The sequence below is a fragment of the Caldanaerobacter subterraneus genome (assembly GCF_004345675.1).
Classification (GTDB): Bacteria; Bacillota; Thermoanaerobacteria; order Thermoanaerobacterales; family Thermoanaerobacteraceae; genus Thermoanaerobacter; species Thermoanaerobacter subterraneus.
In genome coordinates, this window is record NZ_SLWU01000013.1 from 1 (window position 1) to 57,671 (window position 57,671).

At 37.3% G+C, this 57,671-nt stretch carries 54 protein-coding genes, 2 tRNA genes, 1 other RNA gene, 1 pseudogene and 1 riboswitch (1 of these 59 running past the window's edge); of the genes and pseudogenes, 9 read left to right on the forward strand and 49 right to left on the reverse strand.

The window, feature by feature from the left end:
- Window positions 1-1,026: 1,026 nt before the first annotated feature.
- Window positions 1,027-1,115: transfer RNA gene (locus EV203_RS07135), tRNA-Leu, on the reverse strand.
- A 288-nt stretch (window positions 1,116-1,403) separates the two neighbouring features.
- The gene (locus EV203_RS07140) at window positions 1,404-3,854 is read right to left on the reverse strand and encodes an ASKHA domain-containing protein (protein ID WP_132039795.1); all 2,451 of its coding nucleotides are present in this window, start codon (window positions 3,852-3,854) and stop codon (window positions 1,404-1,406) included.
- Between the two features lie 313 nt (window positions 3,855-4,167).
- On the opposite strand from EV203_RS07140, the gene EV203_RS07145 reads away from it, so the two are divergent.
- Window positions 4,168-5,655: an aminotransferase class I/II-fold pyridoxal phosphate-dependent enzyme gene (locus tag EV203_RS07145; protein WP_011025395.1), complete on the forward strand. Its 1,488-nt coding sequence runs from the start codon at window positions 4,168-4,170 to the stop codon at window positions 5,653-5,655.
- Between the two features lie 33 nt (window positions 5,656-5,688).
- Here EV203_RS07145 and EV203_RS07150 read toward each other — a convergent pair whose 3' ends face one another.
- The 4 genes from EV203_RS07150 to nagB all read right to left on the reverse strand — a co-directional run bounded on the left by EV203_RS07150 (window position 5,689) and on the right by nagB (window position 9,208).
- Window positions 5,689-6,264 (reverse strand): TlpA family protein disulfide reductase, encoded by a 576-nt coding sequence (locus EV203_RS07150; protein WP_043884262.1) that lies wholly within the window; start codon window positions 6,262-6,264, stop codon window positions 5,689-5,691.
- 12 nt (window positions 6,265-6,276) lie between these two features.
- Entirely contained in the window at window positions 6,277-6,933 is a 657-nt protein-coding gene (locus EV203_RS07155) for a cytochrome c biogenesis CcdA family protein (RefSeq protein WP_009611141.1), read from the reverse strand.
- An 83-nt stretch (window positions 6,934-7,016) separates the two neighbouring features.
- The gene (locus EV203_RS07160; RefSeq protein ID WP_132039797.1) at window positions 7,017-8,354 is read right to left on the reverse strand and encodes a phenylacetate--CoA ligase family protein; all 1,338 of its coding nucleotides are present in this window, start codon (window positions 8,352-8,354) and stop codon (window positions 7,017-7,019) included.
- A 92-nt stretch (window positions 8,355-8,446) separates the two neighbouring features.
- A complete protein-coding gene (gene nagB, locus EV203_RS07165; RefSeq protein WP_132039799.1) occupies window positions 8,447-9,208 on the reverse strand; it encodes a glucosamine-6-phosphate deaminase in 762 nt (253 codons plus the stop codon).
- 112 nt (window positions 9,209-9,320) lie between these two features.
- Here nagB and EV203_RS07170 point away from each other — a divergent pair, with 112 nt between their 5' ends.
- Window positions 9,321-10,673: a PIG-L deacetylase family protein gene (locus tag EV203_RS07170; RefSeq protein ID WP_132039801.1), complete on the forward strand. Its 1,353-nt coding sequence runs from the start codon at window positions 9,321-9,323 to the stop codon at window positions 10,671-10,673.
- On the opposite strand, the gene EV203_RS07175 is transcribed toward EV203_RS07170, so the two are convergent.
- Together EV203_RS07175 and EV203_RS07180 are read right to left on the reverse strand one after the other, a co-directional pair.
- A complete protein-coding gene (locus EV203_RS07175; RefSeq protein WP_011025391.1) occupies window positions 10,674-11,228 on the reverse strand; it encodes a gamma carbonic anhydrase family protein in 555 nt (184 codons plus the stop codon). It lies immediately after the preceding gene.
- 220 nt (window positions 11,229-11,448) lie between these two features.
- Entirely contained in the window at window positions 11,449-12,171 is a 723-nt protein-coding gene (locus tag EV203_RS07180) for a creatininase family protein (protein ID WP_132039803.1), read from the reverse strand.
- 131 nt (window positions 12,172-12,302) lie between these two features.
- Here EV203_RS07180 and EV203_RS07185 point away from each other — a divergent pair, with 131 nt between their 5' ends.
- On the forward strand, window positions 12,303-12,866 hold the full coding sequence (locus EV203_RS07185; RefSeq protein WP_132039805.1) for a TMEM165/GDT1 family protein: 564 nt from the start codon (window positions 12,303-12,305) through the stop codon (window positions 12,864-12,866).
- Between the two features lie 46 nt (window positions 12,867-12,912).
- Here the strand turns inward: EV203_RS07185 and EV203_RS07190 are convergent, their stop codons facing one another.
- The 17 genes from EV203_RS07190 to EV203_RS07270 all read right to left on the reverse strand — a co-directional run bounded on the left by EV203_RS07190 (window position 12,913) and on the right by EV203_RS07270 (window position 29,438).
- On the reverse strand, window positions 12,913-13,719 hold the full coding sequence (locus tag EV203_RS07190) for a cell wall hydrolase (protein WP_011025388.1): 807 nt from the start codon (window positions 13,717-13,719) through the stop codon (window positions 12,913-12,915).
- Window positions 13,719-13,846: riboswitch (cyclic di-AMP (ydaO/yuaA leader) on the reverse strand. (Overlaps the previous gene by 1 nt.)
- Before the next feature lie 54 nt (window positions 13,847-13,900).
- The gene (locus EV203_RS07195; protein ID WP_132039807.1) at window positions 13,901-15,280 is read right to left on the reverse strand and encodes a sensor histidine kinase; all 1,380 of its coding nucleotides are present in this window, start codon (window positions 15,278-15,280) and stop codon (window positions 13,901-13,903) included.
- On the reverse strand, window positions 15,270-15,959 hold the full coding sequence (locus tag EV203_RS07200; protein WP_132039809.1) for a response regulator transcription factor: 690 nt from the start codon (window positions 15,957-15,959) through the stop codon (window positions 15,270-15,272). Before EV203_RS07200 ends, EV203_RS07195 begins: the two co-directional genes overlap by 11 nt.
- Before the next feature lie 18 nt (window positions 15,960-15,977).
- Window positions 15,978-17,249 carry a 3-phosphoshikimate 1-carboxyvinyltransferase gene (gene aroA, locus EV203_RS07205; protein WP_132039811.1) on the reverse strand — a complete coding sequence of 424 codons (1,272 nt, stop codon included), beginning with the start codon at window positions 17,247-17,249 and terminating at the stop codon, window positions 15,978-15,980.
- Between the two features lie 10 nt (window positions 17,250-17,259).
- Window positions 17,260-18,105 carry a prephenate dehydrogenase gene (locus EV203_RS07210; protein ID WP_132039813.1) on the reverse strand — a complete coding sequence of 282 codons (846 nt, stop codon included), beginning with the start codon at window positions 18,103-18,105 and terminating at the stop codon, window positions 17,260-17,262.
- Entirely contained in the window at window positions 18,102-19,118 is a 1,017-nt protein-coding gene (gene aroF, locus EV203_RS07215) for a 3-deoxy-7-phosphoheptulonate synthase (RefSeq protein ID WP_132039815.1), read from the reverse strand. Before aroF ends, EV203_RS07210 begins: the two co-directional genes overlap by 4 nt.
- 16 nt (window positions 19,119-19,134) lie before the next feature.
- On the reverse strand, window positions 19,135-19,968 hold the full coding sequence (gene pheA, locus EV203_RS07220) for a prephenate dehydratase (RefSeq protein WP_132039817.1): 834 nt from the start codon (window positions 19,966-19,968) through the stop codon (window positions 19,135-19,137).
- A gap of 115 nt (window positions 19,969-20,083) precedes the next feature.
- Window positions 20,084-21,154 carry a 3-dehydroquinate synthase gene (aroB, locus tag EV203_RS07225; protein ID WP_011025381.1) on the reverse strand — a complete coding sequence of 357 codons (1,071 nt, stop codon included), beginning with the start codon at window positions 21,152-21,154 and terminating at the stop codon, window positions 20,084-20,086.
- Window positions 21,155-21,212: 58 nt separating this feature from the next.
- Window positions 21,213-23,003 (reverse strand): oligoendopeptidase F, encoded by a 1,791-nt coding sequence (gene pepF / locus EV203_RS07230; protein ID WP_132039819.1) that lies wholly within the window; start codon window positions 23,001-23,003, stop codon window positions 21,213-21,215.
- A gap of 2 nt (window positions 23,004-23,005) precedes the next feature.
- Entirely contained in the window at window positions 23,006-23,899 is an 894-nt protein-coding gene (sdaAA, locus tag EV203_RS07235) for an L-serine ammonia-lyase, iron-sulfur-dependent, subunit alpha (protein WP_132039821.1), read from the reverse strand.
- Between the two features lie 16 nt (window positions 23,900-23,915).
- Complete coding sequence (sdaAB, locus tag EV203_RS07240; RefSeq protein ID WP_132039823.1) at window positions 23,916-24,584, reverse strand: L-serine ammonia-lyase, iron-sulfur-dependent subunit beta; 669 nt, start codon at window positions 24,582-24,584, stop codon at window positions 23,916-23,918.
- Window positions 24,585-24,595: 11 nt separating this feature from the next.
- A complete protein-coding gene (locus EV203_RS07245; RefSeq protein ID WP_165911588.1) occupies window positions 24,596-24,829 on the reverse strand; it encodes a hypothetical protein in 234 nt (77 codons plus the stop codon).
- Between the two features lie 2 nt (window positions 24,830-24,831).
- Window positions 24,832-25,449, reverse strand: coding sequence for a cyclase family protein (locus tag EV203_RS07250; protein WP_132039827.1), 618 nt, complete (start codon window positions 25,447-25,449; stop codon window positions 24,832-24,834).
- A gap of 14 nt (window positions 25,450-25,463) precedes the next feature.
- Window positions 25,464-26,921 (reverse strand): glucose-6-phosphate dehydrogenase, encoded by a 1,458-nt coding sequence (gene zwf, locus EV203_RS07255; protein WP_132039829.1) that lies wholly within the window; start codon window positions 26,919-26,921, stop codon window positions 25,464-25,466.
- A gap of 117 nt (window positions 26,922-27,038) precedes the next feature.
- Window positions 27,039-28,064, reverse strand: a complete 1,026-nt coding sequence (locus EV203_RS07260; protein ID WP_041587134.1) for a TolB-like translocation protein — start codon at window positions 28,062-28,064, stop codon at window positions 27,039-27,041.
- A 14-nt stretch (window positions 28,065-28,078) separates the two neighbouring features.
- Window positions 28,079-29,035 carry a phosphodiester glycosidase family protein gene (locus tag EV203_RS07265; RefSeq protein WP_132039831.1) on the reverse strand — a complete coding sequence of 319 codons (957 nt, stop codon included), beginning with the start codon at window positions 29,033-29,035 and terminating at the stop codon, window positions 28,079-28,081.
- Window positions 29,036-29,129: 94 nt separating this feature from the next.
- A complete protein-coding gene (locus EV203_RS07270; RefSeq protein ID WP_011025374.1) occupies window positions 29,130-29,438 on the reverse strand; it encodes a hypothetical protein in 309 nt (102 codons plus the stop codon).
- A 126-nt stretch (window positions 29,439-29,564) separates the two neighbouring features.
- On the opposite strand from EV203_RS07270, the gene arsC reads away from it, so the two are divergent.
- On the forward strand, window positions 29,565-29,999 hold the full coding sequence (gene arsC / locus EV203_RS07275; protein ID WP_011025373.1) for an arsenate reductase (thioredoxin): 435 nt from the start codon (window positions 29,565-29,567) through the stop codon (window positions 29,997-29,999).
- A gap of 15 nt (window positions 30,000-30,014) precedes the next feature.
- Here the strand turns inward: arsC and EV203_RS07280 are convergent, their stop codons facing one another.
- Entirely contained in the window at window positions 30,015-31,193 is a 1,179-nt protein-coding gene (locus tag EV203_RS07280) for an FprA family A-type flavoprotein (protein ID WP_132039832.1), read from the reverse strand.
- Between the two features lie 194 nt (window positions 31,194-31,387).
- Here EV203_RS07280 and EV203_RS07285 point away from each other — a divergent pair.
- Window positions 31,388-32,740, forward strand: a pseudogene (locus EV203_RS07285) (hypothetical protein).
- A 59-nt stretch (window positions 32,741-32,799) separates the two neighbouring features.
- Here the strand turns inward: EV203_RS07285 and sspI are convergent.
- Both sspI and EV203_RS07295 read right to left on the reverse strand, forming a co-directional pair.
- On the reverse strand, window positions 32,800-33,000 hold the full coding sequence (sspI, locus tag EV203_RS07290) for a small acid-soluble spore protein SspI (protein WP_011025370.1): 201 nt from the start codon (window positions 32,998-33,000) through the stop codon (window positions 32,800-32,802).
- A 79-nt stretch (window positions 33,001-33,079) separates the two neighbouring features.
- Window positions 33,080-33,346, reverse strand: a complete 267-nt coding sequence (locus tag EV203_RS07295; RefSeq protein WP_011025369.1) for a pro-sigmaK processing inhibitor BofA family protein — start codon at window positions 33,344-33,346, stop codon at window positions 33,080-33,082.
- 158 nt (window positions 33,347-33,504) lie between these two features.
- Between EV203_RS07295 and EV203_RS07300 the strand changes: the two genes are divergently transcribed.
- Window positions 33,505-34,314 (forward strand): undecaprenyl-diphosphate phosphatase, encoded by an 810-nt coding sequence (locus tag EV203_RS07300; protein WP_132039834.1) that lies wholly within the window; start codon window positions 33,505-33,507, stop codon window positions 34,312-34,314.
- Between the two features lie 28 nt (window positions 34,315-34,342).
- Here EV203_RS07300 and EV203_RS07305 read toward each other — a convergent pair whose 3' ends face one another.
- The 4 genes from EV203_RS07305 to EV203_RS07320 form a co-directional block, all read right to left on the reverse strand.
- A complete protein-coding gene (locus EV203_RS07305) occupies window positions 34,343-34,870 on the reverse strand; it encodes an O-acetyl-ADP-ribose deacetylase (RefSeq protein ID WP_132039836.1) in 528 nt (175 codons plus the stop codon).
- 49 nt (window positions 34,871-34,919) lie between these two features.
- On the reverse strand, window positions 34,920-36,146 hold the full coding sequence (locus EV203_RS07310; protein ID WP_009610980.1) for an MFS transporter: 1,227 nt from the start codon (window positions 36,144-36,146) through the stop codon (window positions 34,920-34,922).
- A gap of 1 nt (window position 36,147) precedes the next feature.
- On the reverse strand, window positions 36,148-36,879 hold the full coding sequence (locus EV203_RS07315) for a glycerophosphodiester phosphodiesterase (protein WP_132039838.1): 732 nt from the start codon (window positions 36,877-36,879) through the stop codon (window positions 36,148-36,150).
- A gap of 66 nt (window positions 36,880-36,945) precedes the next feature.
- Window positions 36,946-38,634 (reverse strand): B12-binding domain-containing radical SAM protein, encoded by a 1,689-nt coding sequence (locus EV203_RS07320; RefSeq protein WP_132039840.1) that lies wholly within the window; start codon window positions 38,632-38,634, stop codon window positions 36,946-36,948.
- A 136-nt stretch (window positions 38,635-38,770) separates the two neighbouring features.
- Between EV203_RS07320 and EV203_RS07325 the strand changes: the two genes are divergently transcribed.
- A complete protein-coding gene (locus EV203_RS07325; protein WP_132039842.1) occupies window positions 38,771-39,997 on the forward strand; it encodes a M48 family metallopeptidase in 1,227 nt (408 codons plus the stop codon).
- A gap of 26 nt (window positions 39,998-40,023) precedes the next feature.
- Here EV203_RS07325 and EV203_RS07330 read toward each other — a convergent pair whose 3' ends face one another.
- Both EV203_RS07330 and EV203_RS07335 read right to left on the reverse strand, forming a co-directional pair.
- The gene (locus tag EV203_RS07330) at window positions 40,024-40,239 is read right to left on the reverse strand and encodes an ATP-binding protein (protein ID WP_031314071.1); all 216 of its coding nucleotides are present in this window, start codon (window positions 40,237-40,239) and stop codon (window positions 40,024-40,026) included.
- 211 nt (window positions 40,240-40,450) lie between these two features.
- The gene (locus tag EV203_RS07335) at window positions 40,451-42,271 is read right to left on the reverse strand and encodes an FAD-dependent oxidoreductase (RefSeq protein ID WP_132039844.1); all 1,821 of its coding nucleotides are present in this window, start codon (window positions 42,269-42,271) and stop codon (window positions 40,451-40,453) included.
- Window positions 42,272-42,374: 103 nt separating this feature from the next.
- On the opposite strand from EV203_RS07335, the gene EV203_RS07340 reads away from it, so the two are divergent.
- Both EV203_RS07340 and EV203_RS07345 read left to right on the forward strand, forming a co-directional pair.
- Window positions 42,375-43,259: a selenium metabolism-associated LysR family transcriptional regulator gene (locus tag EV203_RS07340; protein ID WP_011025361.1), complete on the forward strand. Its 885-nt coding sequence runs from the start codon at window positions 42,375-42,377 to the stop codon at window positions 43,257-43,259.
- A 125-nt stretch (window positions 43,260-43,384) separates the two neighbouring features.
- On the forward strand, window positions 43,385-43,891 hold the full coding sequence (locus EV203_RS07345; protein WP_011025360.1) for a type 1 glutamine amidotransferase domain-containing protein: 507 nt from the start codon (window positions 43,385-43,387) through the stop codon (window positions 43,889-43,891).
- 55 nt (window positions 43,892-43,946) lie between these two features.
- Here the strand turns inward: EV203_RS07345 and EV203_RS07350 are convergent.
- The 15 genes from EV203_RS07350 to EV203_RS07420 all read right to left on the reverse strand — a co-directional run.
- Window positions 43,947-44,022 (reverse strand) — tRNA-Ala (locus EV203_RS07350).
- 230 nt (window positions 44,023-44,252) lie between these two features.
- Window positions 44,253-44,603, reverse strand: a transfer-messenger RNA (tmRNA) gene (gene ssrA, locus EV203_RS07355).
- Window positions 44,604-44,606: 3 nt separating this feature from the next.
- Window positions 44,607-45,083 (reverse strand): SsrA-binding protein SmpB, encoded by a 477-nt coding sequence (gene smpB / locus EV203_RS07360; RefSeq protein ID WP_011025359.1) that lies wholly within the window; start codon window positions 45,081-45,083, stop codon window positions 44,607-44,609.
- A gap of 109 nt (window positions 45,084-45,192) precedes the next feature.
- Entirely contained in the window at window positions 45,193-46,044 is an 852-nt protein-coding gene (locus EV203_RS07365; RefSeq protein ID WP_011025358.1) for a KaiC domain-containing protein, read from the reverse strand.
- Window positions 46,045-46,090: 46 nt separating this feature from the next.
- Window positions 46,091-48,217, reverse strand: a complete 2,127-nt coding sequence (gene rnr / locus EV203_RS07370) for a ribonuclease R (RefSeq protein ID WP_011025357.1) — start codon at window positions 48,215-48,217, stop codon at window positions 46,091-46,093.
- A gap of 13 nt (window positions 48,218-48,230) precedes the next feature.
- On the reverse strand, window positions 48,231-48,782 hold the full coding sequence (locus EV203_RS07375) for an HD domain-containing protein (RefSeq protein WP_011025356.1): 552 nt from the start codon (window positions 48,780-48,782) through the stop codon (window positions 48,231-48,233).
- Window positions 48,783-48,881: 99 nt separating this feature from the next.
- On the reverse strand, window positions 48,882-51,509 hold the full coding sequence (ppdK, locus tag EV203_RS07380) for a pyruvate, phosphate dikinase (RefSeq protein ID WP_011025355.1): 2,628 nt from the start codon (window positions 51,507-51,509) through the stop codon (window positions 48,882-48,884).
- On the reverse strand, window positions 51,506-52,318 hold the full coding sequence (locus EV203_RS07385) for a pyruvate, water dikinase regulatory protein (RefSeq protein WP_132039846.1): 813 nt from the start codon (window positions 52,316-52,318) through the stop codon (window positions 51,506-51,508). The genes ppdK and EV203_RS07385 overlap by 4 nt, the downstream gene beginning before the upstream one ends.
- A gap of 11 nt (window positions 52,319-52,329) precedes the next feature.
- The gene (gene ccpN, locus EV203_RS07390) at window positions 52,330-52,971 is read right to left on the reverse strand and encodes a transcriptional regulator CcpN (protein WP_031314068.1); all 642 of its coding nucleotides are present in this window, start codon (window positions 52,969-52,971) and stop codon (window positions 52,330-52,332) included.
- A gap of 133 nt (window positions 52,972-53,104) precedes the next feature.
- A complete protein-coding gene (locus EV203_RS07395; RefSeq protein ID WP_011025352.1) occupies window positions 53,105-54,490 on the reverse strand; it encodes a glycine--tRNA ligase in 1,386 nt (461 codons plus the stop codon).
- A gap of 103 nt (window positions 54,491-54,593) precedes the next feature.
- Entirely contained in the window at window positions 54,594-55,004 is a 411-nt protein-coding gene (locus EV203_RS07400) for a DUF4342 domain-containing protein (RefSeq protein ID WP_022587872.1), read from the reverse strand.
- Window positions 55,005-55,021: 17 nt separating this feature from the next.
- Window positions 55,022-55,765: a DNA repair protein RecO gene (gene recO, locus EV203_RS07405; RefSeq protein ID WP_031314067.1), complete on the reverse strand. Its 744-nt coding sequence runs from the start codon at window positions 55,763-55,765 to the stop codon at window positions 55,022-55,024.
- A gap of 5 nt (window positions 55,766-55,770) precedes the next feature.
- Entirely contained in the window at window positions 55,771-56,442 is a 672-nt protein-coding gene (gene deoC / locus EV203_RS07410; protein WP_041587132.1) for a deoxyribose-phosphate aldolase, read from the reverse strand.
- Between the two features lie 54 nt (window positions 56,443-56,496).
- Window positions 56,497-57,393 (reverse strand): GTPase Era, encoded by an 897-nt coding sequence (gene era, locus EV203_RS07415; RefSeq protein WP_011025348.1) that lies wholly within the window; start codon window positions 57,391-57,393, stop codon window positions 56,497-56,499.
- Between the two features lie 15 nt (window positions 57,394-57,408).
- Window positions 57,409-57,671 carry the 3' end of a diacylglycerol kinase gene (locus EV203_RS07420; protein ID WP_132039848.1) on the reverse strand. 436 nt of this gene lie beyond the right edge of the window, so 263 of the gene's 699 nt are visible here — the last part of the coding sequence; its start codon lies beyond the right edge, outside the window — the gene reads right to left on this strand; it ends in the stop codon at window positions 57,409-57,411.

Sequence of the window (57,671 nt, forward strand, 5' to 3'; positions counted from 1 at the left end):
AAATGGTAATATAAGCCATGAGATGCTCTTGTTGTGATGAGAAAATTAAAGAAAAACTAAGATATTAAGAGAAAATAAAAGATAATAGAGGGAGGTGACATTATATTGAAAATCCCCATTATTTTAAATAATCAACGCTAGTTCTTCTTCGCTTTGGTTTTTGATTCTCTCCCGGTGAGGTCTTTTTTCCACATTCATACTTAATTTTCCTGCTCAGTTACTTATTGAAATTTTACGCTATCCGTTCATTTCTAATTTCCAGCTTCACCTTCCGCCTCTAAATTTCTACAAAAATAAAAACGCCTTTTTCAGTGCGTTTACTTTTTCCTTATAAATTTCTAAAATTTTATTGCATAATTTTCTGCAAATGTAGCCTTTCCCTATATCATCTCATTTAAGAGCGGTTTTACTTTTTTAAAATTCCTTTTTCTTTCGCCTTTATCAAAACTCCCAATGTGCTTACTACAGTTAATTCCAAATTTTTAATAGTCCCTTTACACACAGAAAAAATTGCTAATAGAAAAGTATTCCGTTTCCTTTTAAGGCACAAGAATAGCCTAAGCTCACAACTCATTCAATTCCAACTATTCATTTTCTGCAAACACTGTATTTCTCATCATAATAGCCATTGTAACTCCAAACTTAAAATGCCCATTATAAACTACTGCTTGATAAACATAGGACAGACTTTATTATTTTTTGGAGACTAGATTTCATTTCAGGTATACCTTTTTTCTAAGATATTTTCTTAATTAAATTTCCCAAAAAAGCTATTTTTTTCGCTCAATCAGTGAACACTCTTACTTTCTGCCTTTAATTCATGTATCATGGTGACAAACACATCCTACTATTTTCCTATTATATACGGTTAGCGGTATGTAATTATTTAACAGGTATTGCAACAAGCAATAAAAAAAGGTATCCTCTTCAGGGATACCCTTTAAAGCATAATCTAATTGCATTACTGGGTCTATATTTAAAGGTCTTCCAGAAAGTTCAAAACTCTGGAAACCTTGATTTTTAAGCTGGTGCCGAAGGCGGGAGTCGAACCCGCACGGGGTGTGAGCCCCACTGGATTTTGAGTCCAGCGCGTCTGCCAGTTCCACCACTTCGGCAACTGTTACATTTGATATAATACCACAGACTAATAAAAATTTCAATACCTTTTTCTCTCCTACTTTGATACTTTGCCGAAAAATGTTATAATTCCATTGATACTATACTAAAAGGAGTTAAAAAACTTGCAATATCTGAAGCTTCCATTGAAAGTTGCCTTTTTGTTTGTCGGATGGATTGGTTCTGTCATGCTTTTTGCTTTTACTTAAAAATAGAAAGTTCTGTCTAATTCTTATGACAACGGGTCTTGGATTTATCATGGACAGCACACGATTTAATTTCCTTACTTAGAAATACATCCCGTCCATAAACTTCTTTTGAAAATCAGGATGCGTAGAAAGTTCTATATATCTGATCTTGTCCTTTAGACCAACAGCTCTTTTTAACTCTTTTTCTGAAAGTAGGCACATGACAGCCCCCATTCCCGCACTGTTTCCTATTTGTAAAACTTTTCCTTCCAACTCTTTTGGTATAAGGCCTATCTCAACAGCGCTTTTAGGTGAAATGTAGTTCCCAAAACCTCCCGCCAAAAATACTTTCTTAACATCTTTTACGTCTATTCCCATTTCTTTGAGCATGATGTCAATTCCTGCCCTTATAGCCCCTTTTGCCATCTGTATCTGCCTAATATCTCTTTGCGTTATATATATATCTCCTCCTATCAAAAAAGCATCTTCTCCTTTAAAAACCCCGACTCTCTCTTTAAAAAGCTCCACATCCTTTACAATTCGCCCTGTCTTGTCTATAATTCCATACCTTAATAATTCAGAGATGGCATCTACAATGCCAGACCCGCATATGCCTTTTGGCTCTTTCCCCCCCACAGTAGTGTAAGGGGGAACTTTAGCAAAATCTACATGATCTATTGCTCCTTCAAGAGCAGGCATGCCAAAAGTAATACCTCCTCCTTCAAAAGCAGGACCTGCCGCCGCAGAAGAAGCTATCATTTTATGTTTATTGCCTAAGACCATCTCTCCATTAGTCCCTATATCTATGAGCAAGCTCATATCCTCTTCTAAATCCATTCTGCTGCCCAACACCGCTGCTATAGTATCTGCACCTACATAGGCTGAAATCAATGGCAATGTGATCACATACCCTTCTTCGTTTATCTTTATCCCCAAATCTTTAGCCTTTATCTCCATCATAGAAGTAAAAGTAGGTACATAAGGTGAAACAGCTATATTCTTCACATCCACCTTCAGCAAAAAGTGTATCATCGTGGGATTCCCAACTGCTACAATCTCGTAAATATTATCTCTTTCTATTTTATTCCTCCAAGAAAATTCTGAAATTGCCTTATTTATTTCTTCAATCAGCAGAAAATGCAAAGTATTAAGCCCATCTCTCTCTTTAAGGGCATATTCCATCCTTGAAATTACATCTGCTCCAAAATTTCTCTGAGGATTTAAAGAAGAATATACATCTATCTGTTTCCCTGAATCCAGGTCATACAAATAGGCTACAATAGTAGTAGTTCCTATATCCAAGGCTATCCCGTATTTTTTATTTGCCAGATCTACCCTTTCTATGGCAATAAGCTCACTTTTCCTCAAAACCAAAGTAACCTTCGAATTTTCCTTTTCCAAAAAAGAAGGTATATTTCTTACCACACTCAAAGGAATCTCTAAAAATTCTCCTACAGCTTCTTTCACCCTTTCAACAAAATCTCTTTGGTCTTCCAACGTAGGTAAAGCAATAACTACAGGTCTTTTATCTATTCGACTATCAAGAGGCACTTCAATATCTTTCTTATTTTCAGTCAAGATCCTGGCTTTGCCTTCTTTATACAAAACCTGTACCTTCAAGTCCTCGCGAACTTCTACAAAACAAGCAAGCCTTACATTCTTTTCTATTTCTTCTCTTGACAAAAAATAGGCTTCTTGCTCAGAAACTTCATAAGATTTATCTACTCTAACTCTACATTTGCCACAAATCCTGTTTCCTCCACAAGAGTTAGGTAAGTATATGCCATCTCTTGAAAGCAAGTAAAAAAGGTTCTCTCCTTCTCTCGCTACCAACTCTTTTTCTTTCCCCTCAAAGTATACTATGACTTTGTATCTCTTTTCCCCCAACTGTTTTGACATAATTTTTTTCCTGTATATACAATCCACTAAAGGGCAATTGTCACAACTTGCTGCTATCTCACAGGTCTTAACATTTTCCCCTATCCCACATACAAAGGAGACGCTTTTCTCTGGCAATATCATAAAATTTTCATTTATCTTCAGCCCAATTTCCTCTGCCCTTGCTAACCTAAAAATAGCCAACTGATTTTTTATATCCCAGTTATTTCCTGGGAAAAATACTGGAGTTATTTTCTTCCCGTAACTTTCCGATTTCTTCTTTAAGTCCTTCCAAAAGTCCAAGGTAACTTCTTCCAAAAACACATTTGAGATGGTATCTAAAATAAATCCCTTTGTATACTCTCCTTTTTGAAAAAATTCTTTTATTTTGCTTTCAATCCCCTCCCCCAAGCTTATGACTGCAGCAACTATATAATCACTGCCTTTCAAATTTTCAACCACATATTCTCCATGTAGAAATTCCCCATTACCTACACTTATCCTGTCTTTTGATATATTGAATTCATCATACACTTCATATTTTACTTTATAATCAACAAACTCCTCAAACTCTTCTATCAATTGTTCAACCTCGCCCTGTATTTCCTCTACATCAAATCCCATGCTTTTCAATTTTTCCGTACTTTCTTCGATCAAATGCTTGTTGAGCATACATTCACCCCTTTTTTTGAGCGACTTTCTTATATTATACAAGCAAATTAATAAAAATCAAATTAAAAATTATGCCTGTAAACCTCTTCCTTCAATAAAATGTATTTGACATTTTAAGCTTATTAACATAGTATATAGTATAGTGCCATAAGCCTTTTAGATGTCACAAAAATTTTACAAACAATTTACTCCTCAACGCAAAATTTATTATTGAAATTTGAATGGATATGTCTTATAATGAATTGAAGTTATTAATAAGTTTCAATCCGGGGGTTTTTTAAAGATTAAAAACTATGAAAGAGGTGTAAAAGGGTTGAAAAAGCTAGATCAAACTCAAACCCCTTTATTTGACGCTCTAATGGAATATGTGAATAATAATACAATTCCCTTCCACGTACCGGGACACAAAAAAGGGGAGGGAATGGCCAAAAAATTTCTAGACTTTGTTGGAAAAAATGTGCTCTCAATGGATGTAACTGTGTTTCAGCAAGTAGACAGCTTGCACAAACCAACAGGTCCTATCAAATACGCTCAAGAGTTGGCAGCAGAAGCTTTTGGAGCAGACGCAACATTTTTCTCAATACACGGAACCTCTGGAGCCATCCAAGCTATGATTTTAAGCGTAATGGGAGAAGATGAAAAAATCATTGTACCAAGAAACATTCACAAGTCTGTGACCTCCGGAATCATATTAAGTGGCGCTATACCAATTTACATGCAGCCAGAAATTGACAAAAATATCGGGGTTGCCTTGAACGTCACCCCTGAGACGGTCGAAAAAACTTTAAGACAGCATCCTGATGCAAAAGCGGTTTTAATCATCAACCCAACTTATTACGGAGTTTCTACAGACATAGTAAAAATTGCTGAAATTGTACACGATTATGGAGCAATTTTAATGGTAGATGAAGCTCATGGCCCTCACCTTAAATTTAACGAAAAATTGCCCATTTCGGCTATGGAAGCAGGAGCCGATATATGCGCTCAAAGCACTCATAAAATTATTGGTTCTATGACACAAAGTTCAATGCTTCATGTAAAAGGAGACAGGATAGATATAAACAGGGTAAAGCAGGTGATGAGCTTATTACAGACCACAAGCCCTTCATATATACTCCTGGCGTCACTGGACGTAGCAAGAATGCAAATGGCTACAGAAGGAAAGGAACTTCTGGACAGGACTATCGAATTAGCTGAATACGCAAGGAGAGAGATAAATAAAATTAAAGGGCTTTACTGCTTTGGCGAAGAAATAGTAGGTCGCGATGGCGCTTACGATTTTGACCCTACAAAAGTGACCATAACTGCCAAAGGATTAGGTATAACTGGGCATCAACTGGAAAGAATCTTAGCAGAAAAATACTACATTCAAGTAGAGCTTTCGGACATGTACAATGTCCTCTGCGTATTCTCAATTGGAGACACAAAAGAAAAAGTAGATTACTTGCTTCGCGCTTTAAGAGAGATAAGCGACGAATTGTACGACGAAAACATAGAAGTAGCAAAGCCAATAGATATTCCAGAAATTCCTGAATTAGTAGTTTCACCTAGATATGCCTTTAACGCTCCTACAGTGGCTCTTCCTCTGAGAGAAAGTGTAGGGCAGATAAGCGCAGAATTTTTAATGGCATATCCACCTGGAATACCAGTGCTCTGCCCTGGCGAAAGAATAACAATGGAAATTATAGAATACGTCGAAAAAATGAAAGAGGCAAATTTAAGCATTCAAGGCACAGAAGACCCAGAGGCAAATTATATAAAGGTGGTAAATTACAGACAGGCTCTAAATGTAATCGCATAAAAAAGAGTATCTCCCCACGAGAGATACTCTTTTTTATTCTGAAAGCGCTTTGTAGTACTCCTCTATTTCATCGTAGGTCATAGCCCCGTTGCTGATGGCCCTTATTACCCCATTTTTGTCTATAAAATAAGAAACCGGTATAAACTGTATTTTATAATCGTAGGCTGTGCTCAAATCTGAATCCAAAAGCACAGTAAACTGGTATCCCTTTCCTTCTAAATACTGTCTAACTTTCGCTTCGCTCTCCCCTAAATCTATAGCCAACAAAACAGTGTCATCTTTATGCGCCCTTATAAACTTATCCAAAGCAGGCATCTCAATCTTACAGTAAGGGCAAGTAGTAGCCCAAAAGTTGAGTATTACCTTCTTTCCTCTCAAACTTGATAAGGTAACAGTATTGCCATTAAGGTCCTTTAAAGCGAAATCAGGAGCTATATCCCCTATTTCATTTCCTACTTTGCGCTCCTCATTGGAAGAATTTGATTTAGTTTGATTTTCCACTTTTGAAGGGGTAGGTTCTGCGGTTTTAGTGTAGCTATTTAAAACAAAAATCAAAGCTCCTATAAGCGCAATTGCAACAATTGTAAAAATTAAACTTTTATTCTTCACTTTTACCACCTCTTAATAAAGATACCCTGTTATTTTTATAAGCATATTAAAATACAGTAAAATGCCAAATATTATCAAAATAACACCACTTGCGACTTCTATGTAGGGAAGTATCTTATTAATTTTCTTGTACATGGTTTTAAACTTGTCAATCAAAAGGGCTGTAACAATAAAAGGAATCCCTAACCCCATAGAATAGGCAAAAAGAAGTATTACCCCTACGCTTAAAGTACTTACAGAACTAGCATATAACAAAATAGAAGCCAAAATAGGACCTACGCAGGGCGTCCAGCCTGCTGCAAATGTAACCCCGAGTATAAAAGAACCTATATAGCCTGTCTGTATATTTTCCATATTTATTAGCTTCACTTCTTTATTCAAGAAAAGAGGCCTAAAAAGTCCTGTCATCTGAAGCCCAAAAATTACTATTATTATCCCGCTAATCTTCCTAAAAGCATCTTTATAAGATAAAAAAAGTTTCCCCAATTGGCTTGCAGTTGCTCCCATCAACACAAAAATTAAACTAAACCCCAGTACAAAGAGAATCAAATTCACTATATTGTTCTTTCTATTGCCGAAAATATAGGAAACATAAGCGGGAATGAGCGGAAGAACGCACGGCGACAAAAAAGAAACAATCCCTGCCGCAAAAGCAGTGTAAATTGGCACAGGTACACCTCCCTCCCCTATGGGGTATAACTAGTAAATATTATATTACATTCTTCTGAAAATAACAATAAAAAAGCTAAAAATTACCTTCTATCTTTTGTGTAATCTATGACCATTTTCGCCTTCCCTGTCTTTTTATCGATTTGCAATTCTTTTACAAAGCGTATCTCATACCTCACATTTCTTAACCTTTTTTTCATCAAAAACTCATCGATTTGCCTTCTTATCTGCTTTTCTATGTCACTGCTGTAATCGTCAAATTTTACACAATTTAACACAAAACTTTCCTCTGAAGTTTTGACAAATTGATATTCCTTTAGCCCCTGAACGTCAAGGTCATCAATAAAAAGCGGATGGAGAAAATCACTTCCCCCTTTTTCATTTTTAAACCACATCATCTCTTCTTCTCTTCCAACAACTCTTTTGATATAAGTGTAAGGCAAAACGCCTTTGTGGAATTTGTCAAAGCCTTCTACCACATCTTTCAATCTATACCTTATGAGAGGAAAAGCCTTATTGTAAAGAGGAGTTATGATGAGTCTGCCCAATTCATCTACTTCCACATAATTCATGTCATCCATCAAATACATGCCTTCATACCAGCTAGATCCCATTCCTAAAAATATGGACTCAGTACAGCCATAATAGTCTATTATATCGGCGTCAAAGACAGAAGCCAAATATTCTTTGACTTCTTTGTTTAAAGGCTCTCCTCCTGTTATTACCTTTTTAGGTTTTATATCAATTTCTCCCTTTTCTTTCATATCCGCCAGTATTTTTACACAAGAAGGATAGCCAGCTACATACACAGGTTTAAAAGATTCAATTTTTCCCTTCCAAGTATCAATAGGTTCTTTTATGTCTACTACAATGCTTTTAGCTTTATACTTTTTAATTCCACTCATTGCAAGAGTTGTAGCAGCATAACCACTTCCTACAGCGGCGATGTACAGCACTTTTATGGGAAAATCTTTAAGCTCAATTGAATTTTTACCTCCTACGCTTATGCGAACCATATTCGCCTCTATTGTATCAAGTCCTTCCTCGTCATAAAGAAAATTACACGGTTTTCCTGTACTTCCCGAAGTATGAACAAGGATATATTTGCCTACTTTAACCATAAGTTCATCACTTTTAATAGCATTTTCTATATCTTTCATAGATATATTGCCAGTTATTATCTCAAAAAAATTGTCCCTCACCAAATCCTTGTCTATCATAGGCAATTCTTCAATTGGTATGACATCTAAGTCTTTTTCTTTTATCCCATGCTCTGTATAAAATTCCTTATAAAATCTACTTGAATTGTAAGCATATTTTACAATTTCTCTCATTTTCCTTTCACTGTATTTAAGAACTCTTTCCCTACTCCACTTGTTATGGCTTAAAAGTTCAAATCCTTTTAAAAACATCTTTATCATCTTTCTCACCACTATTAAGCCAATTTATGTAATCCTCTAACCTATTATACCCCAAAGTAAAAAGCTATACAAAATAAAAAAAGGCTTGCGCCCTAATCTGTCAATTCCACATTGGCTAGCTCCTCATCCGTGAGAAGAGAAGCTGCCCCTTTATCTATTATTATAGTGACATCAGGATGTAGGGCTAAAACAGTAGAAGGTACTTTTGTTGTCAATCTCCCCTTTAAAGTTTCCTTTATCGCCTTAGCTTTATTACTTCCTGATGCTAAAAGCATAATTTTTCTTGCCTTCATAATACTGCTCAATCCCATAGTGATTGCTCTTCTTGGTACTTCCTCTATGCTTTTGAAAAACCTCTTATTAGCATTTATAGTCTCTTCCGTCAACGTCACTATATGGGTTTTCGTTTCAATGCTTTCATCTGGCTCATTAAAACCTATATGGCCGTTTACCCCAATACCTAGTATCTGCAGGTCAATCCTGCCTATTCTCCTTATCTCCCTTTCATATCTTTTGCATTCCTCTTCTAAATCTTCGGCGACTCCATTTGGAATATGTATATTTTCTTTTTTAATATTTATGTGATTGAATAAATTTTCATACATGTAATAATGATAGCTTTGCGGATGGTCAGGAGAAAGTCCTATGTACTCATCTAAATTAAAAGTAATTACATTTGAAAAATCAATTTCACCATTTTTATGCATTTCTATTAAATACTTATACATGCCCAAAGGAGTAGAACCTGTGGCAAGCCCTAAAACAGTGTCGGGTTTTTTCAGAATTTGCTCTTTTACAATTTCTGCAGCTCTTCTGCTCATTTCATCATAGTCTCTTACTATCATCACTTTCATCATCTTGACCCCCACTAATTTTCTGTTATTTCATTTCTCGGCTCTATTATACCATAAAAGGGCTGGAAAGTGTAAATAATAAAGTCTAGAAGGCAGAAAGGAAGGGAGAAAAATGTCAAAAAAAGTAAGACATGTTGCTGTATTTTTATTAATTATTCTGGCAATATTCGGTTCAATAGAGATTAGCAGTTACAATTACGAAAGAAAAAGTGCTGTAAAAAAATTATACCCTGTTCCCTCTATGTATCAAAGGGTATTAATCATTGCACCACATCCGGATGACGAAACTTTAGCAGCTGGAGGCTTAATTCAAGATACCCTAAAGTACGGCGGAGAAGTGAAGGTGGTAGTGATGACCAATGGAGATTCCTTTAAAAGGGCAGTGATAGAAAATTACAATACTATAAAACCTACTCCTCATGATTTTTTGCGCTTAGGATATGAAAGACAGAGAGAAACTATTTCCGTTCTGAAATATCTGGGAGTCAAAGAAGAAAACATCATATTTTTGGGATATCCCGATAAAGGTCTGGCACTCTTATGGTGGAAAAATTTTGAAAGAACTTTAGAAAGCGCAGGAACTAAAAAAACTCACAGCCCTTATATAAACTCTTATTCAAAAGGCACAGAACATAAAGGAGAAAATGTTTTAAAAGATTTGAAATCAATCATAAAAGAGTATAACCCTACATTAGTTGTTTATCCTCATCCGAATGAACTTCATCCAGACCATTGGGCAACAAACAGCTTTGTAAAATACACACTGTACACGCTGAAAAAAGACCAAATACCTCAGTTTTTGTACATTGTTCATCGCACTGACTGGCCTTTGCCTTTAGGGAAGCACCCCCATTTAAATCTAAACCCTCCTAAACCTCTTTTAAAAACAGGTACAGAATGGCACTTATATCCTCTTTCTGAAGAGGAGGTAGAGAAAAAAGGTAAAGCTATAACCATGTACAAAACCCAAATGAAAGTAATGAAAGATTTTCTACTCGCTTTTGATAGAAAAACAGAGCTTTACGGCTTTTATAGAAATGGCACATTGAGAAAGTACAACAAAAATTTGAACTTCGAAGAATATAAAATCATACTGGATCCTGAAAGAGATAACTTAAGAGATTATGAAAATGGCAGTGTAGATATCACGGCCGTATACGGGTATGTAAAAACTAATATCTTAACCACAGCGATAAAATGCAGAAATAATGCGAAAAAAGAATATGAGTACAATTTAAACGCTATACTGTTCAAAGACCACAGTGAAATTGGCAGAATAAATGTTAGATTTAAAAATGGAAAAATTTCTTCCTCAGAGGGAAAAGGCTATATAAAAAATGGAATAGTTTATATATCTATTCCTGTAGATAAAGATTTTGACGCAATTTACCTTTCTACCTTTACTACTTCAGGAAAAAGCCTCATTGATAAAACAGCATGGAGACTTCTGGAAAAAGAAAAATGATTAATATCCTGATAATTTGTACCAGTTTATCAGGACTTTATTTGAAAGAGTTATTTTTCCAGCAATATTAATCTTGCCTTCAGGGACAGGTTTTATCAAACTAGCTATGTTATCTTCCCTTAAAAACACACCTGATTCCACCATAGTATTCTCTGGCATTTTTACATTTTCCAGCACAGCGCTTATCCCTACATAGCAATTATCGCCTATATAGGAATTAAATATTATGCTCTTTACATTTATACTACAGTAATTTCCTATGTGGCACTCTCCTTTAATTATGACGCCGTTGGAGATTACTGTTCCTTCTCCTATTGTTATTTCAGAAGCCCCTGTGGTATTGATATTTGCTCCGTCGTAAATCGCTGCTTTATCCTTTATGACTATCTTGCCTACTCTGTAATTTTCATCAACTTCATCTGCTCTTATGACGACATTGGGCCCAATGTATACATTCTCCCCCACCACAATATTACCTATTAAAATCGCTGTATCATCTACATAAGCGCTGTGAGCTATCTGAGGATAGTTCCCAAATATATCCTCTCTAATCATAATTTCACCCCATATAAGTTAATCATTATACCAGGTTATAATAGTTGTTTATATTATACCACGAAAAAGTTAAATCTACAATAAAAAATGCAATTTAGAAGAGAAAAAATTTCAAAATAAAAGCCATAAAAGCTAAATAGCTTTTACGGCTTAGACTGCAAACAACTTTTTAAATAGAAAAAATGTAATTCGTTACAAGACAACTAAACTGGCAATTTATCTAATCTGCAATGTATTTTCCATTTCGCACATTTAAAATTATTTCAACAATCTTTTCTGTCAGAAGTTTAAAGATTTTCTCCCCCTTTTCTTTTGTAGCAAGTGTAGCATCACCTGACATAGCATTTTCATAAAGTATTTTTCCCCTGTCCTTAAAATAAACCCTGTAAAGAGGTTTCTTGAAATTCTTTGTCGCTTTGTCCATTTGCACAAGCCTCTCATCGTAATATAAAATAGCCGACGTCTCGTCTTCTCCCGCATGTCCCTGCCCTTCTGTGATGGTAAGAATCTCTTTTGAAAAGTCTAACCACCAGTTTATTGTCAACACCGTCATACCCAGCTGCGCCAGTTTTTCACTGGCAAGGTTCAAAGCATTGATATTTCCTCCATGCCCATTTAAAAATATAAGCTTTTTAAGCTCGTTTTCATACAAGCTTTTTCCAACAGCATATACGTATTCTGCTAATACTTCTAAAGGCACGTGAATTGTTCCGGGATAGACTGAAAGGTCATAGCTTTGACCATAGGGTATCTCAGGAGCAATCCACACATAATCACCAATTTTTTCTTCAATCATCTGGCAAAAAAGCCTGGGGGAAAAAATGTCTGTACCCAGAGGAAGGTGGTGACCGTGAGCTTCCACAGAACCGATAGGCACTATTACTGTATCTGATTTTTGCAGATGTTTTTGAAAGTCATCAGAAGTGTAATTTATTAAATACATAAAAACACCTCCAAAATTTTTCTAATCTAAAAATAACATTTTTTAGGTGTTAAAACAACTGACTTACAAGTTGACACGAAAAGATAATTTTTTTACAATAACTACTGTATAATACTTTGGGAGGAACTAAAATGGAAACGTTGTTTACCTCGTTTTTTCTAGTATTCGCTTCTGAAATGGGAGACAAATCACAACTCATGTCAATAGCATTTGCCTCTTTATTCAAAGCCAGAACCGTTTTAGTAAGTGTATTAATTGCAGCACTAATAAATAACGGTATTGCAGTATTATTTGGTTCATATATGGGAGAACACATACCAAACTTTTATATGAAATTTTTGGCTGCTCTTTTGTTTTTATTTTTTGGAGTCTTTTCTCTGAGCCATAAAGAGTCAGAAAACGGAAAAATAATAACCTCTCATTATCCTCCTCTTTTAACTATAATAATCACTTACGTCCTTTCAGAATTTGGAGACAAAACACAGCTGACCACTATTGCTTTAACTGCTTCCTATCGTCAGCCTTTTTATATACTTCTGGGAACAACTCTAGGCATGTTCATGGCAGATGTGATAGGAATAATTATAGGTTCTTATTTCAATAAAAAAATTTCTCACAACTATTTAAAATACATATCTTCTGCAGTTTTTATAGCATTTGCCTTTTCCCTGTTATATAAGCTCTTTTACAAATAAAAGTAAAAAAGAGGCGGTTACTCCGCCTCTTACCCCTCTCATCGCTTTATTTCCCGTAACAAAAAACCATATTGCCTATTCTTGCCGCTATGGGTAAGGACCACAACCAGGCATTAGTGGAGCTCTGGTCAAAATAATATAAAGCTCCATTAGTGGGGTCAATGCCATTTAGAGCATCTCTTGCAGCAGCTATAGCATCTGTAGATGCAGGCCTATTTATCCAGCCATTGAGTACAGGAGTAAATTGGTAATTCCCCCACGCATCCACTTGATATATGACATCTTTTATAGTATTGGGAAAAATACCGCTTTTCACTCTATTTATCACTACAGCTGCTACTGCTACTTTAGCCTGATACGGCTCTCCATCCGCTTCTGCTGTAACGAGTCGCGCAAGAAGGTCAAATTCCTCTGGAGTGTAAGGTATTACACTCCTTTGAACATAACCTCTGCTGACATCATTATATGTTCGAGAGGAAGAATTAACAGGCTTTGGTATGATAAACACCTGACCTGGATATATGATATCGCTTTTATAATCGTTTGCAGCTTTTAACGCATCTACGGTAATTCCATATTTTTTAGCTATTAAGTACAAGCTATCGCCTTTTTGAACCACATATGTGTTATCATTACCAGGCACTTGCAACACTTGGCCAGGATATATTGTAGTAGTCTGTAACCCGTTTAGAGCCATCAATTTAGTGTAAGTAATGCCGTATTTTTGACTTATCCCCCATAAAGTATCTCCTGGTTTCACAGTATAAGTAGCGGCAAAGGCAGCTTGAAATAAAAATAGTCCTCCGATAATTAATGCGATGAGAGGCTTTACTTTGAGGTGAACTTTGGACATGATTTACCCCCTTTGCCTCCGAGGTTAGTTGACGGGTTCGGGTGAGGGCCACCCTACCACAATACGTGGATTCACCCCAAATTTACATCCCCCGTACCCCTTATCGGGGATTCGGCATGTTTTAACTAAATTATACACGGAATACAAAAACTCTGTCCATATTAAACTGATGGGAATACAGTCATTTGCTGTCATTGATAAGCGGAAGCATCACGGTAAACTCCGTTCCTTTCCCTACCTCGCTTTTTACCCCAATCACTCCACCGTGTTCCTCTACAATCCATTTTGCGATAGAAAGACCTAAGCCCGTGCCCCCTGTATCTTTAGACCTAGCTTTGTCTACTCTGTAAAATCTCTCAAAAATATACGGCAAATCCTCTTCGGGTATTCCTATCCCATCGTCTTTAACCTTTATATAGGCCTCGTCACCACTTCCTATTTCAATTTCTATGTTGCCATTTTTTAAGGTGTACTTTGCCGCATTATCAAGGAGTATCCTCAAAACCTCTTTTATAAGCTTCTTATCTGCATTTATTCTCACATTTTCCCCTTTTAATGATACATTTTTTCCTTCGTAAATCAGTTTAATCTCTCTGACCACTTCTTCTGCTATCTCTTTCAAATCAAAACTTTCCCTCTCCAGCTTTATTGACCTGTCATCGCCCTTCGCTAAAAAAAGAAGTTTTTCAACAAGATTTTCCATCTCTAAAGTTTCCTTCTTTATGGCTTTAATTCCTTCTTCTAATACTTCTCTGTCGTCTTTTCCCCATCTATCTAGCATGTCAATATATCCTTTTATGACAGAAATAGGAGTCCTCAATTCATGGGAGGCATCAGACACAAATCTATTTTGACGCGCAAAAGACTCTTCAAGCCTGTCCAACATGTCATTAAAGGTCTTTGCCAGCCTTGTGAGTTCATCCTCCTCTCCGTAAACTTTAAGTCTTTTATTTAAGCCTTTTGCATCTATGTCTTTCACTTCTTTTATCATGTAATCTACAGGTCTTAATGCCCTTTTTGTAACAAAATAACCTGTCACAAATGAAATGAAAATACCAGCTCCATCAGCAAAAAACATCAAAATAAAAAGAAGCTTTAAAAAAGCGTACTCATTCTTCATATCCTTTATAACTTGTATATAAAATGTAGCATCGCCTTTTTTAAATACTGTATTTAAGTAAACTAAATCCTTATCAAATTCATCAACCTTAACAGGAACTTCTAGATTAGTATTATATGGAATCGCAACTCTTTCTAATTTTTTAGATAAATACAGCAATCGCCCTTTTGAATCAAATATTTTTACATAAATATTTTCATCAGGTATCCCAGAAAATGCTGTGTCTTTTAAAGCTCCGTCCATATTTTGTTTTGCTTCACTAAGTTTTGCCTTTATAACCTCTGCTTGAGTTGACACCTGTTCCATTGATTGGTATATAAGGTAATACTTCAAAGTGTAAATCACTGAGGCATTCAAAGAAATCAGCACAAATGAAAAAACTGCTGAATAAAGAAGCGCTATTTTTAAAGTTATGCGCTGAGGTAACAATTTAATCTTCATCTTCACCATCTCTCAAACTGTAACCTACTCCCCTTATAGTGTGAATCAATTTTCTGTCAAATGGGTCGTCAATTTTGCTTCTCAAATACCTTATGTACACGTCTACTACATTGGTATCCCCATAATAGTCATATCCCCAAACTGACTGCAGAATTTTTTCTCTAGAAAGAGCAATATTCGCATTTCTCATTAAAAATTCTAAAAGGTCAAACTCTTTTTTCGTAAGGTCAATTTTTACTCCCTGCCTCCTGACCTCATGAGTAGTCAAATCCATAACAATACCAGCAAACTTCAGCACATCTTTTTTAATACTGGGATTTCTCTTTCTCAATGCAGCCCTCACTCTAGCGAAAAGCTCCTCTATAGAAAAAGGCTTAGTTACATAGTCATCTGCACCAATGTCTAGCCCTCTTACCTTGTCTTTCACCTCATATTTTGCTGTAAGCATTATAACAGGTATGTCAGAGTTTTCTCTTATTTTTTTCAAAACTTCATATCCATCCATTCCTGGAAGCATTATATCCAAAAGCACAAGGTCATAATCGCCCTCTAAAGCTTCTTTCACGCCTGAGGTTCCGTCGTAAACTATTTTCACTTCATAGCCTTCGTGTTCGAATTCCAATTGTAAAAAACGCGCTATCTGTCTTTCATCTTCTACAATCAGTATCTTTTCCTTCATTGGCCATCACCAATAAAATTATAGCATATCAAATGTCTTATAGAAATCGGGATATGAAACGTCGACGCATTCACCCTTCTTAATTATGGTCCGACCTTCTGCTAAAAGGCCAGCAATCCACAAGGACATGGCCACACGGTGGTCGTTGTAACTCTCAACTTCGGCTCCTCTTAAAAAGCCTGTCCCTTCTATAATCATTCCATCTTCTGTCTCAAAAATTTTAGCTCCCATTTTCCCAAGCTCTGATGTCATTGATTTTATCCTGTTGCTTTCTTTTATCTTTAATTCCTCTGCATTTTTTATCACAGTGGTTCCTTCAGCAAAAACTGCTGCAACTGCGATAACAGGAATTTCATCAATAAGCTTAGGAATAAGGTCTCCGCCGATTTCTATACCCTTTAATTTAGAACTTTTAACTACAATGTCCGCTATTTTTTCATTATTCACATATCTTTCATTTATAAGCTCAACATTTCCTCCCATATCTTTTAAAACATCTATAATTCCTGTTCTCGTAGGATTTACATTCACATCTTTTATAACCACCTCTGAATTAGGAAGCAAATTTGCTGCCACTATAAAATAGGCAGCAGAAGATATATCTCCCGGCACTATAATTTTCTGCCCTTTTAATTTACTTCCCGGATAACAAAATATTTTCTTTCCATCTATCTCTATCCTTGCACCAAAAGTTTGAAGCATAAGCTCCGTATGATTTCGCGATAAAGCAGGCTCCTCAATAACCGTCATACCTTCCGCATAAAGGCTTGCAAGCATTATGCTAGATTTAACCTGGGCACTGGCAATAGGCATTTTATACTCTATTCCTCGAAGTTTCCCACCTCTTATTTTGACAGGAGCAAAATTCCCTTCCCTTGCCTCTATTTTAGCCCCCATGAGAGTAAGAGGCACTATCACTCTTCCCATAGGCCGCCTCTTGATAGAATCATCCCCTGTGAGTATTGTCTCAAACTCTTGCCCTGCAAGTATTCCCATCAAAAGCCTAATTGTTGTCCCAGAATTTCCTACATCTAACACTTCACTGCTTTTACTAAGGTACAATCCTTTTCCATACACTTTCACTCTATTTCCTTCCAATTTAATGTCTACACCCAGTTTCCTCATACACTCTACAGTAGAAAGAGTATCCTTAGCAACAAGAAAATTTTCTACTTCTGTTAGCCCTTCAGCTATTGAACCTATCATAACAGCTCTGTGAGATATAGATTTGTCTCCTGGGACAGAAATAACCCCTTTTAAGCTGTTTTTCTTTTTTACCTCTACATCCATTTTTCTCACCTCATACCTCTAGTATTTTTCTGCATTCTCGGGCCTTGTCAAAGAAGTCCACTAAAAACTCTTCATCTCCTCTCTCCAGATGATACACAAATTCTTCGAGGAGGTTTTTATAATTTCTTAGTAAATCAAGAACCACTTCTCTATTGCTAAAAATTATGTCCTTCCACATTTCAGTCTGAGAAAGAGCGATTCTCGTAGTATCTTTAAATCCTCCTGCAGCGTATTTTAAGGCATCTTTGCATTCTCTGTGTGCAAAATTAGAAAGTGCCGTAGAAACTATATGAGGAACATGGCTTATAACTCCTACTATCCTGTCATGTTCATTATAATCTACAATGACAGGTTTTGCACCTATCTTTTTTATTATTTCTTTTACAAAAATCTCTAAAATCCCTTCTTCCACACTGCTAGAAGGAATCAAGAAATAAAAAGAATTTACAAAAAGGTCAGGGTGAGAATAATCGTACCCTGCCTTTTCAGTGCCAGCCATAGGATGCCCTCCAATGAAGTAAAAATCCGAAGGTAGAAATTTTTCTATCTCTTCCATGACAACTTTTTTAGTGCTCCCAACATCAGTTATTATGCATCCCTTTTTAAGATGAGGATATATCTTCTTAACACTATCAGCTATTTTACCAACAGGAGTGCAGATAAAAAGAGCATCTACATCAAGTGCAAAATTTATTTCCCTGAAGGCTTCAGAAATTGTACCCTCTCTTAAAGCCTTATCTAAAGTTTTTGTATCAACATCCACTCCAATAACATCTATATCTGTATACTTTCTTAAAGCTTTTGCGATAGACCCGCCTATAAGGCCCAGTCCCACAACAGCTACCTTCTCTATCATGCCAGTTCCCGCCCTACAGCTTCAGCAATAATTTTTAATTCTTTCACCAAGCTTTCAAAGTTGTCTGGGGTCAAAGATTGAGGCCCATCAGAAAGAGCATTTTTAGGGTCAGGATGCACTTCTATGATAAGTCCATCCGCTCCTGCAGCAACAGCCGCTTTGGCCATGGAAGGCACAAGGTGCCACCGACCAGTTCCATGGCTGGGGTCTACTATTATAGGTAGATGACTCAGTTTTTTTATGGCTGGAACCGCACTCAAATCTAAAGTATTGCGGGTATAAGTCTCAAAAGTCCTTATGCCTCTTTCGCAGAGAATTACATCTTTATTCCCTTCATTTAAAATGTACTCTGCAGCGCTCAGCCACTCCTCCAGTGTAGCCGCAAGCCCCCTTTTTAAAAGTACAGGCTTATTCATCCTCCCTACCGCCTTAAGAAGTGAGAAATTCTGCATGTTTCTTGCTCCAATTTGAAGGACATCCGCATACTCCGCAACTTTTTCCACTGAATGCACGTCCATCACTTCCGTGACAATTTTAAGACCCGTAAGCTCTCTCGCCTCACTGAGCATTTTTAATCCTTCCTCCTCTAACCCTTGGAAAGAGTAAGGCGAGGTCCTGGGTTTATATGCCCCTCCCCTTAAAAAGTGAGCTCCCGCTCTTTTCACTGCCACAGCACTCTCAAGAAGCTGTTCTCTGCTCTCTACAGCACAAGGTCCTGCCATTATGACAATATTTTTGCCCCCTATTTCAATATCGCCAACTTTTACAATAGTAGGCTCTGGTTTGAATATCCTACTCGCCAGCTTATAGGGATCTACTATTGGAATTACTTTCTCTACCCCTTCCATCATCTCTATCGCTTTTCCATCAAGTTTCCGTTTGTCCCCTATCACACCTATTACTATTTTTTCTTCCCCTCTTGAAATGTGATAACCCAGCCCGAGAGAAGTTAAAAGATTTGTAATCTCGGAAATTTGTTTCTCACTAGCATCTATATTCATTACAATTACCATACCTCTTCTCCTCCCTTTATTTTCCCATCTTGAACTTTGGATAAGAACCTATAACTTTTAAAAAATCTGCCTTTACCTTCAATTCTTCTAAAGCCCCTTTTATCCTCTCCTCTTCCCTGTGGCCTTCTATATCTACCCAAAAGACGTACTCCCCAAACTTTTTGCGAGAAGGCCTTGACTCAATTTTTGTCATATTGATATTCTTTTCTGCAAACACTCCTAAAGCCCTATACAAACTTCCAGGAACATTCGGCACAGAAAAAACTATTGAAGTCTTGTCCTCCCCTGTATAGTCACTGTCTCTTTTCGCAATAACCAAAAATCTCGTGTAATTCTCCTTTATATCCTGCACATCTTTTTCTAATATCTTAAGGTTATAAAGCCAAGCAGCTCTTTCCGGTCCAATGGCAACTATCCCTTTTTTAGCATTTACCCCTAACAAAGCCTTTACAGTGCTTTCTGTAGTTTTTACTTCAGCCGTTGGGAAATTATTCAATATGTATTCCCTGCACTGGGCAAGAGCCTGAGGATGAGAAAGTATACAATGTACATCTTTAAAGTCAATAAAGTCATCGCAAATCAAACATTGTGAAATAGAAATTATCACCTCTCCTCTGACCAAAATACCCTCGGCATCGTTTATCAACAAATCCAGTGATACATTGACAGAACCCTCAATAGAATTTTCAACAGGCAAAATGCCCTCATCGCACGTCCCTTCCGCTACACTTTTAACTACATCTTGGATGGTAGCAAACTCTATAGCTTCACACTCTTTCATTCCTTCTATATATTTAAAAACAGCCTCTTCAGAAAAAGTACCTTTAGGCCCTAAATACCCAACTTTCATCCTACACCCCCTTATCATACTATATTGCTGATATTTTAATACTTTGCCTAATTAAAGTCAAGTAAATTTTTCATAAACCTTATAAAAGGATAATAAAAAAAGCGGTGTACCCGCCTTATTTCAAAACTTTTAATACATCTTCTTCTTTCACACTCACAATATCCACTTTGCCTAAACCTACAGGTAGAACAAAATTTATTCTCCCTTCTCTCATTTTTTTATCAAGCTTTATGGCATTTAGCATATCCGTCTTTTCAATACCCTCATAGTCAGCTGGCAGTCCCGCTCTTTTAATTAAATTCAATATGCGCTCTAAATATCCTTCATCAATATATCCCAAGTTAAATGCAAGCCGTGCCTCATACGCCATTCCTATTGCCACAGCTTCTCCGTGAATATATCTCTCATACCCTGTTAAAGCCTCAATAGCATGACCTATTGTATGCCCAAAATTTAATATCGCTCTTAAATTCTCTTCTTTTTCATCCAATGATACAACCTTAGCTTTTATCTCACATGACCTTTTAACTATATAAGTCAAATCCTCCTTTTTTAATCTCAAAATATCACCCAAATTTTCTTCAATATAGGTAAACAAATCAAAGTCCCATATAACTCCATACTTGATTACTTCAGCTAATCCACCAAGAACTTCTCTTTTATTCAAAGTCCCCAAAACTGAAGTATCAATATACACCATTTTAGGTTGATAAAAAGCTCCAACTATATTCTTACCTTTTTTTAGATTTACCGCTACCTTACCACCAACACTGCTGTCTACCTGAGCTAACAATGTCGTAGGAATCTGAATAAAATCAATTCCTCTCATATAGGTCGCAGCAACAAACCCGGCTATATCTCCAACAACTCCTCCCCCCAGTGCAATGATAGAACTATCCCTTAAAAGACCACTGTCATAAGCTACCTCAAGAAGTCTTTGTGCCATTTCCATAGTTTTGCTCGTCTCACCAGCAGGTATAACTTCATATAAGACATCGAATCCACTTTTTCTAAGGCTTTCTTCAATCTTTTCAAAATACAAAGGATAAACATTAGAATCAGTAATAACAAATGTCTTGCTGCTTCTCACATGTTTTTTAATTAAATCTCCAACTCTATCAAAACCTTCATAGTCAAAATAAATAGGATAAGACCTTTCCTTCAATTCAACAATCACTTCATCCATACTCCCACCTCTTTTTACACCAGACAAAGGGGACGGTTCCTTTTTGTCCCCCCTTGTCTCATGCTATCTTTTCAAACTCATCAAGTAATTTTTCAAAAACATCTAATGCGTCGTTAACTGGTTTTGGAGTTGTAAGGTCCACACCTGCCCTTTTTAAAAGGTTTAGCGGATAGTCAGAACTTCCGCTTTTTAAAAATTCTTTATATCTCTCCACAGCCTTTTCTCCTTCATTTAGTATCATCTGTGAAATAGCTATTGCCGCAGAAAATCCTGTAGCATATTTGTAGACGTAGAAATTTCTGTAAAAATGTGGAATTCTCGCCCATTCGTAGCTTATTTTTTCATCTACTACTATATCATCTCCGTAGTAGAGTTTATTTAGTTCATAATATTTTTCGTTCAATACCTCTGCCGTAAGAGGCTCTCCTCTTTCTGCCATTTCATGAATTAATTTTTCAAATTCTGCGAACATGACCTGTCTGAAAACTGTCCCTCTAAATTCCTCGAGAAAATGATTTAGTACGTAAAGTCTTTCCTTTTCATCTTTGGAATTTTTCAAAAGATAATCCATAAGTATAGCTTCATTGCAGGTAGAAGCTACTTCTGCCACAAAAATCTTATAACCTGCATACACATATGGTTGTGTCACATTTGAATAATACGTATGCAAAGAATGTCCCATTTCATGGGCAATTGTAAATACATCATTTAATTTACCCTGAAAATTTAAAAGCACATAAGGATGTGTACCATAAGCACCCCATGAATAAGCTCCAGAGGTTTTGCCTCTATTTTCATACACATCTACCCAGCGAGATTCAAAACCTTTTTTTAGTAAATCTATGTACTCTTCCCCCAAAGGCTTAAGGCCTTCCAAAACTAGTTCAATTGCCTCTTCATATGTAAACTCTTTATCATACTCTTGCATCAAAGGAACATACAAGTCATACATGTGAAGTTCGTCTAATTTTAAGAGTTTCTTTTTAAGCCTTACATATCTATGTAAAACATCAAGCCTACTATGTACTGTTTCTATGAGGTTATTATAAACCTCTACACTGACATTGTCTTCAAAAAGTGAAGCCTCCAAAGAAGAATTGTATCTACGGGCTTTAGCATAAAAAATATCTTTCTTTACACTGCCAGCCAGAGTAGAAGCAAAAGTGTTTATAAATTTTTTGTAAGTATCATACAGTGCTTCAAAAGCAGCCTTTCGGACATTTCTATCCTTACTTTGCATAAAGCTTATAAAATTTCCATGAGTAAGCTCCACTTCATTACCATTTTCGTCTTTAATAGTCGGGAATCTCAAGTCCGCGTGATTCAGCATAGAATATATAGTTGAAACAGATTCTGCCAGTGTCTCTGCTTCTGCTAGTATTTTTTCTTCCTCCGGTGAAAGCACATGAGGCTTGTATCTAATTAAATCCTCAATATACTGCTTATAAATTTTTAACTCCTCTAATTCTTCTATCATGTTCCTCAAGTTTTCAGTCTCAATAGACAAAATCTCTGGAACTATAAAAGAAGTAGCACTCATGACTTCAATATTAAGTCTCATCGCTTTATCAGACAATGCCTGATATTTAGAATTGGTATTATCTTCATCTCTTCTCATTCTGGCATAGGCGAAAATCTTGCTGGCTGTCATCCCAATTTGGTCATTAAGCTTCAAAACTTCCAATAAGTCCTTAGAAGTTTTAATTTTTCCTTTAAACTTTACAATCTCTTTTAGGAGCTCTTTTACCTTCCTGTAGTCTTCTTCCCACAACTCTTCATTTTCATATATGTCTTCCAATCTCCATTTATATCTTTCATCTATTTCACTTCTCTCTCTTAAATTTCCCATGTTTAATCCCCCCGCTTTTCTTTTTCAAATATTTCTTTTTTAAGTCTCATTGCTGTTGGAGTTTTGGCAAGCCCCCCTTCTGCCGTTTCTCTTAAGGCACTTGGGATAGCCTTTCCTACCCTGTACATAGTTTCTACAACCTCGTCAAAAGGTATTACACTGTCCATTCCCGCTATAGCAAAATCAGCACATATCATTGCATTGAGAGCTCCTAAGGCATTTCTCTTCTCACAAGGAATTTCTACTAATCCGGCAACTGGATCGCATACCAGTCCCAATAAGTTCATTATGGCAAAAGCAGCAGCTGTCAAGCATTGCTCAGGGGTTCCCCCCATGAGTTCCACTAAAGCCCCTGCTGCCATAGCTGAGGCAGACCCTACTTCTGCTTGACACCCTCCTTCGGCTCCCGCTAAAGTAGCATTTTTTGCTATTATAATTCCTATTCCTGAAGCTGTAAAAAGCGCTTTTGTCATGTCATCTTCATTTTTGCCAAATTTCCTTGCAACAGTAATTAAAGCACCTGGTATCACACCACTTGAGCCTGCTGTAGGAGCAGCAACGATCCTACCCATTGAGGCATTTACCTCTGTAACGGCAAGAGCAGAAGCCGCAGCTTTTGCCATTGTTTCACAGGACAAAGTATTTCCAATCACAATCCTCGCATAAAGCTTTTTGGCATCTCCTCCTGATAAACCGCTTACAGATTTTATATCCTCATTTAACCCTTTATTTATAGCTTCTCTCATCACCTGAAGATTTTTCTTCATTTTTTCAAAAATAACTTCTAAGTCCTCTCCTGTTCTTTCCTGTTCGGCCAGCATTACAATTTCTGATATAGGCTTATTGAACTTTTTTGTAAGCTCTAAAAGTTCATATCCGTAATTGAATTGATACATAAAAGCATGCCCTCCATTACACAGGATTTAAAATTATGGCATTTAAAATTCCGTCAATATTTTTAATGACCTCTTTTGCTCTTTCGGGAATTGGCTGATCAGATTCTATCACCATTATAGCTTTGTCCCCTTTTGCGTGCCTGTAAACTCTCATAAAAGCAATGTTTATATTGCAGTCTGCCAATACTTTTGTAACAGCAGCCACAATCCCAGGCTTATCTATATGGGTGGTAATTAAAGTCTCATACTCCCCAGTAAACTCTACTTCTATGCCATTTATCTCTTTTAAAAGGACATTACCTCCACCTACAGAACAGCCTAAAATATCATAAGTCTTTCCATCAGAGGTCTTGATTATCATCCTCACTGTGTTTGGATGGGGAGCTTCTTTGTCACTTTCAGTAAATTTAAACTTAAGTCCTAATTCTTTAGCAATTTCAAAAGAACGAGGCAATCTCTCATCATCAGGATCAAATCCCAATATCCCTGCAAGTAACGCCCTGTCTGTACCATGCCCCTTATAAGTTCTGGCAAAAGATTCGTATAAAATAAATTCCACCTCTTTTATCTCATCGTCCGCAATCTTTCTAGCAATTTTAGCAAGCCTTGCTGCCCCCGCAGTATGGGAACTGCTCGGGCCAATCATTATAGGCCCCATAATATCAAAAACAGAAAATTCCCTCATATCAATCCCCTTTACTCTTTCCCTATTTTCCTTACCCTAATCTTTTTTACTTTACCTTCCTGTATAAGCATTTCTTTAAAAGCGTGATCAATTGATAAACCCTCTTGATATTTCAAATACACCTTTTTAAAAAAATCTTCTCCGTACTTTTCAAATAATAGGCTTATGTATTCATTTTCACTTTCTTTATCATGCAGTACTTCGCCAAAAATGAAATTTTTAAAACGAGATAATCTTAATCTCATAGTCATTCTTCCTTTATTAAAACCGCTCTGGTAGGAGCTGCTTCTGCTCCTTTTATTTTGAGAGGAGCAGCAAATAAGAAATACTCGCCTTCTTCTACATCTTTTAATCTCAATCCTTCCAAAATCACTATACCAGATCCAAAAAGAATCTTATGAGTCTCATGCTCTGGTTGGTCTCTCTCAATACCCAAAGCATCGATTCCCACTCCAATTACGCCTTTTTCCTTCAAAAATTCTGCACCGCTTTTTTCGAGATAGACAAATTGAAAATCAAAATCCTCTCTGAAAGAATTCCGAGTTTTAAAAATCACAAAATCTCCCTTTTCAATTTGCTTATCTTTTAAGTCTTCCTCTGTTATTTTATCAGATAAGTGAGTAAAATCGAAAACTTTGCATTTTGTTATAACCTTCTTAAGGTCAATATTTTCTATGGTATCTCCCCCATTGAGCATGTGGAGAGGGGCATCAACGTGAGCCCCTGTATGCATATCCATGCATATACGGGATTCAGTCACATCGCCCTGTTGTACTGTAATTGTGTGTTGAGGTCTTTTCTCTTGTTTGTTTTTATAAACCGTCATGTTTTCATGAATTTCCATAGAGATGTCGTATATTTTCATTTCCATCCCCCCGTTTACACATTCCACCACATTCTTCCGTCTCTTCTCAAAAGGTCATCGGCTTCCTTGGGTCCCCAAGTTCCCGGATAATAATTGGGAAAATCGGGTGTTTTTTCTGCCCAGGCTTCAGCAATAGCATCTACAAACCTCCAAGAATATTCTACCTCATCCCAGCGGGTAAATAAAGTAGAATCTCCTCTCATCACATCAAAAAGAAGTCTTTCATATGCCTCCGGAGAATTATTGGATATCTGGCAGTTCTGACAAAAGTCCATATTTACAGGCTCTATAGTTATATCTCCTGCTCCCGGCACTTTGGCATTAAACTGAAGTTTTACTCCTTCCTCCGGCTGAATTTTTATTACAAGCAAATTGGGAAGCAAATTTTTATACTCTTTGAAATACAAAATACCTGGCAAGGGTTTAAACTGTATGACAATCTGTGTGGATTTTTCCGGCATCCTTTTTCCAGTCCTGATGTAAAAAGGAACTCCTGCCCATCTGAAATTTTCTATGTGCACTTTTAATGCCACAAAAGTCTCTGTATTGGAAGTTGGAGATACTTTTTCCTCCTGCCTATATCCCACATACTGCCCTCTCACCACATTTTTCTCTACAAGCTCAGGAGTCATAATCTCTAAGGATTTTAAAACCTTCACCTTCTCATCCCTTATAGATTCTGTATCCAAATTTACAGGTGGTTCCATCGCCGTCAAGGTCAGAAGCTGCATCATGTGGTTTTGAACCATGTCCCTCAAAGCTCCTGCTTTCTCGTAGTATCCTCCTCTATTTTCTATCCCCACCGTCTCATTAGAAGAAATTTGCACATTGTCTATATATCTTCTGTTCCAAACTGGCTCAAAAAACACATTGGCAAATCTGATGACCATTATATTCTGCAGCATCTCTTTTCCTAAATAGTGATCAATTCTATAAGTATTTCTTTCTGTAAAGACATCTGTTATCATTTTATTTAGTTTTCGGGCAGATTCTAAATTTTCTCCAAAAGGCTTTTCTATAACTACTCTTTGCCATGAAGTTTCATTATTTACCATTCCGTGTCTGTATAACTTTTCCACAATGACGCCAAAATATTCCGGTGCAACTGCAAGATAATATACCCTGTTGCCCTGTGTATTGTATTTCCTATCCAGTTCATCTAAAAAGTAACTAAGCTCCATATATCCGTTGTCATAGTTAAAATCAAATCTTTTGTAGAATATCCTGCTACTTAAATCTTGCCAGATTTTTTCGTCAATGTCAAATCTAGAATAAGTTTTAACAGACTCCAGCATCTCATTTCTATATTCCTCTTCAGTCTTGTCCCTTCTCCCTATAGCAACTACAGCAAAATTTTCAGGCAAGATATTTTGATATCTTAAGTTGTAAAGGGCCGGCATCAATTTTTTATGGGTTAAATCTCCTGTTCCACCGAATATGACCATCACGTTTGAAAGGTCTTTATCTTTCATGTTGATCACCTCACGAAAATGTTAAACGATTCCGTGCAACTATTTATTGTCAATTAATACTTTTTATCTTGAGTAGTTATATTATTATACCACATATTTTAAAATTTTAAAGCAGGGTTAATCCCTGCTAAATCGCTTCAATATTATTTTATCCCCATTTTTATATACTATATAATCCCTAGTAATTTCTATAATTTTTCCTTTAGCTTCAGAGATTACATTTCCCCGCAAATCCTCAAGCCTATTATTTCCAGTTATAATCCCAACACTTTTTTCATTAAATAATACAACCAGATCCTTTAAAACTTGTCCTCTTTTTAGTGAAATTTTATGCCACATGCCTATAGGCTTATCTACACTGTCATAATATATCTCCTCTATTCCTTCTGTACCCATCTTTCCAATATAGACATTATCATCTCTATCTATTCCCAAAAGAGCGTATTTATTCTTAGCACTGAGCAAAACCTGCTTTCTTCCATCTTTTAGTAAATACAGTCTTCCATCATCAGACTGATAAATTAAATTGTCCTTTCTTTGGGTTTCTACCATTTTCTCTATCCTCTTTACAGGAAGGTAAATTCGCCTTACCTCTCCCATTATATTCACCTGATAGAGCCTGTCTCCATACGGAGTAGTAGCTTTCAAATAGATCACGTTTGTGAGAGGAGATAAAGTTACATAACTAATGGCGCTCTTAGAGGGCAAATATATCTTTATATACACAGTATTGTATAAGTCATTGTCTACATCGTAGGACTTCAGTTCCACTTTTGTACCAGTTAGAGAGTCCATTCGAGAAAAATACAAAATTCTATTTCTGTCTGGAAGCCATGTATAATAATCTCCTTCTTTTGTAGCCTTCTCAATTACCTTTACAGTCTTTCCTGTTTTGGCATCAGCTATAATTAAATTACCTCCTTCGTCATATGAGATGTATTTCCCATCATAAGAGACATGAACATCTTTAGCATAAGATGGAATTTTTATCTCTATGAGAGGAGGCAGAGAAATACTTCCAAAAACTTCTTCACTTTTTATAAAAGTTGAATCTACTAAAAATACATTGTTTAAATAGTAAAGAAATGCCAGTTCTAATGCCAAAGTAGCAAATGCCCATTTTAAGACCTTCTTAATCTTCACCTCAAAAATCCTCCTCATCTTACAAAGAATATGGTAGGAACGGCTCTTTCTCCCAGAGCATCAGAAGGGTGATTTATCACTTTCCCCTTAAAGTACATCGTTGTAGAAGAACCCCCATCGAGGTTAGCTGCATTATAAGCTCCGTATTTGAGCATTATATCTTGCACATCCTTTAAAGTAGCACCTATGCTCTTTAAAGTTCTGCCATCTATCACCAAAAAAATCACTGTTCCATCTTTCCTCTGACCTATGGCAGTTCGAGGAGCTATCCCCCAACCTCCATCTCCTTTTTTTATCATGGCTTGTCCGTTAATGACAAGGGCTGGCCCAAAGCTTACCGCCTCTTTTATGCCCATATTGAGTACTTCTTTGTACCTGTACTTTCCAACCATCAACTTACCATCATTTGTAAAACCAATTAAATCCACTTTTTCATCCGGATTTTTAATCTCTGTATACAGTAGTTTCCCTCTGTGTATCACAAACCCCTGAGGAGCCCCACCTATACCTTTCATACTGCTGTCTCCAAAGCCTCCAGCATTTATAGCCGCTAGAGCATTATAGTGTTTCGCAATTACACTTGTGGTCTCCCCTTCATATGGGAATTTACTAGATGTCCCTACTTCTACTCTAGTAGGGTCATGAATCAAAATCACTTTTCCTTCAAAATGCTTGCCGTACACATTATAAAGTTCAATCCTTCTATCCTTTCCCCCGTTCACATGTATTAAATTTTTATCAGTTCTACCACTTTCTATTTTGCTTTCAGACATTATTTTATCTATCACCTTTTTGGGCAAAAACAGAGTAGCCAGGTATTGGTGGGTAAAAGTAGTCATGGCAGTAGCGACAAAAGTATCTCTCACCCTTGTAAAAGGACCGTAAAACATCAAAACGGGCATGGTAATAGAAACAAAAAGTACCTCAAAAATTATAAAAGCAATCGCTCTTTTTAGCATGTTCCACCTCATTCACATATGATTTGCCACAAATATTATAACTTTATTAGATTAAAAATTTGTTAAAAATGTGTAAAAAATTTAAAAGGGACTTATATCGTCCCTTTTATCGAATCCTCAGGTACACTTTTAAATAGTCTACCATATCCTTTTCCCTTTCATCGTAAGTCTCAATGTAAATATTTTTCCCTTCCACCGTATAACTAAAATCAGTAAATCCCTGATTCAAAAGATAATCTTTTACCGCTTTTTCCCCCAAATCTCCCTGCGCTACGAGAATTTTTTCTCCTACATATCTTCCGTTTACGTATATACTAAAAGAGTCTGTCGGAACTTTAAGATTGTTCCTATCTGCCTCTGAAGGTAAAACTATGCCTGGAGCTATCGAATTTTGCCCGTAAGGATAATTTATCATTTTGCATCACCTCTTTATTCTATTTTACTCAAAACGCTTTAACATATTCTTAACAAAAAAATACATTGTTTTTCGATTGACAAGCTTTTATAATATAGCTAAGCAGGAATATGAGGAGGAGTTACGATGGCAAAGAAGATTTTGTACTTTATATGCACTGGAAATTCCTGTAGAAGTCAGATGGCAGAAGGATTTGGCAAATTTTACGGTGGAGATGATTTTGAAGTATATAGTGGCGGTGTAGAAGCTCACGGATTAAACTCTAAAGCCGTCGAAGTCATGAAAGAAATAGGTATCGACATAAGCAACCAAACTTCAGACTTAATAGACGAAAATATCCTCTTTAAAGCAGATTATGTTATAACGCTGTGCGGAGATGCTAGAGACAAATGTCCTGCTCTGCCTCCTTCTGTAAAAAGCCTCCACTGGGAATTAGAAGACCCTGCAAGAGCGGAAGGCACAGAAGAAGAGATAATGAACAAGTTTAGAGAAGTAAGGGACATAATAAAAGAAAAAGTCAAAGCCTTAATAGAGGAGATAAGAGAAAAATCCCTGGCATAAAAAGCCAGGGATTTTTTACATAATTCCTGCTTCTTTGTGCCTTTTTACAATTTCCTCAGCAAGTGCATCAAGAGCTTTAAAGTCTTCTTCTTTTGGATAGCCTTTTATATATACTGAAGGAATAAATTCTACTTTTAAGTTACCAAACATCTGAGTAATCTGGTCTACAGCCTTGCTCCCCCAGTTGTAGGAGCCAATCACTGAAATGAATTTAACTTTAGGTTTCAAAGCATTTGTGAGATAAGCGGCGTAAACAGCCATTGGGTGTGGTCCTACCAACACAGTAGGAGTGGCCATGACGACTGTGGCAGCATCCACTAAAGCCATTGCAAATTCTCCTATATCAGTTACAGAGAGGTCAAAAGGCTTTACAATAACTCCCCTCTCTACTAAAGCAGCCTCTAGATATTCTACCATTTTCTTTACACTGCCGTGCATTGTCACATAAGGGATTAACACAATGTTTTTAGGCTTGTCTAAAACCCATTCTCTGTACGCATTTAATATAAACTCGGGGTTGTTATAAACAGGCCCATGGCTTGGAGCTATTATTTCTATATCTAAATCCTTTATTTTCTCAAGGTGCTTTTCTATAAAGTTCCTAAAAGGCATCATTATTTCTGCATAGTACCTTTTAGCTGAATCATATACTTTACATTCATCTGTAGCATAAAGCTCAGAAGTCGCAAGGTGTGAACCTAAAAAGTCGCATGTAAAAAGTATCTTGTCTTCCACCAAGTAAGTGAACATCGTCTCAGGCCAGTGAACCCATGGGGCATGTATGAACTTGAGGGTTTTACCTCCAAGGTCTAAAGTATCTCCATCTTCCACAGTGATAAATTTGTCTTCAGGTATGGGAAGGAGATCTATTAGGAAAGTCTTAGCCTTTGGAGTGCACACCACCTTCGCCTCTTTATACTTTTCCAAAACTGCAGGGATACTGCCTGAATGGTCCTGCTCTGCGTGATGAGCTATTATATAATCAATCTTTTTCACATCTTTCAGTTGTTCCATCAAAATATATTCTGTCATCGAGTCAACAGTGTCCAAAAGCGCAACTTTCTCCTTGCCTTCTACCAGATAAGCGTTATAGCTAGTACCATCTGGCAGGGGAATTAACGAGTCAAACAACCTTCTCTCCCAGTGAACTGCTCCTATCTTGCTTACTCCCGGTTTTATGACCATTGCTTTCATACTATCCTCTCCTGTTTTTTATTCTCAAGTATATTATAACAAATGACAAAAAATAAATAAACACTTTTTCTTGAAAATTTTTATTATGTGCTTTATATTGCCATAATTTCAATTTAAAACCTAAATACTCCAGTATAAAAATGCAGAAAATTAGCTACCATATAAACTGTAAAAAAGAAAGGGAGTGAAAAAGTGTGGAGCTTACAGCATCTCACATAGCTTACTTTATTGCAATTTTAGTTATACTTATACTTCTTTTAATGAGAAAAGATATAATCCTGCCTGTTATCATAGCAATTTTTGTAATTGGGCTTTTAGCCACAAAGGACGTGATAAAAGCAATACAAATAATTTACACTGCCATATTGGTTTCAGGAATACGCCTGTGGCACATAATAGTGATAATTTCCCTCATAATAGCTATGTCAAAAGCTCTGGACGACATAGGAGCAGACGTAATATTGACAAAACCTTTTATAAGGCATCTAAAAAGCCCCACGTATTCTTTCTGGATAATAGGTCTGTTTATGATGCTACTTTCTTTTTTCATGTGGCCTGCCCCTGCTGTAGGCCTTATAGGTACAGTATTGATAATTCCTTCATTAAAATCAGGCATTGACAAAGTTTCTTTAGCTTCCATAGTGTCCGTTTTTGGATTTGGCATAGCGCTTTCAGGAGATTTCTTTATACAGGGTGCTCCTTCAATAACAGCAAAAGCAGCGGGAATAAATACGCATCAGCTGGTTCAGAATATTCTGCCAATTTGGGCAGTATCTTCTGTCGTAGCTAGTGTATCTTTATATTTTTGTGTTCTTTATACATCAAAACACCATCCACCTTCAGAATACGTAGAGACAAAACCGATCCACGGGAGACCAGTTTCATTTAAAAGTTATACAGTATCAGTAATAGCAGTAGTGCTCTTTTTGATAGACGTTCTCATAATGATACTTTTTAAAATCCATTCCAGCGGAGCCACTGCCTTAATAGGTGGAACAGCCATAATTGTTTTAATAGCTTCTGCAGCAATTCAAGAAAATTTTCTGGATAAAACAAGAGATTACTTAAGAGAAGGTTTTTTAAACGGCATGAGGACCTTTGCCCCCGTTATAATAATAAGTGCATTCTTTCTGTTGGGAGAAAACAGTATGGCAAAGCAAGTAATAGGTCCTCATGCAAGAGGATATCTTGTAGACCTTGGAACTTACCTATCTCATCATATACCTCTTAATAAATACACTGCTTCCCTTTTGGAACTGGCAATGGGAATTCTCACGGGAATGTCTGGCTCGGGATTTTCAGGCCTTCCTTTAATAGGCGCTTTAGCAAAGACTTTTTCCTCAGCAGCTTCCCTCAACCCAGCTTTATTAGCTTCTATAGGACAGTTAGCTGCAGTCTGGACAGGAGGGGGTACATTAATACCCTGAAGCACAGCCGTAGTGTCAGCTGTAATAGGTGTTGACTCCAGAAAAATATCTAAGAGAAATTTTATACCTGCAGCATTGGGGCTTATCTCAGCTTACATTGTAACAGTCATACTTTTATAAAAACTAGCCTGTTGATGAAGTATCAACAAATTAAGCCGAGGTAAAAAATACCTCGGCTTTCAAGATATCCCCCTCATTATCAGGTTCATCATGCTGTCCTTCTCCTCTTCAGTCATTTTCTCCCATGCAGCTTCAAATATCACCCCCAGTCCGGGAATTGCATTTTCATTTTTGCTGTCCACCACCTCCTGAATAAAACCTTTTATTTCTTCTTTTGACCTTCTCTTTAAATTTTCCAATACAGCTCTTTTTATGTCCATACACTACCTCCATATCCATGGGTTTCAGTTATATAATTCCCAAAATAGAAAATAATAAACAAAAACTAAGAAGGGACTTTCATATCACGTGAAACATGTATTTTAATATCAGCAAAATTGCTATTCCTGCTATTCCAAAAACTCCTGTTATAAATGAAGTCACTATATTTACAGGCAGTTCCACATTAAAAAGTGCGCCAAAAAAATTAAAAAATAAAAGCATTATAAATCCTACAAGAGAGTTTAAGGCAAATTTTAAAAGCAATCTCAGTGATTTCCCCAAAACCCAAAGTATGAACACCAATATCAAGACTGCTATTATAAAAGAAAGAGTCCCTTCAACCATGAGTTTTCCCCCTCTACCTTTTTCTTAACCTAGTTCCAATTATAACACAGAAAACAGATTAAATTTAGATTAAATTTACATTTTCTTGATTGATTCCTCCATCATTATCATATAAAATAGATAGAGGTGACAAAAATTCTATATAAAGGGGTATGAAAATGGAGCTACTGATCAAAGCCTTTATAATGGGCATCGTAGAGGGATTAACTGAGTTTCTTCCAATCTCATCCACTGGCCACCTCATAATCGTCGGAAGTTTTATCAAATTTACAGGAAAGTTTGCTACAATGTTCGAAATTGTAATTCAGCTGGGAGCAATTTTAGCGGTAGTGTATTATTTTAAAGACAAAATTCTCTCCTCCCTTAAGGCTTTAAAGCCAGGAGAATGGGGATTTAATCTGTGGTATAAAACGTTCATAGCCTTTTTGCCTGCTGCGATAATTGGTATACTGACCCATCACTACATTGAAGAACATCTATTTTCTCCATTTACCGTAGCAATAGCCCTGATAGTAGGTGCAATAATGATGATAGTGATAGAAGATATATTCGGCAAAAAGTATAAAATTGATAACATGGACAAAGTAAGCACTTCTAAAGCTTTCTGGATTGGAGTAGCCCAAGTGATGTCTTTATTCCCAGGAATGTCAAGGTCTGCTTCCACTATAATGGGAGGAATGCTGGTAGGCCTATCAGTTAGAGCAGCTGCTGAATTTTCCTTTTTCTTGGCTATTCCCACAATGCTTGCTGCTACAGGCTTTGAACTTGTGAAAAACATTACCTCCATGTCATTACTAGAATGGGAAGCGCTGGCAGTAGGATTTATAATGTCCTTTATAACTGCTTTGATCGTAGTCGATAAATTTTTGGCCTACCTCAAAAGGCATGGTTTAAAACCTTTTGCGTATTATAGACTCCTAGTTGGAGTGCTAATGTTATTCTTAATCGCCCAAAAAATAGTAAAATAAAAAGGATAGGTCAAACCGCCTATCCTTTTTATTTATCCAGCTCTTCATAAGCTTTTGAATACACTTCATAATCTCTATCGCTGAAGAGAACAAATCTCACTTCTTTTATGCTACTTCCCTCAAGATAGTCAGAAACTACCCTTAAAGCTATTCTCGCTGCCCTTTCCACAGGAAAACCATAGGCTCCTGTGCTTATTGAGGGAAAAGCAATAGTTTTTACATTATATTCATCCGCCAATTTTAAGCTCTCTACGTAGGCACTTGCTAATAAATTATCTTCGTTATGATTGCCGCCTTTCCAGATAGGCCCTACAGCGTGAATGACATACTTGGCTTTCAAATTGCCTGCACCCGTTATAACCGCATGACCAGTCGGGCACCCTCCCTGCTTTTCCCTTATAACTTTAAGCTCCTCTGCAATAGCAGGACCTCCTGCTTTATGGATTGCTCCGTCTACCCCACCACCTCCAATCAAAGAAGAATTAGCTGCATTTACAATGGCATCTACTTCCTGGTCTACGATGTTCCCCTTTATCAATTTAATCTTCTCTTTCATCAGATCACCCTGATTTATAAATTTATTTTTGTGTACAGTTAAAATTATATCACAAAATCTCTGGCTTTTCACCTCTTTTACCAATAAGCCACAAAAACACAAAGGAAATAAAAACAGAAATTGAAGCTGCTAGAAAGAGTTTATTCACACCGATATAATCCATAATTGCGCCAAACGTAGAAGGAGTAACTATAGCCGCCAGTGAAGAAAAAAAGTAATAAAGTCCCGTGTAAGTTCCTATTTTTTCAGAAGAAGTATAACTTACGACAAGCGGATAAGAATTTATTGTAAAAAGAGCATTGAAAATTCCCGCAAAAGGCATTAAGATTTGAATAATCCTGAAATCCTTAACCACCATGAAAATCAAAAATAGTATCGCTTGCCCAAATGCGCCTATCATCATGGTTTTTCTCTTACCTATCTTCGAAGCAATAAATCCCGCTGGCAGTGCGAAAATCAAAAAAGCCAAAGCGTAAAACCCCATCGTAAAAGATGATACACTTTCATCAATTCCCAAAGCTATCTTACAGTACCTTGTAAAGAAAGTCTCAACTGCAGCAAAACCTGCTATCATCATAAAAATTGACAAAAGCGTGTAAAAGGGAGCTCTGTCCTCGTCCCTTACAACAGTTATAAGGGCTTTTATTATACTTTGCTTTTCTTTTCTTTCTTCAATAACAAAAGACTTAGGTTCCTTTATTGTCAAAAATAAAATTACAGGCACAATTATTGAAAGAATTCCTGAAAGAAAAAAGGGATAGGCTTTATTTAATTTATAAAGCTGGGAACCTATAAAAAATATTATTAAAGCCCCCAATCCTCCCATGAAATTTATTACCCCATTGGCCTTACTTCTGTGCTGCTCCTCAACAATATCTGGCATCAAGGCCACCAGCGGAGTCCTATAACTTGCAACGACAATATTAAACATGAGGTCAACGATAAGAAGAGCCCATAGCTTTGTCTGTAAGGGAAGCATTGCATACAAAATGCCAGCAACTGGCATACCAATTAGTATATAGGGCATTCGCCTGCCTATGGAAGTCCTCGTATTGTCACTTAAAGCTCCGAAAACAGGAAGTATAAAGAGATTAGCTATATTATCCCAGCTCATCACAAAACCGATCAATGTATTGCTTTTAGTAAAATTCCCGAGAAAAATGGGCATATAAGCATTATAAGCAGCCCATATCATAGAGACCACCATAAAACCAAGTCCTAAATTGAATATCTTAAAATAGTTTAGCGGTAGTTGATTGTTTTCATCAAAAACCATATTATCCCCCTTTCCTCACAAGATTTATCAAGGTCTCTGGGTCATCTGTGATAATCCCGTCTACACCAGCCTTTATCATTCTTTCCATGTCTTCCTTTCTGTCAACTGTCCAAGGAAATAATTTAACACCGTTTTTCTTGCAACCCTCAACAAGCTCGGGTATTATGTTGAAATAAAAAGGATGCAACGAATAAGCTTCCATGCGAAGTGCCATGTGCCAAGGCTCTACAAGCCCGCATTGGTATAAAAGACCTATCTTAAGATGGGGCGCCATTTTCTTTACATCTCTTAAGCTATAATGATTAAAAGAGGATATAATGACTCTCTCCTCAAAATTGTATTCTTTTATTGCTTTTATCAATTTTTCTTCAATTCCCGGATAAAGCACAATTCCACTTTTTATCTCTATATTTACAAGAAAGTCTTTATCTCCAATCAGTTCAAAAACCTCATACAAAGTAGGTATTCTCTCTCCCGCAAATTTCTCACCAAACTTTATACCTGCATCCAACTTCTTAATTTCTTCTAGCGTAAAATCTTTCACAAAGCCCTCTCCATTTGTCGTTCTGTCTACTGTTTCATCGTGGATCACCACAAGATGCCCATCCTTTGTAAGCTGTACATCCAGCTCAATACCATCCGTCCCCAATTCCATAGCCCTTTTAAAAGCAGCGATGGTGTTTTCAGGTACATTTTTAGAATCTCCCCTGTGCGCAATTACCAAAGTTTTCATAAAAATACCTCCCCAAGATTTACTTTACAGAAAAATTCTATCACACTTTTCTAAAAAAGCGAAATTTTATAATTCTATTTTTGCTAAATAGGTCTTCTTTTCACTGTGAAGAAAAATTATTATCAAATCTTTTTTCATCAAATTTTCCGTCACATCGTACTCAAAAAAAGCGTAAGAAACTCTTTTTGATAATTCAAGACTGGAAAGCCCTACGGCCTGCGGAAGGTTTTGTTTTAGCCATTCTTCATTTTTTAAGTAATCCCTAAACAGGTCAGGTATCTTTTTATCTTTTTCCTTTACACAGTCCGGCAAGTCCTTGGCATTAGTGGAGTATAAAAAGTCAAACTTCAACAAGTCCTTTATTATATTTTCTTCTAATCCAATGTTTTTAACACTAAAATCGTAAAGAACATTATAAAGAGCCTTTAACGAATGATTCTTATAAAAAAGCTTATTTTCTTTCCAGTACCTATAAAACTCAAAATACAAGTCAAAAGGCCTTTTAAAATGCTTTTCTAAGTACTCGAGGGTTTTTAAAAATTTACCTGAGTTATAGTATTTGTCTATAAGAAACGCTATCCCTTTTAATATTACTAGCTCCTCATAGCTTATATCCTTTGTATACAAAACCTCATAAGGAGGTTTACTGTCATAAACTATCCCAAACTCCCCCACTTTTTTAGCCAGAGGAGTACCTTTTAAAATTTTTAAAAATCCCAACTGTATTTCTTCCGGTTTCAAATTGTACACATCGTCAAAAGCTTTGCTGAAAGTCTTTAAACTATCCTCAGGAAGTCCCGCTATTAAATCCACATGAAGCTTTATACCCGCTTTTTTTAAAAGCTCTATCCCCTTTAAAGCCATTTCAACAGCGGTAGTACGGGATATTTTTCTAAGTGTAACTTTATTAGTAGTCTGCACTCCCACTTCAAACTGAATCCTTCCCTTTAAATCTTCAAGCTCAGAGATAAACTCTTCGTTTACAAGTTCTGGATTCACTTCACAGTGAAATACCATCTCTCCTTCTATCCTTTTCATAATAGATAAAATCTCTCTGGCTCTTTTTCTGTTGGCATTAAAGGACCTGTCTACAAGCTTTAAAATCTTAACATTTTTGTTTGCAAACCATTTCAAATCTTTTTCTACCTTCTCTAAGCTCTCATATCTTAGCACATTGTCGATAGAGGAAAGACAGTACGCACATTTAAAAGGGCATCCCCTTGAAGTCTCATAATACGCAAGCTTGTCAGATAAATCTTCTTTTTCATCGTACCCAATGGGAACCTCATCTAAGTTTACATAATATTTTTGCGGTTGAATTACTATTTCTTCCTCTACTTTATAGCCAATACCTGGAACTTCTTTTAAATCTTTTTTTCCTTCCAGCGCCTCCAATAACTCTTTAAAAGCAATCTCTCCCTCTCCAATGACTACATAGTCTACAAAGCCTTTTGATAATAGGTTTTCTACATCATAAGACGCTTCCGGGCCTCCCAATACCATCACTACGTTGGGAAGTATTTTCTTCACATTTTCAGCTAAATTAAGGGCAATTTCAATGTTCCAAATATAACATGAAATACCTACCACGTCTGGTTTCTTTTCAATTACGCTTTCCAGCATATAATCTGTACTGTCATTTATAGTAGCTTCAAAAATCTCTATATCATATGGCTGGCAAAATTTTTTTATATTTCTTATAGCCAAATTAGTGTGATAGTACTTGGCATTTATCCCAACTAGAAGAACTTTCATCTTCATCCCTCTCACTTACTTTCACTTACAACTATATGATATATACATTTTTTCAAAAAAGCAAACTGCTGGTACTACTTTCCTCTTTAATGATATATAATAATGTCAGATATCTTTTTTGAAAGGACTGAAGAAAATGGAATTTGTAAAATTCAACAAGTTATGGTTTTTGCTCATTTTAATTGCAGGAATATTCTCTTTTTTGTACCTTTATTATACATTATTTCCTGGAAATATACCCCATGATGTCTACAAATACTTTTCCCCTGCTGAAATCGCAAAAGCTCAAAAATATCACAAAATAAACCGCTTAATCTATATAAGTTCTTTCATGGCGAAGGCATTATTTTTAATATGGTTTACCTTTGGAAGAGGATCCCTTTTGTTTTCAAGATATACAGAAAAAGTTTCTTGTGGAAAATATTATTTGAATGTCTTTTTATACTTCATGGCTTTATGGTTAATCTTAAGATTAATTTCTCTCCCCTTCAGTTTAATAAACCATTTCGTCCAGGTGGAATGGGGATTTTCCGTTCAGACAATGGCCTCTTGGTGGAGTGACTATTTTAAAAGCATTCTTTTAGATTTTATTTTTTCCTCCATTGGGGTACTGTTACTCTTTATATTTTTAAACAAATGGCCCATTACGTGGTGGATAGCCGCCTTTTTCTTCCTCACCGTCGTAATGTTTGCTCAAATTTACATATATCCAAACTTCATAGCTCCAATGTTTAATAAATTCACCCCAATCAAAGACCTTAAGATAATAAATATGGTACAAGAAATCTCTCGAAATGCAGGAATAAAAATAGATAAAATTCAAGAAATGGACGCAAGTAAACGCACAACGCTGGCAAACGCTTATTTTTATGGTTTTGGCAGCACAAGTAAAATTGTGCTTTACGATACGCTACTAAAAAATTATCCAGATGATGAAATAAAAGCGGTCATAGCCCATGAAGCAGGTCACTGGAAAGAAAATCATGTGCTAAAAAGCTTACTTATAGGTACAATCGGACTTTTCATAGGACTTTACTTACTTAATATTTTTATTCACTCAAGTATTACAATTCATCCCAATATTAAAATAACTCCAGCTGTGTTATCGGTAATATACTTGTTTATTTTGCTTATCAATTTTGACACAAATCCTATACAAAATTACATTTCAAGGCAGATGGAAAAACAGGCTGATTTACTATCCGTTGAATTCCTTCACAGCAAAGAACCTGTTATAAAACTTCAAATTGACCTCGCAAAAAGAAGTTTGTTGGACGTATCTCCTCCCCCTTTTATAGAATGGTTCTCTTACTCCCATCCCTCTACTATGCACAGGATTGAATTAGTAGAAAAAGCCAAATAAAAAGGAAGGCAGAATAGCCTCCCTTTTTACGAAGCCTTTTCTTTTTCTATAAGCTTGATTGCTCCAGGTCCACAATACCTCACGCATACACCGCAACCTGTACATTTTTCTTCATCAATACTTATGTTGACTCTAAAAGAAGTCCCCAGGATCACTCTAAAAGCTTTAAACCTACAACTTGCTGCAGCTGGACAAAAAGGTGATTTATCACATATCTTTTCATCAATTCTTGCTACTCTCATTTTTCTACCTCCAACAAAATACTCCCCTACTGTTGTGGGATGTTCTGTATACATTATACAGTATTTTTCGCATTTGTCAACTATAAAAAAAGAGATACCTTTAACGGTATCCCTTTATTCTCTAAAAAAATCTCCCAACACCTTAGAAAATTTCTTTGCATTGTCAAAATAACAAGTATGACCTGAATCTTAAAAACACTAGTCTCACCTCTCATATAAAAAGTGAAACTTCTGCCCCTTCCCTTATAGCCTCTACCGCAGATGCTACTTCTTTACAATCCCCAATGAAATAAATTCTCTCATCGCCTTTTAGTTCTGAAAATTCTTCATCTGGAACATTGCCAACCGCCAATACTACCGCCTCTACCTCAATTACATCAAATCTATCCTTTACCTTGTACATAAGTTTTCCTTTTGATATATCCTTCACTTCGGCATCAGTCACTATATTGACTTTCAAATTTTCCAGTCTTTGAAGAAGTAGCTTTTTCACCATCGGATATATTCCTTCGCCCACTTCACTTCTAATCTCAAAAACTGTCACCTTTTTCCCTTTCTCTGCCAAATATTCAGCCGTTTCAAGCCCTGTAAGTCCCCCTCCAATTATTGCTATATTTTTACCCTCTGGAATGTTGCCTTCTAGTACTTCAATGGCTGTAAGAGGTGCAATATCTGTATCTAAATTCATTTTTGCTGGTTTTGAACCAGTAGCTATAATAATTTTATCGTACTGCATTTCTTTAATATCTCGTAAAGATATTTTTGTATTTAAATTTATTTTCACATTGTACTTTTCTAAATCCCTTTTCAAATATTCAATAACTCTCCCAATCTCTTGCTTGTGAGGAGGAATTTGAGCAACATTTAACTGTCCTCCTAACCTATTCTCTTTTTCAAAAAGTGTAACATTGTGGCCTTTTCTTGCCAGATATTTAGCTGCAGACATTCCAGCAGGACCTCCGCCAATTACTGCTATATTTAGCGGTTTATCAGTTTTTACCTCAAACTCTCTTTCTCTTCCTACCTCTGGATTAATCATGCAAGAAACCGAAAGCCCTTTCTGTATATAAGCAATACAAGCTTGATTGCAGTGAATGCAATACCTTATATCTGTTTCTTCTCCCTTAATCAATTTCTCAGCCAAATCGGGATCTCCAATCAAACCTCTGGCAATACCTATAAAATCGGCTATTCTTTCCTCTAAAATCCTTTCCCAGTCGTAAACATCCCCTAACTTATTAGCAGCAATTACAGGAATACTAATACTTTCCTTTATCTTTTTAGTAAAAGGTAATAATGGTCTATCTTCTATCCCCATTGGAGAAATATGATACTCAGAAGTTGAAGACACTCCTGAAGATACATCTATAGCAGAAGCTCCATTTTTCTCCAGTATTTTGGCAAATTCAATACTTTCTTTTATATTGAATCCCCCATCCGTGAAATCATCTCCATTAATCCTGCAAATCACCGTAAAATCTGGTAGAGCATCTTTTATCTCTTTTAAGATTTCAACGGCAAATCTTACCCTTCCTTCTAAACTTCCCCCATACTCATCTTCTCTTTTATTTGTATTTGGTGACAAAAACTGACTTACAAACCATCCATGGGCAAAGTGCAGTTCTACTGCATCAAAATCCGCTTTCTTTGCTCTTATCGCTCCTCTGACAAAATCCTTCACAAAGTTTTTTATTTTTTCTTTTGGAAAATCTGTTGGTTTGTACTTTGGATTGTGCATTGCCAGTTGAATTGCTGCTTTAGCACCATTTTGATGTATTGCCTCTGCCAATTTGCTAAGACCTTCTATTTTATCATCTGCATCTATTCCTATTTGATTGGGAAAGAACTTGCCTAATGGATTTACGAAACTTGCTCCTACGATCACTAAAGCAACTGACCTTGACCTTCTTCTGTAGTACTCTATCTCTTTTTCTGTGACGTAGCCATCCTTTGACAAATTTGTAACGGTCGGAAGCATCACAATTCTATTTTTTAAATGTAACCCGCCTATTTTCCCTTCTTTTAAGAGCATTTTAAATCACCTCACCACATTTTATATTGTAGCGATTGAACAACTATAAGTAAAATAGTATAATTTTATTAAATACATAAGCATATACTTATGAGGTGATTTTATGAATTTACGCCAGCTAAAAATTTTTCTAACTGTATGCCAAGAAGGAAGCATGTCAAAGGCAGCCAAAAAACTGTACATGACTCAACCTTCCATAAGCCAGACTATAGGTGAATTAGAACAAGAGCTAAATATAAAATTGTTTGAAAGGATTAACAAACATCTCTACCTCACTTATCCAGGCGAAATTTTAAGAGAATATTCAAAAAGAATAATCTCTTTACTTGAAGAAGCTGAAAATACCCTCTTAGACATTTCAAATTTAAAAACTGGAAAACTTCGCGTAGGTGCAAGTACAACTATAGGAACTTATTTAATTCCAAAAATACTCAGTGAGTTCCGCAAAAAATACGAAAATACCTCTATATTTTTTAATATTGACAACACAGCAGTAATAGAAAAGCAAATTTTAGAAAATTCTATAGATATAGGAATTGTAGAAGGTCCCATTCATTCACAAGATATCATTATAGAACCTTTTATAGAAGATGAATTATACCTTGTATGTTCCAAAGGCCACAGATGGGCTTTAAAAAAAGTAATAGAGCCGTGGGAAATTGAGGAGGAAGAATTAATTATTCGTGAAAAGGGAAGTGGCACAAGAGAAGTTTTTGAAACAATAATGTCCGCCAACAACTTAAAATACCATATAAAACATGTACTTAACAATACAGAAGCCATAAAAAAAGCCGTTGAATTAAATATGGGCGTATCAGTTCTTTCAAAACTTGCCGTATCAGAAGAGCTCAAAAAAGGCACCCTTGTAAAAATAGAAATAGAGGGTATAAAGTTCAAGAGAATGTTCAATATAATCTATCACAAGGATAAATACTTCTCCCCTACGTTTAAAGCTTTTATGGAGTATTTAAAGAGCGGTAGGAGATAAAATTAAAACAACCATCTTTGAAGGCCAAGAAATAGATTTAGATGTATTTAGCCATTAATGGGATTGACATAAGTATCCAATAAGGCTAAAATAAAGATAAACCATGAACAAACGAGGTGGTTTAAATGAAAAGAGTAGCCATTTTAATTGAAAACCTCTATGAAGAGCCCGAGCTTTTATATCCATACTACAGATTGAAAGAAGAAGGGTATGAAGTTCACCTAGTGGGGACAGAAAAAGATAAAGTGTACACAGGCAAATATGGTTATCCTATGAAAAGCACTCACGCATCAAAAGAAGTAAAAGCCGATGATTATGATGCTGTGGTAATACCAGGAGGTTATTCTCCGGACCACATGAGAAGGTGCCAGGATACTGTAAATTTCGTTAAAGAGATGTGCCAACAGCAAAAAATAATTGCTGCGATATGCCATGGACCCTGGATGATGGCTTCAAGCTGCGACTTAAAAGGTAAAAGAGTCACAAGCTTTTTCTCAATAAAGGATGACTTAATAAATGCAGGAGCTCAGTACGTAGACGAAGAAGTAGTAATAGATGGAAATCTAATAACCTCTAGAACTCCCAATGATTTAGTAGCTTTTGTAAAAGCTATAATTGAAAAACTGAAATAAGAATACCAAAAAAGGGTTCTGGTACTTTATATGTACCGAGAACCCTTGATTTTTCTGGTGGAGCTGATGGGACTTGAACCCACGGCCTCCACAATGCCATTGTGGCGCTCTCCCAACTGAGCTACAGCCCCAAGTCTATGTGAAATTGCCACTGCGATTAATATTATAGCACAAACTCAATCGTTTGTCTATAATAGAGAAAATCGAACGCCTCTATTAGTTTTGCATATACTACAAGTATGAACTATTACACTTCAAAGAAGGTGATAGCAAAATGCATTTTTGCTCGAAGAAGATAATGAAAAAAGATAAACTGATTCACTTTGCGGTTATACCGTAAAGTGGATCAGTTTATCTTTTATGGTGGAGGTGCGGGGATTCGAACCCCGGTCCGAAGGCGTCCCGGTAAAAGCTTCTCCGAGCGCAGTCGCTGTTTTAGCTTTCCCTCAGCGGTTCTCCCAGCGACAGGATAACCGCTTCGGTAGCCTCATTATTCCGGTTTTGCCCCGAGGCGCAGGCAAAACCAGTTCCCCACTCTTTTGACGCCCAGTCCTGAAACGTGGGCATTTCAGGCTGGACGGCCGCCTTTAATTAGGCAGCGTAAGCGAGTTCTCTGTCTGCGTTTATTTTTTTCCACCTTTTTTACGAGCTGGTGGAGAACTCGGCTCGCTACTTTTACCTCGACCGCCCCCGTCGAAACCAACACACCCCCACGTTAAATGCCAAGCTGTTTTTCCTTAAACTGCTTCTCTAATTCTCTTTTTGCATCTCTTCTTGCAATGTCTTCTCTTTTGTCAAAGAGCTTCTTACCTTTTGCAACAGCCAATTCCACCTTCACAAGGCCTCTTTTGAGGTACACTTTAGTAGGAATTAGAGTGTATCCCTTTCTTGACACATATCCTGAAAGTTTATTTATCTCGTGCCTGTGGAGCAAAAGCTTTCTTGGCCTTAAAGGATCTTTATTGAAGATGTTACCTTTTTCATAAGGGCTTATGTGCATGTTATAAAGTATAACTTCATTGTTCTCTACTCTTGCAAAGCTGTCTTTTAAATTTACCTTACCCTGCCTTACAGATTTAACTTCTGTCCCCACAAGTTCTATACCCGCTTCATAGGTTTCTTCGATGAAGTAGTCATGAAAGGCTTTCCTGTTCTGGGCAATTATTTTTATCTCTTCCTTTTCTTTTGACAAAGTCCCAACACCCTCTTTAGGAGAAAATTGCCCTATTTGTGTGTCACAAATAGGGCCCTTTGCTGTCGCTATTATATTATAGCACATTTTTAATCCCTGTCAAGTGCAATTATTTTTCACTCAAAGCTTTTCCCACTTTGACTATGCCTAAATCATCTATGTGAAGAATATGCACTCTAGTATCATGCCCACACATCCTGCATCCGTCAATCCTTATAGTCCTCACCACTTCTCCTGGCGAAACTCCATATGAAGAAGCAGTAGTTCTGCTGGCTACAATTTTTGCTAATACTATATTACAGTCCAGTATATGGGATACGGCGTATCCGCCTGCAGCTTCTGAAGATAACTCTTCATGGCTGCTTCTTTTCTGAGATATAAATATAGCTGTCTGATAATTATCTTTCATTACCTCATAAAGCCTTCTCACCAATTTTCTCGCAACCATTTCCTGCCCTTCATAAAGCCCGGTGATGGAGTCTATCACGCAAGCTTTTATATTTTTTTCTCTTATTATATCCCCAAGCTTGGTGGTAAGCTCATCTACACTGCTTTTAAGCTCAGTTTGATGTGAAAGGTCAAGGAGGTAAATCGAATTTTCAATTTTTCCCCATTCAATTCCCAAGCCCTTACAGCGCTGTTTCAAACCTTGCACAGTAAAAACCGCCGGGACTTCTACTGTAACAAAAAGCACATTATATCCTCTCGCCGCCTGCGTTATGGCAAACTGCTGCCCCATGAGAGTTTTCCCTGTGTCGGGCACTCCTGCTAAATGAATCACAGAAGCTGAGGGAAGCCCTTGAAGGGGTACCCTGACTATCTCCCCTTCTTCAATTTCCGCCGTATAAAAGAGCTCATCAAGTCCGGGAATTCCAGAAGGTATGCCAAAAAGTTTAGGGGTCTTAGCAGCAACATCTCGCAAGAGTATCACTTGCACCGTTGCCACCTCCCCCATTTCCATATATTATCTCTCCATATATTATTTTATATTTATTTCAAAAAATTTGTCAACTATCTTCTTCTACCAGTACAAAATCTATCTCCCTATTATCCACATCTACATGGGCTACTTTAACGTAAACTTCTTTCCCTATAGAGTACACCTTTTTTGTCCTTTCCCCTACCAGAACATATCTTTCAGGGTCAAATACATAGTAATCATCTTCCAATGACGCTACATCCACCAATCCCTCAACGGTGTTATCGAGTTCTACAAAAAAGCCGTAACTGGTGACATTGGAAATTATGCCTTTGTACACATTTCCTACTTTATCTGCCATGTATTCCACTTTTTTGAGCTCCTCTATCTCTCTTTCTGCGGCTTCCGCAGCTCTTTCCCTTTCTGAGGCTCTTGCTGCAATATCCTCAAGGATCCTATTGTAATGTCTCTGCCTTTTTTCTGTAAGTTTTCCATTTATGTATTCTTTTATTATCCTGTGAATCACAAGGTCTGGATATCTCCTTATAGGAGAGGTAAAATGAGTGTAATACTTTGCTGCCAAAGCGTAATGCCCTATGTCTTCAGGACTGTACCTTGCTCTTTTCAAAGAGCGCAAGAGAAGAGTCTCTACTACTTTTTGTTCACTTTTCCCTCTGACCTGCCTTATGAGGTCCTGCAAAGCTTTGGGATGAATTTCTCCGCCTTCTACTCCCTTTATATGATATCCCAGGTTGTGGATGAATTTATTAAAAGCTAGTAGTTTCTCTATATCAGGATGCTCGTGAATCCTGTAGACAAAAGGAACGTTTAACCAATGCATGTGTTCAGCTACCGTCTCATTGGCTGCCAGCATGAATTCTTCAATTATTTTGTGGGCAATATTTCTCTCTACCTTTACAATATCTACAGGTCTTCCCTTTTCATCCACAATCACTTTAGCTTCCGGGAAGTCAAAGTCCACACTCCCCCTTCTCTTTCTTTTTTCTAAAAGCACAAGTGCCAGTTCTTTCATTAGCTTAAAGTCTTCTACAAGATGGGAATACCTTTTTATCAGCTCTTCGTCATTTTCTTCAAGAATTTTATAAACGCTGGTGTAAGTCATTCTCTCTTTGCTCTCTATTATGCTCTCAAAAATATCGTGGTCTACTATCTCTCCCCTTGTATTTATTTCCATTTTAACCGTGAGGCTCAACCTTTCTTCTCCCGGATTCAAACTGCATATGCCATTTGAAAGCTTTGGAGGAAGCATAGGTATCACTCTGTCGAGAAAGTAAACGCTACAACCCCTTCTAAGAGCTTCTTTGTCAAGATTTGTACCTTCTTTAACGTAATGGCTGACATCTGCTATACTGACATACAAGAGATAATTGCCGTTTGGAAGTCTTTCCACATAAACAGCGTCGTCCAAGTCTTTCGCATCTTCTCCATCAATAGTGACAAATTTTAATTTTGTGAGGTCAACCCGCCTCTTTTTTTCTTTTTCCGGTATCTCCTCTGGAAGTTCTTCCGCTTCTTTTAGAACCTCTTTAGGAAATGTCTCCGGAATGTCATAAGACCTCAAAATTGACTTTACGTCTATCCCCGGATCTCCTTTGTACCCTAAAACTTCTATTATTTCTCCTTCAGGACTTCTTCTTCCCTCAGGCCATTTAGTAATTCTTACTACTACTTTCATTCCAGTTTTAGCGCCTTTATCTTCCCCTTTTGGAATGAATACATCTTGATGTATCTTTTTATTATCCGGTATCACAAAGCCAAAATTTTTATTTTTTTCGTAAGTTCCGACAATTGTCGTATTAGCTCTTTTTAAAATTTTTACTACTTCGCCTTCTTGGCTTTTCCCTTCAGCACCTTCTATGACCCTTACAAGAACTAGATCTCCATCCATTGCTCCGTTCATCCCGCTAATAGGTATAAATATGTCTTTAATTCCCTGCTCTTCAGGAATTAAAAACCCATACCCTCTAGGATGTCCATCTATTCTCCCTCTTACAAGGCCAAGCCTTTCTGGAAGGGCATATTTACCTCTTTTAGTTTTAAATACCAGTCCTTCTTTCTCCATTTCTTTCAAAGTAGCTTCTAATATTTTTCTCTGGTTGTAGTCTATGTGCAGCATGTCCATTATTTCCTCAATTTTGGAAGGTTTGTAATCTTCTTCTCTTAAAAGTTGCAATAACCGTTCCTTTATCTTCATTACACCTCATACCTCACAGTCCTATTTGTTCTGCAATTTCTTTCATGGAATTTAGACCTATCTCCAAGAATTCATCTAAAGAAATCCCCAATTCTTCGCAGGTCTTTATCTGATCTCTGTTGGCACCTTTTGCGAAAGTCTTATCCTTAAATTTTTTCTTTAAAGAGCTTACCTTTACCTCTTCTAATTTTCTTGAAGGCATAACATAAGCGGTAGCTACAATAAGCCCTGAGAGAGGATCTGCTGCAAAAAGCGCCTTATCCAGTAACGTCTTTCTCTCAACACCGTGAATTTCGTTGTGAGCGATTACCGCTTGAACAATTTCTTCATCAAATCCCAGCTCTTTTAGGATTTCTCCTCCTCTTATGCTGTGTAGCTCTGGATTGTCCTTTGTCTCTTCATAGTCGATGTCATGGACTATTCCTGTAACCACCCATTTTTCCACGTCCTGTCCAAGCCTTTTAGCAAGTCCTCCCATTATAGCACCTGTAGCTATCATATGGTTGATAAGGGTTTCGTCCGACACATACTCCTTGACTAAAGCTAATGCTTTTTCTCTGTCCAATTTTAATCCCTCCATTATTAAATTGCCATTTTTACTTAATATTATAACATGTTCTCTGAAAAAACAATACAAAGGCAGCGCAAAAGCTGCCTTTGTAAGTTAATTTCCGTATTTTATAGCTGCCTGTGCAGCTGCCAATCTTGCAATAGGCACTCTGTAAGGTGAAGCAGATACATAGTCTAATCCCACTCTGTGGCAGAACTCTATGGAAGATGGGTCTCCACCGTGCTCTCCGCATATTCCTACTTCGAGGTCTGGTCTCGTCTGCTTGCCAAGCTTTGTGCCCATCTCTACAAGTTTGCCTACACCTTCCTGATCTAACTTTTCAAATGGGTCAAATTCGTATATCTTTTTCTCATAGTAAGTCTCCAAGAATTTACCAGCGTCATCCCTTGAGAATCCGAAGGTCATCTGAGTTAAGTCGTTTGTACCAAAGGAGAAGAATTCAGCTTCTTTAGCGATCTTATCTGCAGTTAATGCTGCTCTTGGCACTTCTACCATTGTACCTACAAGGTATTTTAGTTCAATACCACTTTGTTTTATTATTTCATCTGCTACTTTTACAATTATGTCTTTCAAGTACTTGAACTCTTTCAATTCGCCCACAAGTGGTATCATTATCTGGGGTTTGACGTCTTTGCCGGTTCTCTTCTTCACATTTATTGCAGCCTCTATTATAGCTCTAGTCTGCATTTCAGCTATCTCAGGATATGTTACGGCCAATCTACATCCTCTGTGTCCAAGCATTGGATTGAACTCTTTCAGGCTCTCTACTGTAGCCTTTAATTCTTCGAATGGAACGCCCATGTCTTCAGCAAGTTCCCTTATTTCCTCGTCAAGGTGTGGCAAGAATTCGTGAAGTGGTGGGTCCAAAAGCCTTATAGTAACAGGATATTCGCCCATTATCTCAAACAGCTGTTCAAAATCTGACCTCTGCATAGGCAGTATCTTCTCTAATGCCTTTCTCCTCTGCTCCTCTGTCTTGGCTATAATCATCTCTCTCATAGCAGGAATTCTTTCTTCATCAAAGAACATGTGCTCTGTCCTAGCAAGTCCAATTCCCTCTGCGCCAAATTCAAGAGCAATCTTTGCATCTCTTGGCGTGTCCGCATTTGCTTTGACTCTCAGTCTTCTGTACTTGTCTGCCCAGCCCATCAGTATAGCAAAGTCTCCGCTTATTTCAGGTGTCACTGTCTTTATTTCTCCGATGTACACATTGCCAGTGCTACCATCTATTGATATGTAGTCTCCTTCGCGCACAACTATATCGCCAATTCTCATTACCTTCGCCTGCTCGTCTATTCTCGCATCTCCACATCCAACTACGCAGGGAGTACCCATTCCTCTTGCTACAACAGCAGCGTGAGATGTCATTCCACCGCGAGTTGTGAGTATTCCTTCTGCGGAGGCCATACCTTCAATATCGTCAGGAGAGGTCTCTGTCCTTACAAGTATTACCTTTTCTCCCGATTTTGCAGCAGCAACTGCTTCATCAGCTGTAAAGTACACCTTTCCTGAAGCAGCACCAGGAGATGCAGGCAATCCTTTGGCAACAGGTTTGGCAGCCTTTAACGCTTCTGGCTCAAAAGTAGGATGCAAGAGCTGGTCTAGCTGTTTTGGATCTACTCTTAATACAGCTGTCTTTTCGTCAATTAGGCCTTCTCTTACAAGGTCAACAGCTATCTTTATAGCGGCCTGAGCAGTTCTCTTACCATTTCTTGTCTGTAGCATGTAGAGTTTTCCTCTTTCAATGGTAAACTCTATATCCTGCATGTCTTTGTAGTGTTTCTCCAGCTTCTCAGCAATTTCTACAAACTGGTTATAAACTTCTGGCATTGTCTCTTTCAAGGTAGAAATTGGTTGAGGCGTTCTTATACCTGCAACCACGTCTTCGCCCTGAGCGTTCATCAAGAATTCACCAAATAGAGCTTTTTCACCAGTTGCGGGATTTCTTGTGAATGCAACGCCAGTACCAGAATCGTTACCCATGTTGCCAAATACCATTGATTGCACGTTTACTGCTGTTCCCCAGTCGCTCGGTATATCATTTAACCTTCTGTAGACTATAGCTCTCGGGTTGTTCCAGGACCTGAAAACAGCCTTCACAGCTTCCAAAAGCTGCTCTTGAGGGTCCTGTGGGAAGTCTACTCCCTTTTCCTGTTTATATAATTCTTTGAATCTCTTTACAACTTCTTTTAAATCCTCTGCTGTAAGGTCTGTGTCAAACTTAGCACCTCTTTTTTCCTTGATCTCATCTAAAATAGCTTCAAATTTGTTCTTGTCAATCCCCATAACTACGTCGGAGAACATCTGGATGAACCTTCTGTAGCTGTCATAAGCAAATCTCTCGTTGTTAGTTGCTCTTGCAAGGCCCTCTACGGTCTCGTCGTTCAAGCCAAGGTTTAAAATGGTATCCATCATTCCAGGCATTGAAACCCTTGCGCCGGACCTGACAGATACGAGAAGCGGGTTATTTGGGTCTCCAAATTTTTTCCCAGTAACCTCTTCTAACTTCTTCATGTACTCATGAATCTGCTCAACTATCTCTGGTGCAATTGTCTCCCCATCTTCATAGTATCTTGTACAAGCCTCTGTGGTAACTGTAAACCCTGGCGGAACAGGTAATCCCAATCTCGTCATTTCGGCTAAATTTGCACCTTTTCCTCCCAAGAGGTCTCTCATTGAGGCGTCGCCTTCATTGAAAAAATACACATATTTTTTAGTCATGTACTCTCTCCTCCTCTTAACACGTTTAATATTATGTTAGCTGTCTCCTCTACAGCCTTATTGGTAACATCTATCACTGTGCAGCCTAACTTTTGCATCACCTCCTCAGCATACTGTATCTCTTTTTTAACCCTTTCTTCTGTAGCGTAAAGAGCATTGTCATTAAGGCCTAGAGATTTAAGCCTTTCTTTTCTTATTTTCACCAAAACTTCAGGGTCTATAGTAAGTCCAAAGATCTTCTTGGGATTTATTTCAAAAAGCTCCCTCGGCGGCTCAATCTCAGGAACCAGAGGCAAATTGGCAGCCTTTATATATTTGTGAGCCAAGTACATGCAAAGGGGAGTTTTAGAAGTCCTTGATACTCCTATCACAACCACATCTGCTAATAGTATTCCCATCGGGTCTTTTCCATCATCATATTTTACTGCAAATTCTATCACTTCTATTTTCTTTAGATAGTCCTCTTTGCTGTCCCTCAAAAGCTCTGTATGGGGTGATATGCCAGTGCTGTCCTCTATAGCATCTATAACTGGTCCCATTACATCAACTATCTTTATTCCAAATTTCTGGGCCTTCTTTTGGAGATATTCTTTTAGCTCTTTTACTACCATTGTGTGTATTATTATGCTGTTTGAATCATTAGCTGCTTCCATTACAATATCTTCAATTTGGTTAATATCCCCGACATAGGAATACTTCTTTATTTTTTCAATAAAAGTATCAAAATGAGCAGCAGCAATGCTTGCGATGTTCTCCGCAGTGTCTACATTGGAATCGGACACTAAGTATATCGATACTCCTTCTTGCATCCACAGTCCCCCTAACCTTCCCCTAGCTTCACAAAAAGTCTGGTTATATTGGTCTTTGACAGTCTACCTGTCACCTTGTACCCCTGTTTTCCATCTTTCCCCACTACAGGTTCCACAACAGGGAGGCTGTCCACTTCATGCTCAATAATCTTCACAGCAGCGTTATACACAGGCTCATCGTCGTAAGTTGTGATGATGTTCGGCATCCGGGTCATAATTATTCCCACCGGGACCTTATAAATATCGGTATTGCCTATAGCAATTTTTAAAAAATCCTTTCTGGATACAGCGCCGGTTAAAAATCCACCATCCTGTACGAAAATTGTCCCAACATCCTTTAAAAAAAGAGTTACAATCGCATCATACACGGGAGTACTTTCTTCTACCACTACAGGCACCGACTTTACATCTTTTACCTTTATGCTTTTTATATAATCCTGTATCAGACTAAGGGGTGATTTTCCAGTGTAAAAATAGCCGACTTTAGGTCTCGCTTCCAAGATCCCGGACATAGTCAAGATCGCCAGATCCGGTCTTAATGTGGCTCGAGTTACATTCAGTTTTTCAGCAATCTGTTCTCCTGTAATGGGTTGATATTTCTTTACAATATCGATAATGATCTGCTGTCTAGGCGTCAGTTGAATCTTTATCACCCCTTCAAAAGTTTTCATAAACGTTTTCTGGTCTTCTGTTTAACACTTTACTATAATTATACCACAAAATAAAGGCATAACCAACTTGTTTTTTAATTTTTAAGAAAGGGAAATCAGCGAAAACTGATTCCCCTTAAAACTTGAGTTTCTCCTCCAGGTATTTATCCACTTGGTCTATGTCTATCCTTATTTGCTCCATAGTATCTCTGTCTCTTATTGTAACTTTGTGGTCATTTTCTGAGTCAAAATCGTAAGTTACGCAGAAAGGCGTTCCAATCTCATCCTGTCTTCTATACCTTCTTCCTATGCTACCTGATTCGTCATACTCTGCAGGAAACTTCTTTTTAAGGTCTAAGTAGATTTTATAAGCTGCTTCATTAAGCTTCTTGGAAAGAGGGAAAACCGCCACTTTAACAGGTGCGATAGCTGGGTGAAGCCTTAAAACTACTCTTGTTTCTCCTTCCACTTCCTCTTCATCGTAAGCATCAACCAAAAAAGCAAGCATTAGTCTATCCACTCCCACTGAAGGCTCAATACAATAGGGTATGTACTTTTCTCCTGTGACAGGGTCAGTGTAAGTCATGTCTTCTCCCGAATGTTCCATATGCTGTCTTAAATCATAGTCAGTTCTATTAGCAATTCCCCACAGTTCTCCCCATCCAAAGGGAAAATTGTACTCTATGTCGGTTGTGGCAGTGCTGTAATGAGACAGCTCTTCTTTTTTGTGGTCTCTGAACCTTAAATTCTCCCTCTTTAAGCCAAATTCTACAAGCCAATCCATGCAAAATTGTCTCCAGTAATTGAACCACTCCATGTCTTCCCCTGGCTTACAGAAAAATTCCAGCTCCATCTGTTCAAATTCCCTCGTTCTAAATATGAAATTGCCAGGCGTAATTTCATTTCTAAAAGATTTGCCAATCTGCCCGATACCAAAAGGAATTTTCTTGCGGCTTGTCCTCTGGACATTTTTAAAATTCACAAATATTCCCTGAGCTGTCTCAGGCCTCAAAAAAACTTCAGATTTTGAATCCTCTGTAACCCCTACATAAGTTTTAAACATCAGGTTAAACTTCCTTATCTCTGTAAAATTGTGGGCTCCACACTTGGGACATGGAACTTTGTGCTCTTTTATAAATTCCATCATCTGCTCATTTGTCCATCCTTCAATCGAAATATCAAGTCCCTTTTCTTTTATGTAATCTTCAATTAGCTGGTCAGCTCTGAAGCGAGACTTGCATTCCTTGCAGTCCATCAGAGGATCGCTAAAACTAGCCACGTGACCTGAAGCAACCCACACTTCTCTGTTCATCAAAATAGCAGAATCAATTCCCACATTATAAGGGCTTTCCTGTATAAATTTCTTCCACCATATCCTTTTTATATTGTTTTTCATCTCCACTCCCAAAGGCCCATAGTCCCATGTGTTCGCAAGCCCGCCGTATATCTCAGACCCAGGAAACACAAAACCCCTGTTTTTTGCAAGAGCCACTATTTTATCCATTGTAACTTTGACAGGCATCAATAACACTCCTTTTCCCAATTATACAAAAACCCTTCATCCCCTTTCGGGGAGAAAGGTTTTAGCATTACTTATTTTAGAATATCAAATTGAGTAATATATGTCAATCATTTTTCTTCTCTTCTTTTAAAACTATAACACTTTTATCGTATTTTTCTACCTCTATGGTACAGTTAGCCAGAAAAGCCACCGCCGCTCCCAAAAGTGTAAGCTGCGGTATTACTACTGTTGAAATGGCTCCTGCAGTGACAGGGATCTCTAAAAGGACTTTATCATCCTTTTTGATTCTTATCTTTGTGACATTCCCTTTCTTAATGAGGTCTTTTATCTTATCCATTACCTCTGTGCCTGCTACTGTAAAAGACTCTGTCCAACTTTTTCTGTTCTCTTCAATGTATATTAAGGCGTCCACCACATTTCCATTGGCTTTTTCCAGAGCCTCTTTTGCCTCTTTGTAACTTACCCCCGTTCTCTCCACAATCATGTCTATTTTTTCCAGTTGTTCGTCCACCATTCTTCTCCCTCCCTTCTTTAATCGCTCAATTTCATGGCAAAGTCTTTGGATTTAAAGTCCATTTCAAGGTGAGTTCTCACATACTCTGTTATTATTTTATCCGCTTCCTCTTTTATAACTCCTGGCACAGAAATTCTTTCAAGCTTTTCATACTTAGCTTTTAAAAGATACAGCAAAAACTTTAAGACTTTTTTATTTAAAAATTTTGCATCTTTACAAGTTTCGTTACAATCTTTACAAACAGCCCCACCGCAAGAAGAAGAAAAATAACTTAAATTTTCTTTTTTCCCACAAACAGCACAGCTGTCCAAAACAGGCATGTAGCCCAAAAGGGATATCAATTTTAAAGTGTAAGAAAAGAGAAAAATAGATGTCTCTACGTTTAAACTCTCTACAGCTTCCAGCGAATGTTTTGTAAAAAAGTATAGTTTTGTGTTTTTCTGCTTTTCCTCTAGTACTCTTGAAATGGTCTCACTTATATAGGAAGCCAAAGCAAACTTTTTGAGGTCTTTTTCTATGTTTTCAAAGTTTTTTACAAGCTCCCACTGGTCAATGTAGTAATAGTTCTGACCTTCAAAAATCACGTAATTAGCCACAATAAAAGGCCTTACAGCATTTACAAACCGGCTTTTCGAGCGCCTAGCTCCTTTAGCGACCGCCTGCAGTTTCCCGTAATCTCTGGTGAAAAGAGTAGCAATTTTATCCTTCTCGCTTATCAAATTGCTCTTTAAAACTATTGCCTCTGTTTTTAAAAAGCGCATTTTTATCAACCTAAACCTTGTTTTTTCCACTCCTCTACTATTTTAACACCCGCACTAGCTCCAATCCTGTTAGCCCCTGCTTCTATCATCGCTTTTGCATCTTCATAGCTTCTTATTCCGCCGGAAGCTTTTACTCCAAAATTCTCTCCAACCACTTTTCTCATGAGCTTCACATCTTCTACTGTAGCACCTCCCGGCCCAAAGCCTGTAGAAGTTTTTACAAAATCAGCGCCTGCTTCCTTTGAAATCTCACAGGCTTTGATTTTCTCCTCATCAGATAAATAGCAAGTCTCCAGTATCACTTTCACAACTATGTCCCCGTGGGATTTCACAGCCTTTACTACTTCCCCTATTTCTTTCTTCACATAGTCATATTCGCCACTTTTCAGCATGCTTATATTAAGCACCATATCTATCTCAGTAGCTCCCTTTTTAACCGCTTCCACTGCCTCAACCACTTTTGTCTCAATTGTATTAGCTCCCAGAGGGAAACCTACAACCGTGCATACCTTCACATCAGTATCCTTTAGCATCTCATAGGCCAAATCAACAAAACATGGATTTATGCACACTGAAGCAAATCCGTATTCCCTCGCCTCTTCGCAGACCTTTTTTATCTCTTCTTTTGTGGCATTTGGCTTTAAAAGAGTGTGGTCTATCATCTTAGCTATGTTCATTAAAGATTCCTCCTTTTTCAACATCTTTCTCCTATAATTTACTACTCTAAAAGCTTACTTGTCAATGGCATAGCCCAATTTCCTGAGAAGCTTCTCATTGTCCCTCCAGCCTTTCCTCACTTTAACCCACAGCTGCAAAAATACCTGCTTTCCATAAAATTCTTCCAAGTCCTGCCTTGCCGCCTGCCCTATCTTCTTTAACATCTGCCCATTCTTTCCTATGATTATTCCTTTGTGGGACTCTTTCTCACAGTAAATATAAGCGTCAATGTCTACTATCTCTTTGTCCTCCCTCTCTTTTATGGATTCCACTTCTACATAGACTCCATGAGGAACTTCCTCCTCCAGAAAATAAAGCATTTTTTCTCTTATTATCTCCGCAACTATCAACTTCTCGGGCTGGTCAGTTATATAGTCATCAAGATAGTACCTAGGTCCTTCTGGCAAGAAAGAAACTATCTTCTCTTTCAAAACCTCAACATTAGTGCCCAAAGAAGCAGAAATGGCCACCACATCCTTAAAATTGTACTCGCTTTTAAAAACCTTAATAGCCTCTTCTACTCTCTCAGCAGGCACCAAGTCAATTTTATTGACCACCAAAATAACTGGAGTATCCACCTCTTTTAGATTATCCAAAATATACCTATCTCCAGGGCCTATCGAAGTATCGGGCTCCACCATGTACAAAATTAAATCTACATCTTTTAGAGTCCTTTTTGCTACTTCAATCATGAATTCACTCAGTTTAGATTTAGGTTTATGAATTCCAGGAGTGTCCACAAAAATAATCTGGTAATCTTCTGTAGTCAATATACCCCTTATGGTATTGCGGGTGGTCTGGGGCTTTGGAGAAGTAATAGCAACTTTTTCTTTCAATATGGCGTTTAAAAGGGTTGATTTTCCTACATTTGTCCTTCCAATCAACGCTACAAAGCCAGCTCTGTAGGCCATTTTTTCACCTTCCCTTCACCTTATAATCTGAAAAATTAACACTGTAAACAAAATCCCTAAAATTGCCCCGACAAAAACCTGAGAAAAAGTGTGAATCTTGCCCTCCACTCTGCTCTCTGCTACCATAAGAGCTAATAAAAAACTCAAAGTAGAAATAAAGGCATCTGCTGTCATGAAAGTGATAGCAGTAGCCACTGAAAAGGCAATTGCACTGTGAGCGCTGGGCATTCCGCCTCTCATCGGAGTCCCTTTTTTAAAGTATACCTTTAAAATCAAAG

Coding starts and splice junctions, on each gene's coding strand:
- EV203_RS07140 (WP_132039795.1), bottom strand. CDS start 3,854: ATGCTCAACAAGCATTTGATCGAAGAAAGTACGGAAAAATTGAAAAGC.
- EV203_RS07160 (WP_132039797.1), bottom strand. CDS start 8,354: ATGATAAAGATGTTTTTAAAAGGATTTGAACTTTTAAGCCATAACAAG.
- nagB (WP_132039799.1), bottom strand. CDS start 9,208: ATGAAAGTGATGATAGTAAGAGACTATGATGAAATGAGCAGAAGAGCT.
- EV203_RS07170 (WP_132039801.1), top strand. CDS start 9,321: ATGTCAAAAAAAGTAAGACATGTTGCTGTATTTTTATTAATTATTCTG.
- EV203_RS07175 (WP_011025391.1), bottom strand. CDS start 11,228: ATGATTAGAGAGGATATATTTGGGAACTATCCTCAGATAGCTCACAGC.
- EV203_RS07180 (WP_132039803.1), bottom strand. CDS start 12,171: ATGTATTTAATAAATTACACTTCTGATGACTTTCAAAAACATCTGCAA.
- EV203_RS07185 (WP_132039805.1), top strand. CDS start 12,303: ATGGAAACGTTGTTTACCTCGTTTTTTCTAGTATTCGCTTCTGAAATG.
- EV203_RS07190 (WP_011025388.1), bottom strand. CDS start 13,719: ATGTCCAAAGTTCACCTCAAAGTAAAGCCTCTCATCGCATTAATTATC.
- EV203_RS07195 (WP_132039807.1), bottom strand. CDS start 15,280: ATGAAGATTAAATTGTTACCTCAGCGCATAACTTTAAAAATAGCGCTT.
- EV203_RS07200 (WP_132039809.1), bottom strand. CDS start 15,959: ATGAAGGAAAAGATACTGATTGTAGAAGATGAAAGACAGATAGCGCGT.
- aroA (WP_132039811.1), bottom strand. CDS start 17,249: ATGGATGTAGAGGTAAAAAAGAAAAACAGCTTAAAAGGGGTTATTTCT.
- EV203_RS07210 (WP_132039813.1), bottom strand. CDS start 18,105: ATGATAGAGAAGGTAGCTGTTGTGGGACTGGGCCTTATAGGCGGGTCT.
- aroF (WP_132039815.1), bottom strand. CDS start 19,118: ATGGTAATTGTAATGAATATAGATGCTAGTGAGAAACAAATTTCCGAG.
- pheA (WP_132039817.1), bottom strand. CDS start 19,968: ATGAAAGTTGGGTATTTAGGGCCTAAAGGTACTTTTTCTGAAGAGGCT.
- aroB (WP_011025381.1), bottom strand. CDS start 21,154: ATGGATGAAGTGATTGTTGAATTGAAGGAAAGGTCTTATCCTATTTAT.
- pepF (WP_132039819.1), bottom strand. CDS start 23,003: ATGGGAAATTTAAGAGAGAGAAGTGAAATAGATGAAAGATATAAATGG.
- sdaAA (WP_132039821.1), bottom strand. CDS start 23,899: ATGTATCAATTCAATTACGGATATGAACTTTTAGAGCTTACAAAAAAG.
- sdaAB (WP_132039823.1), bottom strand. CDS start 24,584: ATGAGGGAATTTTCTGTTTTTGATATTATGGGGCCTATAATGATTGGC.
- EV203_RS07245 (WP_165911588.1), bottom strand. CDS start 24,829: ATGAGATTAAGATTATCTCGTTTTAAAAATTTCATTTTTGGCGAAGTA.
- EV203_RS07250 (WP_132039827.1), bottom strand. CDS start 25,449: ATGAAAATATACGACATCTCTATGGAAATTCATGAAAACATGACGGTT.
- zwf (WP_132039829.1), bottom strand. CDS start 26,921: ATGAAAGATAAAGACCTTTCAAACGTGATGGTCATATTCGGTGGAACA.
- EV203_RS07265 (WP_132039831.1), bottom strand. CDS start 29,035: ATGAGGTGGAACATGCTAAAAAGAGCGATTGCTTTTATAATTTTTGAG.
- EV203_RS07270 (WP_011025374.1), bottom strand. CDS start 29,438: ATGATAAATTATCCTTACGGGCAAAATTCGATAGCTCCAGGCATAGTT.
- arsC (WP_011025373.1), top strand. CDS start 29,565: ATGGCAAAGAAGATTTTGTACTTTATATGCACTGGAAATTCCTGTAGA.
- EV203_RS07280 (WP_132039832.1), bottom strand. CDS start 31,193: ATGAAAGCAATGGTCATAAAACCGGGAGTAAGCAAGATAGGAGCAGTT.
- sspI (WP_011025370.1), bottom strand. CDS start 33,000: ATGGACATAAAAAGAGCTGTATTGGAAAATTTAAAGAGAAGGTCAAAA.
- EV203_RS07295 (WP_011025369.1), bottom strand. CDS start 33,346: ATGGTTGAAGGGACTCTTTCTTTTATAATAGCAGTCTTGATATTGGTG.
- EV203_RS07300 (WP_132039834.1), top strand. CDS start 33,505: ATGGAGCTACTGATCAAAGCCTTTATAATGGGCATCGTAGAGGGATTA.
- EV203_RS07305 (WP_132039836.1), bottom strand. CDS start 34,870: ATGAAAGAGAAGATTAAATTGATAAAGGGGAACATCGTAGACCAGGAA.
- EV203_RS07310 (WP_009610980.1), bottom strand. CDS start 36,146: ATGGTTTTTGATGAAAACAATCAACTACCGCTAAACTATTTTAAGATA.
- EV203_RS07315 (WP_132039838.1), bottom strand. CDS start 36,879: ATGAAAACTTTGGTAATTGCGCACAGGGGAGATTCTAAAAATGTACCT.
- EV203_RS07320 (WP_132039840.1), bottom strand. CDS start 38,634: ATGAAAGTTCTTCTAGTTGGGATAAATGCCAAGTACTATCACACTAAT.
- EV203_RS07325 (WP_132039842.1), top strand. CDS start 38,771: ATGGAATTTGTAAAATTCAACAAGTTATGGTTTTTGCTCATTTTAATT.
- EV203_RS07330 (WP_031314071.1), bottom strand. CDS start 40,239: ATGAGAGTAGCAAGAATTGATGAAAAGATATGTGATAAATCACCTTTT.
- EV203_RS07335 (WP_132039844.1), bottom strand. CDS start 42,271: ATGCTCTTAAAAGAAGGGAAAATAGGCGGGTTACATTTAAAAAATAGA.
- EV203_RS07340 (WP_011025361.1), top strand. CDS start 42,375: ATGAATTTACGCCAGCTAAAAATTTTTCTAACTGTATGCCAAGAAGGA.
- EV203_RS07345 (WP_011025360.1), top strand. CDS start 43,385: ATGAAAAGAGTAGCCATTTTAATTGAAAACCTCTATGAAGAGCCCGAG.
- EV203_RS07365 (WP_011025358.1), bottom strand. CDS start 46,044: ATGGAAATGGGGGAGGTGGCAACGGTGCAAGTGATACTCTTGCGAGAT.
- rnr (WP_011025357.1), bottom strand. CDS start 48,217: ATGAAGATAAAGGAACGGTTATTGCAACTTTTAAGAGAAGAAGATTAC.
- ppdK (WP_011025355.1), bottom strand. CDS start 51,509: ATGACTAAAAAATATGTGTATTTTTTCAATGAAGGCGACGCCTCAATG.
- EV203_RS07385 (WP_132039846.1), bottom strand. CDS start 52,318: ATGCAAGAAGGAGTATCGATATACTTAGTGTCCGATTCCAATGTAGAC.
- EV203_RS07395 (WP_011025352.1), bottom strand. CDS start 54,490: ATGCCTGTCAAAGTTACAATGGATAAAATAGTGGCTCTTGCAAAAAAC.
- EV203_RS07400 (WP_022587872.1), bottom strand. CDS start 55,004: ATGGTGGACGAACAACTGGAAAAAATAGACATGATTGTGGAGAGAACG.
- recO (WP_031314067.1), bottom strand. CDS start 55,765: ATGCGCTTTTTAAAAACAGAGGCAATAGTTTTAAAGAGCAATTTGATA.
- deoC (WP_041587132.1), bottom strand. CDS start 56,442: ATGAACATAGCTAAGATGATAGACCACACTCTTTTAAAGCCAAATGCC.
- era (WP_011025348.1), bottom strand. CDS start 57,393: ATGGCCTACAGAGCTGGCTTTGTAGCGTTGATTGGAAGGACAAATGTA.